Source organism: Actinomycetota bacterium (assembly GCA_040754375.1).
Taxonomy (GTDB): domain Bacteria; phylum Actinomycetota; class Acidimicrobiia; order Acidimicrobiales; family AC-14; genus JBFMCT01.
Genome location: JBFMCT010000025.1, coordinates 1 through 48023, shown reverse-complemented (window position 1 = coordinate 48023; position 48023 = coordinate 1). Strand labels below are relative to the sequence as shown.

Annotated in this window: 54 protein-coding genes; 36 read left to right on the top strand and 18 right to left on the bottom strand. The window is 73.0% G+C overall.

The genetic code is table 11. The annotated features are described in order from the left end of the window. Both AB1673_11515 and AB1673_11510 read right to left on the bottom strand, forming a co-directional pair. A partial coding sequence (locus tag AB1673_11515; protein ID MEW6154599.1) for a hypothetical protein occupies positions 1–630 on the bottom strand: 630 nt, incomplete at its 3' end. 184 nt (positions 631–814) lie between these two features. Continuing rightward, on the bottom strand, positions 815–1375 hold the full coding sequence (locus tag AB1673_11510) for a DsbA family protein (protein ID MEW6154598.1): 561 nt from the start codon (positions 1373–1375) through the stop codon (positions 815–817). Between the two features lie 71 nt (positions 1376–1446). Between AB1673_11510 and AB1673_11505 the strand changes: the two genes are divergently transcribed. Beyond that, entirely contained in the window at positions 1447–2223 is a 777-nt protein-coding gene (locus AB1673_11505) for an exodeoxyribonuclease III (GenBank protein ID MEW6154597.1), read from the top strand. Between the two features lie 3 nt (positions 2224–2226). Here AB1673_11505 and AB1673_11500 read toward each other — a convergent pair whose 3' ends face one another. Beyond that, on the bottom strand, positions 2227–2526 hold the full coding sequence (locus AB1673_11500) for a hypothetical protein (GenBank protein MEW6154596.1): 300 nt from the start codon (positions 2524–2526) through the stop codon (positions 2227–2229). Between the two features lie 225 nt (positions 2527–2751). Between AB1673_11500 and AB1673_11495 the strand changes: the two genes are divergently transcribed. After that, the gene (locus tag AB1673_11495; GenBank protein ID MEW6154595.1) at positions 2752–3363 is read left to right on the top strand and encodes a DUF4157 domain-containing protein; all 612 of its coding nucleotides are present in this window, start codon (positions 2752–2754) and stop codon (positions 3361–3363) included. A gap of 161 nt (positions 3364–3524) precedes the next feature. Here the strand turns inward: AB1673_11495 and AB1673_11490 are convergent, their stop codons facing one another. Further along, on the bottom strand, positions 3525–5522 hold the full coding sequence (locus tag AB1673_11490) for an ATP-dependent DNA helicase UvrD2 (GenBank protein ID MEW6154594.1): 1998 nt from the start codon (positions 5520–5522) through the stop codon (positions 3525–3527). Between the two features lie 377 nt (positions 5523–5899). Here AB1673_11490 and AB1673_11485 point away from each other — a divergent pair, with 377 nt between their 5' ends. The 5 genes from AB1673_11485 to AB1673_11465 all read left to right on the top strand — a co-directional run bounded on the left by AB1673_11485 (position 5900) and on the right by AB1673_11465 (position 8599). After that, positions 5900–6472 (top strand): hypothetical protein, encoded by a 573-nt coding sequence (locus tag AB1673_11485; GenBank protein ID MEW6154593.1) that lies wholly within the window; start codon positions 5900–5902, stop codon positions 6470–6472. Continuing rightward, complete coding sequence (locus AB1673_11480; protein ID MEW6154592.1) at positions 6469–7041, top strand: ACT domain-containing protein; 573 nt, start codon at positions 6469–6471, stop codon at positions 7039–7041. The genes AB1673_11485 and AB1673_11480 overlap by 4 nt, the downstream gene beginning before the upstream one ends. Further along, positions 7042–7542 carry a peptide deformylase gene (gene def, locus AB1673_11475; GenBank protein MEW6154591.1) on the top strand — a complete coding sequence of 167 codons (501 nt, stop codon included), beginning with the start codon at positions 7042–7044 and terminating at the stop codon, positions 7540–7542. Between the two features lie 33 nt (positions 7543–7575). Continuing rightward, positions 7576–8190 (top strand): PH domain-containing protein, encoded by a 615-nt coding sequence (locus tag AB1673_11470; protein ID MEW6154590.1) that lies wholly within the window; start codon positions 7576–7578, stop codon positions 8188–8190. A gap of 64 nt (positions 8191–8254) precedes the next feature. Next, positions 8255–8599: a VOC family protein gene (locus tag AB1673_11465; GenBank protein MEW6154589.1), complete on the top strand. Its 345-nt coding sequence runs from the start codon at positions 8255–8257 to the stop codon at positions 8597–8599. Here the strand turns inward: AB1673_11465 and AB1673_11460 are convergent. Together AB1673_11460 and AB1673_11455 are read right to left on the bottom strand one after the other, a co-directional pair. Then, complete coding sequence (locus AB1673_11460; GenBank protein ID MEW6154588.1) at positions 8589–9473, bottom strand: galactose-1-phosphate uridylyltransferase; 885 nt, start codon at positions 9471–9473, stop codon at positions 8589–8591. The genes AB1673_11465 and AB1673_11460 overlap by 11 nt on opposite strands. Further along, positions 9470–10924 (bottom strand): family 1 glycosylhydrolase, encoded by a 1455-nt coding sequence (locus AB1673_11455; GenBank protein MEW6154587.1) that lies wholly within the window; start codon positions 10922–10924, stop codon positions 9470–9472. The genes AB1673_11460 and AB1673_11455 overlap by 4 nt, the downstream gene beginning before the upstream one ends. A 103-nt stretch (positions 10925–11027) precedes the next feature. Here AB1673_11455 and AB1673_11450 point away from each other — a divergent pair, with 103 nt between their 5' ends. The 3 genes from AB1673_11450 to AB1673_11440 are packed head-to-tail and all read left to right on the top strand — an operon-like array spanning position 11028 to position 13310. After that, positions 11028–11825, top strand: coding sequence for a PIG-L family deacetylase (locus AB1673_11450; GenBank protein MEW6154586.1), 798 nt, complete (start codon positions 11028–11030; stop codon positions 11823–11825). Beyond that, the gene (locus AB1673_11445; protein ID MEW6154585.1) at positions 11822–12193 is read left to right on the top strand and encodes a hypothetical protein; all 372 of its coding nucleotides are present in this window, start codon (positions 11822–11824) and stop codon (positions 12191–12193) included. Before AB1673_11450 ends, AB1673_11445 begins: the two co-directional genes overlap by 4 nt. Position 12194: 1 nt before the next feature. Next, entirely contained in the window at positions 12195–13310 is a 1116-nt protein-coding gene (locus AB1673_11440) for a D-alanine--D-alanine ligase family protein (GenBank protein MEW6154584.1), read from the top strand. Here AB1673_11440 and AB1673_11435 read toward each other — a convergent pair. Continuing rightward, entirely contained in the window at positions 13285–13521 is a 237-nt protein-coding gene (locus AB1673_11435; GenBank protein ID MEW6154583.1) for an Lrp/AsnC ligand binding domain-containing protein, read from the bottom strand. The genes AB1673_11440 and AB1673_11435 overlap by 26 nt on opposite strands. A 123-nt stretch (positions 13522–13644) precedes the next feature. On the opposite strand from AB1673_11435, the gene AB1673_11430 reads away from it, so the two are divergent. The 6 genes from AB1673_11430 to AB1673_11405 all read left to right on the top strand — a co-directional run bounded on the left by AB1673_11430 (position 13645) and on the right by AB1673_11405 (position 21013). Next, positions 13645–14745: an S-(hydroxymethyl)mycothiol dehydrogenase gene (locus AB1673_11430; protein ID MEW6154582.1), complete on the top strand. Its 1101-nt coding sequence runs from the start codon at positions 13645–13647 to the stop codon at positions 14743–14745. Next, entirely contained in the window at positions 14745–15380 is a 636-nt protein-coding gene (locus tag AB1673_11425; protein MEW6154581.1) for an MBL fold metallo-hydrolase, read from the top strand. Before AB1673_11430 ends, AB1673_11425 begins: the two co-directional genes overlap by 1 nt. Before the next feature lie 166 nt (positions 15381–15546). After that, positions 15547–18459 (top strand): phosphoenolpyruvate carboxylase, encoded by a 2913-nt coding sequence (locus AB1673_11420; protein ID MEW6154580.1) that lies wholly within the window; start codon positions 15547–15549, stop codon positions 18457–18459. A 49-nt stretch (positions 18460–18508) separates the two neighbouring features. Beyond that, positions 18509–19354, top strand: coding sequence for an alpha/beta hydrolase (locus tag AB1673_11415; GenBank protein MEW6154579.1), 846 nt, complete (start codon positions 18509–18511; stop codon positions 19352–19354). A 39-nt stretch (positions 19355–19393) separates the two neighbouring features. Next, positions 19394–20050 (top strand): NAD(P)-binding domain-containing protein, encoded by a 657-nt coding sequence (locus tag AB1673_11410; protein MEW6154578.1) that lies wholly within the window; start codon positions 19394–19396, stop codon positions 20048–20050. Positions 20051–20185: 135 nt separating this feature from the next. Further along, positions 20186–21013: a hypothetical protein gene (locus AB1673_11405; GenBank protein MEW6154577.1), complete on the top strand. Its 828-nt coding sequence runs from the start codon at positions 20186–20188 to the stop codon at positions 21011–21013. A 146-nt stretch (positions 21014–21159) separates the two neighbouring features. On the opposite strand, the gene AB1673_11400 is transcribed toward AB1673_11405, so the two are convergent. Continuing rightward, positions 21160–22947 (bottom strand): phosphoenolpyruvate carboxykinase (GTP), encoded by a 1788-nt coding sequence (locus AB1673_11400; GenBank protein ID MEW6154576.1) that lies wholly within the window; start codon positions 22945–22947, stop codon positions 21160–21162. Positions 22948–22989: 42 nt separating this feature from the next. Further along, positions 22990–23172 (bottom strand): hypothetical protein, encoded by a 183-nt coding sequence (locus AB1673_11395; protein MEW6154575.1) that lies wholly within the window; start codon positions 23170–23172, stop codon positions 22990–22992. A gap of 78 nt (positions 23173–23250) precedes the next feature. On the opposite strand from AB1673_11395, the gene AB1673_11390 reads away from it, so the two are divergent. Then, positions 23251–24540 carry a thiamine-phosphate kinase gene (locus AB1673_11390; protein ID MEW6154574.1) on the top strand — a complete coding sequence of 430 codons (1290 nt, stop codon included), beginning with the start codon at positions 23251–23253 and terminating at the stop codon, positions 24538–24540. Beyond that, positions 24537–25361, top strand: coding sequence for a bifunctional hydroxymethylpyrimidine kinase/phosphomethylpyrimidine kinase (gene thiD / locus AB1673_11385; protein ID MEW6154573.1), 825 nt, complete (start codon positions 24537–24539; stop codon positions 25359–25361). Before AB1673_11390 ends, thiD begins: the two co-directional genes overlap by 4 nt. 25 nt (positions 25362–25386) lie before the next feature. Here thiD and AB1673_11380 read toward each other — a convergent pair whose 3' ends face one another. Continuing rightward, positions 25387–25827 carry a CHRD domain-containing protein gene (locus AB1673_11380; protein ID MEW6154572.1) on the bottom strand — a complete coding sequence of 147 codons (441 nt, stop codon included), beginning with the start codon at positions 25825–25827 and terminating at the stop codon, positions 25387–25389. Between the two features lie 168 nt (positions 25828–25995). Next, on the bottom strand, positions 25996–26538 hold the full coding sequence (locus AB1673_11375; protein MEW6154571.1) for a Uma2 family endonuclease: 543 nt from the start codon (positions 26536–26538) through the stop codon (positions 25996–25998). A gap of 13 nt (positions 26539–26551) precedes the next feature. Here AB1673_11375 and AB1673_11370 point away from each other — a divergent pair, with 13 nt between their 5' ends. Further along, entirely contained in the window at positions 26552–28192 is a 1641-nt protein-coding gene (locus AB1673_11370; GenBank protein ID MEW6154570.1) for a Na/Pi cotransporter family protein, read from the top strand. A 6-nt stretch (positions 28193–28198) separates the two neighbouring features. On the opposite strand, the gene AB1673_11365 is transcribed toward AB1673_11370, so the two are convergent. Beyond that, the gene (locus AB1673_11365; protein MEW6154569.1) at positions 28199–28750 is read right to left on the bottom strand and encodes a Uma2 family endonuclease; all 552 of its coding nucleotides are present in this window, start codon (positions 28748–28750) and stop codon (positions 28199–28201) included. Positions 28751–28766: 16 nt separating this feature from the next. Then, on the bottom strand, positions 28767–29318 hold the full coding sequence (locus AB1673_11360) for a Uma2 family endonuclease (protein MEW6154568.1): 552 nt from the start codon (positions 29316–29318) through the stop codon (positions 28767–28769). Between the two features lie 100 nt (positions 29319–29418). Between AB1673_11360 and AB1673_11355 the strand changes: the two genes are divergently transcribed. After that, positions 29419–29622 carry an antitoxin gene (locus AB1673_11355; protein ID MEW6154567.1) on the top strand — a complete coding sequence of 68 codons (204 nt, stop codon included), beginning with the start codon at positions 29419–29421 and terminating at the stop codon, positions 29620–29622. A gap of 38 nt (positions 29623–29660) precedes the next feature. On the opposite strand, the gene AB1673_11350 is transcribed toward AB1673_11355, so the two are convergent. Both AB1673_11350 and rpmB read right to left on the bottom strand, forming a co-directional pair. Then, a complete protein-coding gene (locus tag AB1673_11350; protein MEW6154566.1) occupies positions 29661–29915 on the bottom strand; it encodes a hypothetical protein in 255 nt (84 codons plus the stop codon). Next, entirely contained in the window at positions 29908–30102 is a 195-nt protein-coding gene (rpmB, locus tag AB1673_11345) for a 50S ribosomal protein L28 (protein MEW6154565.1), read from the bottom strand. Before rpmB ends, AB1673_11350 begins: the two co-directional genes overlap by 8 nt. Positions 30103–30134: 32 nt before the next feature. Here rpmB and AB1673_11340 point away from each other — a divergent pair, with 32 nt between their 5' ends. The 8 genes from AB1673_11340 to AB1673_11305 all read left to right on the top strand — a co-directional run bounded on the left by AB1673_11340 (position 30135) and on the right by AB1673_11305 (position 37682). After that, on the top strand, positions 30135–31853 hold the full coding sequence (locus AB1673_11340) for a DAK2 domain-containing protein (protein ID MEW6154564.1): 1719 nt from the start codon (positions 30135–30137) through the stop codon (positions 31851–31853). A 65-nt stretch (positions 31854–31918) separates the two neighbouring features. Continuing rightward, complete coding sequence (recG, locus tag AB1673_11335; protein ID MEW6154563.1) at positions 31919–34024, top strand: ATP-dependent DNA helicase RecG; 2106 nt, start codon at positions 31919–31921, stop codon at positions 34022–34024. A 37-nt stretch (positions 34025–34061) separates the two neighbouring features. Further along, the gene (locus AB1673_11330; protein MEW6154562.1) at positions 34062–34280 is read left to right on the top strand and encodes a DUF433 domain-containing protein; all 219 of its coding nucleotides are present in this window, start codon (positions 34062–34064) and stop codon (positions 34278–34280) included. Continuing rightward, positions 34277–34930: a DUF5615 family PIN-like protein gene (locus AB1673_11325; protein MEW6154561.1), complete on the top strand. Its 654-nt coding sequence runs from the start codon at positions 34277–34279 to the stop codon at positions 34928–34930. The genes AB1673_11330 and AB1673_11325 overlap by 4 nt, the downstream gene beginning before the upstream one ends. A 509-nt stretch (positions 34931–35439) precedes the next feature. Further along, entirely contained in the window at positions 35440–35982 is a 543-nt protein-coding gene (locus AB1673_11320) for a hypothetical protein (GenBank protein MEW6154560.1), read from the top strand. A gap of 767 nt (positions 35983–36749) precedes the next feature. Next, the gene (locus tag AB1673_11315; GenBank protein MEW6154559.1) at positions 36750–36881 is read left to right on the top strand and encodes a hypothetical protein; all 132 of its coding nucleotides are present in this window, start codon (positions 36750–36752) and stop codon (positions 36879–36881) included. A 33-nt stretch (positions 36882–36914) separates the two neighbouring features. After that, entirely contained in the window at positions 36915–37328 is a 414-nt protein-coding gene (locus AB1673_11310; GenBank protein MEW6154558.1) for a hypothetical protein, read from the top strand. A 3-nt stretch (positions 37329–37331) separates the two neighbouring features. Continuing rightward, entirely contained in the window at positions 37332–37682 is a 351-nt protein-coding gene (locus AB1673_11305) for a DUF5615 family PIN-like protein (GenBank protein ID MEW6154557.1), read from the top strand. 93 nt (positions 37683–37775) lie between these two features. Here AB1673_11305 and AB1673_11300 read toward each other — a convergent pair whose 3' ends face one another. Continuing rightward, on the bottom strand, positions 37776–38306 hold the full coding sequence (locus AB1673_11300) for a hypothetical protein (protein MEW6154556.1): 531 nt from the start codon (positions 38304–38306) through the stop codon (positions 37776–37778). Positions 38307–38511: 205 nt separating this feature from the next. Here AB1673_11300 and AB1673_11295 point away from each other — a divergent pair, with 205 nt between their 5' ends. Genes AB1673_11295 through AB1673_11285 form a run of 3 tightly spaced genes read left to right on the top strand, consistent with a single transcriptional unit; the run spans position 38512 to position 40986 of the window. Continuing rightward, complete coding sequence (locus tag AB1673_11295; protein MEW6154555.1) at positions 38512–39099, top strand: sigma-70 family RNA polymerase sigma factor; 588 nt, start codon at positions 38512–38514, stop codon at positions 39097–39099. Next, entirely contained in the window at positions 39096–39728 is a 633-nt protein-coding gene (locus AB1673_11290) for a hypothetical protein (GenBank protein MEW6154554.1), read from the top strand. The genes AB1673_11295 and AB1673_11290 overlap by 4 nt, the downstream gene beginning before the upstream one ends. Before the next feature lie 7 nt (positions 39729–39735). Beyond that, on the top strand, positions 39736–40986 hold the full coding sequence (locus AB1673_11285; protein MEW6154553.1) for a hypothetical protein: 1251 nt from the start codon (positions 39736–39738) through the stop codon (positions 40984–40986). A 195-nt stretch (positions 40987–41181) separates the two neighbouring features. On the opposite strand, the gene AB1673_11280 is transcribed toward AB1673_11285, so the two are convergent. Continuing rightward, positions 41182–41604, bottom strand: a complete 423-nt coding sequence (locus tag AB1673_11280; GenBank protein ID MEW6154552.1) for a type II toxin-antitoxin system VapC family toxin — start codon at positions 41602–41604, stop codon at positions 41182–41184. Next, positions 41601–41882 carry a type II toxin-antitoxin system prevent-host-death family antitoxin gene (locus AB1673_11275; GenBank protein ID MEW6154551.1) on the bottom strand — a complete coding sequence of 94 codons (282 nt, stop codon included), beginning with the start codon at positions 41880–41882 and terminating at the stop codon, positions 41601–41603. The genes AB1673_11280 and AB1673_11275 overlap by 4 nt, the downstream gene beginning before the upstream one ends. A gap of 251 nt (positions 41883–42133) precedes the next feature. Here AB1673_11275 and AB1673_11270 point away from each other — a divergent pair, with 251 nt between their 5' ends. The 5 genes from AB1673_11270 (at position 42134) to AB1673_11250 (ending at position 47678) form a co-directional block, all read left to right on the top strand. Further along, positions 42134–43003 carry a helix-turn-helix domain-containing protein gene (locus AB1673_11270; GenBank protein ID MEW6154550.1) on the top strand — a complete coding sequence of 290 codons (870 nt, stop codon included), beginning with the start codon at positions 42134–42136 and terminating at the stop codon, positions 43001–43003. A gap of 161 nt (positions 43004–43164) precedes the next feature. Further along, a complete protein-coding gene (locus tag AB1673_11265) occupies positions 43165–43683 on the top strand; it encodes a hypothetical protein (GenBank protein MEW6154549.1) in 519 nt (172 codons plus the stop codon). A 94-nt stretch (positions 43684–43777) separates the two neighbouring features. Next, on the top strand, positions 43778–44215 hold the full coding sequence (locus AB1673_11260) for a hypothetical protein (protein MEW6154548.1): 438 nt from the start codon (positions 43778–43780) through the stop codon (positions 44213–44215). A gap of 44 nt (positions 44216–44259) precedes the next feature. Next, complete coding sequence (locus AB1673_11255; protein ID MEW6154547.1) at positions 44260–45792, top strand: sialidase family protein; 1533 nt, start codon at positions 44260–44262, stop codon at positions 45790–45792. Further along, positions 45789–47678: a hypothetical protein gene (locus AB1673_11250; protein ID MEW6154546.1), complete on the top strand. Its 1890-nt coding sequence runs from the start codon at positions 45789–45791 to the stop codon at positions 47676–47678. The genes AB1673_11255 and AB1673_11250 overlap by 4 nt, the downstream gene beginning before the upstream one ends. Positions 47679–48023: the final 345 nt, after the last annotated feature.

The following is a 48023-nucleotide window of genomic DNA, read 5'->3' as shown; positions in this document are numbered from 1 at the left end:
CTCCACCCCCGCGCCCGACGGGCCGCCGGCCAAGCGCTCCCGGCGAGCCACCAAGGCCGCGGCCCAGGCCGAGGAGGGCACCACCGCGTCCGGGGCGGTGATGGGGGGCCCTGCGGCCAAGCGGCCCCGCAAGGCGGCCGCCCAAGTGGGCCCAGCCGGGCCGGCTGACGCGGCCGCCGGTGCCGCGGGCGTGCGCCCGGGCCGTGCCGGCGAGGCCGTGGTGGGCGGGACCCCCGCCAGTACCGTGCCCGCCAGTACCGTTCCCGCCAGTACCGGGGCCGTCACCGATGAGCCGCCGGCCAAGCGCTCGCCGGGCCGCTCCAAGGCGGCCACGGCCGACGAGCCCTCGAACACGGCCACCGCCGGGGCCCCGGCCAAGCGCGCGGGCCGTGCCCGCAAGGCCGAGGGGCCCGCCTCTCGGGGTGCGGGCTCCGGTGGGACCGAGCCGAGCGACGTGCCGGTTGCCCGGCCGCGAAAGGCCGCCCCGCCCCAGCCGGGGCCGTCGGGGGACGACGGCGGTCTGGCTCCGGAGGCACCGGCCAAGGCGGCCCGGCGCTCGGGCAAGGCGGTGCCGCCCAGCAAGAGGTCCGCGGTGGTCGGTGCCGGGGAGGCCGTCCCGGCGGCGCGCACGAGCCGAGCCCGTAAGCCGGCGGGCCTCCCTGCCCAGGAGGGCCCTGCACCGGCGAAAGCGGCCAAGAAGGCGGCCCGTGGCCGACGGGCCCAGCCGGCCGGATAGCCCAGGGCGGCCCATCCCTGCCCAACCGGTGTACAGAAAGCGTCAGAACTGGCGCGTTTCGCACGCCGGTTGGCTGTCTTAGGAGGACTGGACCTGGCTCACGACCTGGCGGAAGACGCCGGGAGGCAGGGCGCCGGGGACGAGGATCTGGCGGGCTACGAGCCAGGCGGGCGTGCCGGTCACGCCCACCTCGCCCGCCAGGGTGGCGGCCGCGGCCAGAGGTGCCTGCATCTCGCCGGCCTCGACGGCCTGGCGGGCGGCGGCCGCCCCCGCACCGCAGTCCACCAGCACGGCGTCGACCACCTCAGGGTCGTCAAGGGGACGGTTGTCGACGAAGTGGGCCTCGAACAGGCCCCGCTCGACGGGCAGGAACAGGTGGGGTTCGTTGACCCGCACCCACTCGGCTGTCTCCAGGGCCCGGCGGGTGTTGGGCACGCGGGCCGGGCGGTGGAAGGCCATCCCCGCGGCACGGCAGGCCGTCTCGATCCGTTCGTACATCTCCAAGGCCTCGCCGTAGCGGCTCGCCCAGCGGTCGGCCAACGTCAGGCCGCCGACGGGGATCTCGGGGTGGATCTCCAGGGGGAGGCTGACGACCGTGACCCCGAGGTCGCGCAGCAGGGCGGACCGGTCCAGGCCCACGTAGCACCACGGTCAGAGGAAGTCGCTCCAGACGACGGCGTCGATGGTCACCGAGCGTAGGCTCGTCGGCCGTGCGCATCGCCACTTGGAACGTCAACTCCCTCAAGGCCCGCCTGCCCCGGGTCGAGGAGTGGCTGGCCTACGCCCAGCCCGACGTGCTGTGCATGCAGGAGACCAAGCTGGCCGACGGGGCCTTCCCAGCCCTGACGTTCGGGGCGCTCGGCTACGAGTCCGCCCATCACGGCCAGGGCCAGTGGAACGGCGTCGCCATCCTCAGCCGGGTGGGCCTGGCCGACGTGGTGGCCGGGTTCACCGACCAGGCCGAGGACGAACAGACCGAGGCCCGCCTGCTGTGGGCGACGTGCGCCGGGGTACGGGTGGCCAGCGTGTACGTGCCCAACGGGCGCCAGGTGGGTAGCTCGCACTACGACGAGAAGCTGGAGTGGCTCGGTCGCCTGCACCGCCACATGGTCTCGGCCTGCGACGCCCAGGCCCCCCTGGTGGTCGCCGGGGACTTCAACGTGGCGCCCGACGATCGTGACGTGTGGGACGTGACCAAGCTGCACGGGGGGACTCACGTGAGCCCGCCCGAGCGCCAGGCCGTGGCCGACCTGCTCGACTGGGGCCTGGTCGACACCTTCCGCCTCAAGCGCCCCGAACCCGGCATCTACTCGTGGTGGGACTATCGGGCCGGTGACTTCCACCAGGGCCGGGGCCTGCGTATCGACCTCATGCTGGCCACCCGCCCGCTGGCCGAGAGGGCTCAGTTCGCTCTTATCGACCGGTTCGCCCGCAAGGGCAAGCTGCCCTCCGACCACGCTCCGGTGCTGGTCGACTTCGACCTGTGATCCTCAGGCCGACAGGTCGGCCCTGAGCTTGGCCAGGCCGCTGCCCAGCGCCTCGCGCAGTTCGGCCCGGCTCAGCCCCATGGCATGGTGGAGCTCCTTCATCGAGCGGGGCGGCGCGCCGTCGAGCCCGTAGTGGGCGAACACGACCTCGCGCTCCAGCGGTTCGAGCGAATCGAACAGGTGGGCGGGGGCCGCCTTGAGCAGCATTGCGTCGTCGTCCACCCCGGCCGCGGGGTCGGCGACCTCGGCGGCGGCGTCCGGGTAGGGCCAGCCGTCGTCGTTGGGCCAGATGTAGGTGCTCATGGTTAGTTGTCGCGCCTACGGGGCCAGCCGTCAACGGTCCGGGGCCAGAAATCCCCCCTGTTGCCAGCACTTTCGGGTTCGTTGTCGGGCCGGTGCCCGGGCGGTAGGGTGAAGGTGTACCCGCCCGCGGGGTGGGCGACCTTTGCCGGGCTCCCGGCTGGAGGGCTTATGTCACGGGCGAGGCAGGGGCGGGACCACCGGGGCGTCGAGCGGCAAGGCCGACGTGTGGCTGAGGGAGCGGTCCGCGGTGTGGGGGTGCACCTGCAGCAGGCGGCCGGCAACCGGGCCGTGGCCCGCATGGTGGCCGTGGCCCAGCGCTCGTTGCGGGTGGGCCACACCGACGACCCCCTCGAGCGCGAAGCCGACGCCGCCGCCCTCGACGTGGTGCGGGCCCTGCGTTCCCCGGCACCCGGGGCGCAACGGGCGACCACCGTCCGCCGGTTGCCGGTGTGGCGCGCCGCCGCGGGCCACGACCATGACAACGGGGGCACCGTGGCCGAGGTGGGCCTCGAAGGGGGCGAGCTCGGGGCGGCCACCGAGGCGGCTCTGCGCACTTCCCAGGGCGGCGGCCGTCCGCTGGCCCCCGCCCTCCAGTCTGACCTGGGCGGGGCGTTCGGTGCCGACCTCAGCGCCGTGCGGGTCCACACCGGGGCCCGGGCCGCGGCCTTGAGCGACACCATGGCGGCCCGGGCGTTCACCGTGGGCCGCGACGTCTACTTCCGAGACGGCATGCCCGACACGGCCAGCACGGGCGGCATGCGCCTGTTGGCCCACGAGCTGGCCCACACGGTCCAGCAAGGGGCTTCACCCGTCACCCGCCTGCCCGACGAGGACTGACAGCCCCGCCATCGGGCCGTCAACCCGGCCACGGTCGTCAGGGACGGCCGGCCGCCGCCCGCCGGAACGCCGGCCGCTAGCCCCGGTCGGGATCACCCGGGCCACTGCTGCCTGTGGGGCCGCCGGCCCGGCCCCGGTCGGGATCACCCGGGCCACGGTCGTCAGGGACGGCCGGCGACCAGCGAGAGCAGATCGGCGCCGTAGCGCTCGGCCTTCACCGGGCCCAGCCCGGGCAGGGCCAGGAGGGCGTCGCGGTCGCGGGGGCGGGCCTCGGCCACGGCCGCCAGGGTCGTGTCGTGCAGCACGAGGTAGGCGGGCACCCCCGAGGCCCGGGCCGTGGCCGCCCGCCACGTCTTGAGGGCTTCGAGGACCACCGGGTCGGCATTGCGGCCCACCTCGGGCACGAAGGGCCGGGCCTCGCGCAGGCGGGTGCGGTCGCGGGCCAGTTGTCCGCGCCAGTCGGGCGGGGGGCGGCCCTCGGCCAGGGCCTGGACGGTGGCCTCGATGCGGTGGAGGTAAGGCGAGGGCGAGCGCCCCTGGGCCCGGGCGCCGAACGTGCGCTTCTCGGCCCACGAGCAGTGAAGCTCGCGCCGCGAACGGGTCAGGGCTACATAGAGCAGGCGCCGCTCCTCGGCCCGGGCGGCGGTCGACTCGGCGTGGCCGATGGGCATGAAGCCCTGCTCGAGGCCGGCTACGAACACCACCGGCCACTCCAGGCCCTTGGCCGCGTGGAACGTGGCCAGCTCGACGGCGTCGCCCCCGGTCTCGGGCTCCTCCGACCGCAGGGCGGCCACCAGCCACGCAAGGAACCCGGCCACGTGGGCCGCGGTCTCGGCCGCCAGGTGCTCGCGGGCCAGGCGCACCAGGTTGTCGAGGTTGGCAGCCCGCTCGGGGGCGTCGGCCCCGGGCCGGCCCCGGGCCTCGTCGGCCATGGCCACCACGTCGGCCACGGCCTCGGCCAGGGGGGTGGCCGGGGGCAGCCGGCGCAGGTCGGAAAGGGCGTCACGCACCTCGGGCTGGCTGAGGAAGCGGGCCGATCCCCGCACCCGAAAGGGGACCGACGAGGCCCGCAGCGCCTCCTCGAAAAGGACGAGCTGGGCGTGGGTGCGGGTCAGCACGGCGTTGTCGGACCAGGGCCGGCCCGCCCCGTGGCGGTGGCGCAGGGCCCGGGCCACCCCGGCCGCCTCCTCCCGGTCGGTCGGGTAGGAGGTGACGGTCGGGGGCGGCCCGTCGGGCTCGTGGGCCCGGAGCCGGTGGTTGCCTCCGATGACGGCGTTGGCCACGGCCAAGACCTGGGGAGTCGACCGGTAGTTGTCGTCGAGGCGGACCACGGCGGCGCCCGGGTGGTGCAGGGCGAAGCCGGTCAGGTAACCGGGGTCGGCCCCGTTCCAGGCGTAGATGGCCTGGTTGGGGTCGCCCACGACGCACAGGTCGGGGCGCCCACCGCGCCACGCCTCCAGCAGGCGGTACTGCACAGGGTTGACGTCTTGGAACTCGTCGACGAACAGGTGGCGGAACAACCAGTGCTGGCTGGCGCCGAACTCGGCGTCGCTCTCCAGGGCGGCGGCACACAACAGCAGCAGGTCGTCGAAGTCGACCAGGCCCCGCGCCCGCTTCTCGGTCTCGTAGCGCTCGAAGATGGCCGCCACCTCGGCGAACGGGAGCGGGGCGCGCCGCTCGGCGGCCGCCGCCTCGGCCTCGTAACGGTCAGGGCCGACCATGCGGGCCTTGGCCCACTCGATCTCGGCGGCCACGTCGGCCGGCTGCACGGTGGCCCGGGCCGTGCGGGGCAGTAGCGGGGCCAGGACGCGGGCCTTGCGGTCGAGCAGGGCGGGCGGCCGCTCGCCCCGATCGGACCACCGCCGGCGCAGCTGGGCGTAGGCCAGGCCGTGGAACGTGCCCGCGGCCACGCGGTCACGGACCCCCAGCCGGGCCAGCCGGGCCCCGAGCTCGCCCGCCGCCCGCCGGGTGAACGTGAGGGCCAGGACGTGGCGGGGGTCGGCCTCCCCCCGGGCCACCCGCCAGGCGATCCGCCGCGTCAGGACCCGGGTCTTGCCCGAGCCCGCCCCGGCCAGGATGCACAGGGGGGCGGCCGCGGTCGTGACCGCCTCGGTCTGGGCCCGGTTGAGGCCCGCGAGCAGGGAGCGTTGGTCGTCCATGACCCGACCGAACGTACCGAGGGGGTGTGACACAAACGCGGATGGTCGCCCGGCCAGCCGTTCTGGCCCCGGACGCGGGTCGGCCCCGAGTAACCATCGAGCTTTCGCTCTCCGACTTCTCGGGGCCTGACCGTTGTGGCCTTTGCCTGGCGGCTCGGGCGCACTCGCCGGCTGTTGTCTCCTCCTCACCTCGAGGCGGGGGCCTAGGGCCGCCCCCCTCTGCAGGTTTGGGGGTTCTCACTTCCGACAATGGCCACTGTGAACCTTCCCAGCCCGGAAGTCAAGGGGATTTCGCGGAGATTGCGACGGGACGTGGCAGCAGGGCCACCACCGGTGCCCCGCAATGGCTGTCACACCCGGTCGGTAGGCTCCTGGGCATGATCATCGGACTGGACCTCGACGGGGTCGTATGCGACCTGGGCCCGGGGGTGGCCCGGCGCATCGCCGACCGGTTCGGCGTGTCCAGCCACCCCGACACCTGGCGCACCTACGACCTGCGCCTGCTGCGCCTCGATGTCCCCCAGGCTCCCTTCCACGCCTTCTTGGACGAGCTGTTCGCCGACCCAGACCTCTACGACTGCGCGCCGGTGGCCGACGGGGCGGCCTGGGGGGTCTCCCGCCTGCGCCAGGCGGGGTGGGGCGTGGTCGGCATCACCGCCCGCCCCCAGCCCCTGGCCGAGGTCACCCGGGTGTGGCTGGCCCGCCACGGCCTCGATCTCGACGAGGTGCACCACACGCAGGTCGGGTCCAAGTCGGCGGTGGCCGAGCGGCTGGGGGTGTCGGTCACGGTTGAGGACAACCCCCACGAGGCCGACCAGCTCGCCCAGGTGTGCGAGTCGTGGCTGCTCGACCGGCCCTACAACGCCGACTACCGGCTGGAGCGCGCCCGACGGCTGCGTTCGTGGGACGACGCCGTCGGCCGCCTGTGCCAGCTACGGCTGTTCGCATGAGCCACGTGGTGGTCACGGCCGTGGGGCGGGACCGGCCCGGGATCGTGGCCGCCGTCACGCGGGTGCTGGTCGACGAGGGCTGCAACCTCGAGGACACGTCGATGACGATCCTGCGGGGCCAGTTCGCCATGATGCTGGTGGTCGACGTGCCCGCGGGCCGGGGGCCGGCCGATCTCGAGTCCGCCCTTTCCGGGGCCACCGCCCACCTCGACCTGCTGGTCACGGCCCGCGAGATCGGCGATGACACCGGCGATGGCACCGGCGACGGCACCGGCGACGGCACCGGCAAAGAACCCGAGGGCGACCCGTGGACGGTGTCGGTCTACGGCGCCGACCGGCCCGGGATCGTCTATGGCGTGGCCTCGCTGCTGGCCGGCCGGGGGGTCAACATCGTCGACTTGACCACCCGGGTGATCGGCGACCCGGCCCATCCGGTCTACGCCATGTTGCTCGACGTGAGCGTCCCGGCCGGGGCCGACGTGGCCGAGCTGGCGGCCCGCCTGTCCGAGCTGGCCGGGGAGCTGGGCGTCGACTGCACCCTCCACCCCTCCGAAGCCGACATCCTCTGAGTGGCGGTCAGGCCGGTGGTGGCGCTGCCCGACCCGCTGCTCAAGCGCCGGTCGGAGCCCGTCGGAGGGGTGGGCGAGCGCGAGCGGGCCCTGGCCGCCGACCTGGTCGAGACCATGCGGTCCCGGCCGGCGTGCGTGGGCCTGGCCGCCCCCCAGATCGGCGTCAGCCTGCGGGCCTTCGTGATCGACGTGACCGGTCACCGCAAGGCCCGCTCGTGCCACGGCGAGGTGGTGCTGTTCGACCCCGAGCTGGTGGTGGCCCGCGAGCCGGTGGTGGCCCGGGAGGGCTGCCTTAGCGTGCCCGACCTGACGGGCGACGTGGCCCGGGCCACGACCGTCGTGGTGCGGGGCATCACCCCCGCGGGCGAGGTGAGGGTCATCGAAGCCGACGCCTTCGAGGCCCGGGCCCTGCTCCACGAGATCGACCACCTCGACGGCCTCCTGTTCTTGGACCGGGTTTCCTCGCCGGGCTCGGTGTTCCGCCGCAAGGTCTACCGCTGAAAGCCGGCCCGCCCCGGTACCCTGAGCACGTCCATGGCCTTTCCCCGCAAGTACCTGAACGACGGCGAGCAGATCGTGCTCGACATGCGGCCCCACTGGTCGTTCTTCGCGGGGCCGGCGGCCGCCCTGGCCGCCTCGCTGGGCCTGGCCATCGTCGCCCGCAACCTCAATGACCGCATCGTCCAGGGCCTGCTCGTGCTGGCTCTGGTGGCCATGGGCTGGTGCTTCGCCCGCTGGGCCCGGTGGGTCACGACCAACTTCGTGGTCACCACCGATCGGCTCATCCACCGCCACGGGGTGTTCACCAAGCGGGGCCAGGAGATCCCTTTGGAGCGGCTCAACGACGTGAGCTTCTACCGTTCGCTCATCCACCGCATGCTGGGCGCCGGTGACCTGCTCATCGAGTCGGCCGGGGAGCGGGGCCAGCAGCGCTTCGACCACATCGCCCACCCCGAGCGTGTGCAGAACGTGATCCACCGTGAGATCGAGGCCGCCCAGGCCCGCGACGCCGACCGCATCGCCGGGCGCCGCGACCAGGCTCTGACCCCCCTCGAACAGATCGAGAAGCTCGAGGAGCTGCGCCAGCGGGGCGTCATCTCCCAAGCCGAGTTCGAGGCCAAGAAGGCCCAGCTCCTCGACCGCCTGTAGGGCCCGGCGCCCGGCCGGCGAAGTAGCGTCGGGGGACCGTCCCCCCCACCTGAGGAGCCCGCCGATGGCCCGTCCTGTCGTCCACTTCGAGATCATGGGGCCCAAGGATGCCGGTCTCCAGGGTTTCTACACCGACCTGTTCGAGTGGGAGATCAACGCCGACAACCCCATGGGCTACGGCCTGGTAAATGCGGCCGAGGGCGGTATCGGCGGGGGAGTGGGGTCGGCACCCATGGGCCAGACCTACGTGACCGTCTACGTGTCGGTGCCCGACCCCCAGGTGGCCCTCGACCGGGCCGTGGAGCTGGGCGGCAAGATCGCCATGCCCGTCACCGAGATCCCCGGCCTGGTGACCATGGCCCTCTTCTCCGACCCGGCCGGCAACGTCATGGGGCTGGTCAAGGAGTGACGCCTGCGCCCCGGAGGCGGGCGGCGGCGTCGGCCGGGGCCACCGGGTTGAAGTAGACGCCGCTGCCCAGTTCGCCGGCGGCCACGAACCGGGGGGTGGAGGGCGAGCGGTACAGGGGCGCGACCTCGACGTGCAGGTGCGCCCCCGGCCACTGGCCGCCGTCGGTCGGCCGCTGGTGCACCCACAGCATGTAAGGCATGGGCGCGCCGAACAGCCGGTCGAGCCGGCCCAGGGCATCGGCCATCAGGGCGGCCAGCGCGTCGCGCTCCCAGGGGGCCAGGGAGGGCAAGTCGGCCCGGTGGCCCAGGGGGGCCAGCACCATGGCGAACGGCCACGTCGCGGCCTCGGGCACCCACGCCCGCCAGCCCGGCGACTCGGCCACCAGGCGGTCCCCGGCGGGCTCGTAGCAGACGGGGCAAGGGTTGGCTCCCAGCTCCCGGCGGGCCGCGGGCGGCACGTGGGCGAACCCGTAGATCTGGCCGTGAGGGTGGTCGATGGTGGCCCCGACCTCGGCCCCCCGGTTCTCGAACACGAGCACGTAACCCACGTCGGGTCGGGACCCGAGGGCGACGGTGCGCTCGGCCCACAGGTCGACGACCCGGCGCACCCCCTCGGGTCCCAGCCCGGCCAGGCTGGCTCCGTGGTCGGGGCTGAAGAGGACGACCTCGCACCGGTCGCCGTCCATGGCCGGCCACCGGTTGACGAACCACCGCACGTCGTAGGGCTCGGGGGCCTCGGCCCCCCCGGGGCAGAACGGGCAACCCCCGCCCTCCCCACCGGCGCCGTCGCCGCCGTCGGCGCCGGTGCCGTGCTCGGGCCGGTCCTGGCGGCTGGGCGTGATGAACACCTCGGCCCCGGTGAGCGGGTCGTTCACCGGCCCGCTCTGAAACCTGCGCGGGAACCGTGGGCGTTTCGCCCACGGTTCCCGCGCAGGTTTTGTGGTCCCGGCCCGCCCGTTCCGGCCAGGAGGCGGTACTCACCGGCGGCGTCGTGGCCGAAGGCGTCGAGGTCGTGCCACACGGGACTGGCCCCGGGCACCTGGTCGACCCGGTAGAGGCCGAAGCGGTGCTGGTAGCTGCCCCACTCGTAGTTGTCGGCCAGCGACCAGTGGAAGTAGCGGGTCACGGGCACCCCCGAGGCCGCCACCCCCTCGACGGCCGCCAGGTTGGCCCGCAGGAACGAGACCCGGTCCCAGCCGTCGGTGCGGGGGACGGCGTAGCCGTCGACCACCCGGTTGCACAGGCCGTTCTCGGCCACCCACAGGTCGAGGCCGGGCTCGTGGTTGAGCCGGCAGTACAGGGCCAGGGCGTCGGGGTCGACGGTGTCGTCCCAGATCTGGCGCAACGGCGTCCATGCCCGCCCGCCGGCCGTGCGCCGCCCGGGCAGGCGCAGGCGGTGGCCCACCACCGGGTCGTAGAAGTTGAAGGCCACCACGTCGAGGGGCCGGTGGTCGGGCCCCGAGTAGACCTCGGACACGGCCCGGGGGAAGGCCTGGTCGAGGCGCAGGATGCTGGCTGCTACCCGCCGCTGGGCCCCCTCGACGAGGCCGGGGGCGGGTACGGCTGCGTGGTAGGCCCGGCGGCGCTCGGCCAGCCAGGCCCGCAGGTCGCCCCGCTCGACCCCTCGCCACCGGGCCAGCAGCACGTCGGTCGACAGCCGGTCGAGCTCGTAGACCGACAGGGCGTGGTTGTTGGTGGTCACGACCGCGTCGGGCTGGTGGTGGTGGACCGCCCGGTAGGCCAGCACGTGGCCGGCCAGCAAGTGGCCCAGGGCCCGCACGACGTCGCCCGTGCGCCCCACCCGGCCCGGGGGCATGGCCCCGGTGAACCAGCTCTGGAAGGCGAGCACGTTGGGTTCGTTGACCGTGAACCAGTGCCGGCACAGGTCCCCGAGGCGGGCCGCCACCGCGCCGGCCCACTGCCCGAACCGGTCGGGTGAGCCCAACTGCAGCCAGAAGTCCGGCCCCAGCCACCGGGGGTGGGTGAAGTGGTGGAGGGCGAGAACGGGTTCGAGGCCGCGGTCGTGGCACGCCGCCAGGATGGCCCGGTAGCGGGCGAAGGCGTCCTCGTCGATGCGCCCCGGGTAGGGCTCGCAGCGGGCCCATTCGACCGACAGGCGGACCGTGCCGCAGCCGGCGGCCACTGCCCGGTCGAGGACGTGCTCGTAACGCGACCACAGCTCGAGGGCGGGACCAGCCCGGGGCACCCGGCCCTGCTGCTCCCAGTCCCACCAGTTGTTGGCCGGCTGGCCGGGGCCGTTGAACCCGCCCTCGGTCTGGCCCCCCGACATGGCTACGCCCAAGCGGAAGCCGTCCGGCAGGGCCATGGCCCAAGAAGATACGCGCTTGCCGCGCCGGGGGCGCAGCCCCCGTGGCAAGACAGGCCTCACCATCAGGGCCCATCGTGGCGGGCCGGGTAGCGTTCAGCCCATGACGCCGCGGACCCTGGTGGTGTTCCACGCCCATCCTGACGACGAGGCCATCGCCACCGGAGGCACCATGGCCAAGGCGGCCGAGGCCGGCCACCGCGTGGTGCTGGTCGTGGCCACCAGGGGCGAGCACGGCGAGGTGGCCGAGGGTTACCTGAGCCCCGGCGAGCCCCTGTGGCAGCGCCGGGTGGCCGAAACCCACGAAGCCGCCAAGGTGCTGGGCGCGACCCGGGTCGAGTTCCTGGGTTACGTCGACTCGGGCATGGTCGGTACCCCCGAGAACGACGCCCCCGAGTCCTTCTGGCAGGCGGACGTCGAGGAGGCCGCCGGGCGCCTCGCCTCCATCCTCACCGAGGAGGGGGCCGATGTCCTGACGATCTACGACGAGAACGGGGTGTACGGCCACCCCGACCACGTGCAGGTCCACCGGGTGGGCGTGCGGGCGGCCGAGCTGGCGGGCACGCCCCGGGTCTACATGAGCTCCATCGACCAGGACCGCATCCGGGCCCTGTTCGCCGAGGCCATGGAGCGGGGCGACCCTGACCTGCCGGGCGACCTGAACCTCGATGACCTGAACCTGGGCGTCCCCGCCGAGCGCATCACCACCAGGGTCGACGTTCGGGACTACATCGACGTCAAGCGCCGGGCCATGGCGGCCCACGCCAGCCAGATCACCGAGGAGTCGTTCTTCCTGGCTATGCCCGTCGAGCAGTTCGTGGCCGCCTTCGGCGAGGAGGAGTACATCTTCTGCGGCGACCCCGCCCAGGCGGGCCAGAACGACCTGTTCGCCGGGCTTTGACCGTCTCGCTGCGGGCCGTACACGAGGGCTGGTCGTGGGTGATGATCGTGGGTAACGGCCTGGCCGGCCTGTGGGCGCTGGGGGCCGGCCAGTGGCCGTCGCTGCGCCACCGGGCCCTGTGGTGGTTCACCGCCTTCGCCCAGGTGGCCGTGTTCGTCCAGGTGGTCCTGGGCGTGGTCCTGGTCGCGGGCCAGGGTGTCGTCGTCGACCAGTTCCACATGTTCTACGGGTTCGTGGCCATCATCGCCGTGGGGATCATCTACTCCTACCGCCAGCAGATGCAGCACCGGCTGTACACCCTCTACGGCCTGGGCGGGCTGTTCGTCATGGGCCTCGGGATCCGGGCCCTGCTCCTGGGGCCGGTCTGAGGTGGCCGGGGCCGGGCGGGTCACGCTGGTCGTGCTGTTCGGCGGAAGGTCGGCCGAGCACGACGTGTCCTGCGTGTCGGCCGTCTCGGCCCTGCGCGCCCTCGACCGAGGCCGGTACGACATCGTGCCCGTGGGCATCACCGCCGAGGGCCGGTGGGTACGGGCCGAGGAGGCCGCCCGCCTGCTGGCCACCGGCGCCCCGCTGCCCCCCGCCCTGGAGGCGGCCGGCCCCACCCTCGACCCGCTGGCGGCCGTCGCCCCCGGTCCTGGCGGCCAGCCGACGGTCGTGCTGCCCCTGCTGCACGGCCCCTTCGGCGAGGACGGCACCGTGCAGGGCCTGCTGGAGGTGGCGGGGGTGCCCTACGTGGGCTCGGGGGTCCTCGGCTCGGCGGCCGCCATGGACAAGGTCGTGGCCAAGCGGCTGCTGGCCGAGGCCGGGCTGGCCGTGGCCCACTACCTGCCCTTCCGGGAGAACGAGCTGGCGGCCACCACGCCCGCGGCCGTGGCCGCCGACGTGGAGGCCGCCCTGGGCTGGCCGGTGTTCGTCAAGCCCGCCAACCTGGGGTCGTCGGTGGGGGTGTCGATGGCCGGGGACGCCGGTGAACTGGCGGCTGCCCTGGCCACCGCCCTGGCCTACGACGAGTGGGTGCTGGTGGAGGAGGCCGTCACCGGCCGGGAGATCGAGTGCGGGGTCCTCGGCGACCTCGACCCGCGGGCTTCGGTGCCCGGCGAGGTGCGCCCCAGCCGCCCGTTCTACGACTACGAGGACAAGTACGAAGCGGGCACGGCCGAACTGCTGGTGCCCGCGCCCCTATCCGAGGCGGTCACCGCCGAGGTGCAGCGCCTGTCGGTGGCCGCCTTCAGGGCCGTCCGGGCCGAGGGCATGGCGCGCGTCGACTTCTTCTTCGACGAGGGGGGCCGAGGGCTGGTGGTCAACGAGGTCAACACCATCCCCGGCTTCACGCCCATCTCGATGTACCCCCGGATGTGGGAGGCCTCGGGCTTGGCCTACCCCCGCCTGCTCGACCGCCTCGTCGAGCTGGCCCTCGAGCGCCACACCCGCCGCTCGGCCCGCACCGGCCGCCCCCGGACTACAGGTGGACGACTGGGCAGGTGAGGGTGCGGGTGATGCCGTCGATGAGCTGCACGCGGCTCACGACCAGGCGCCCGAGGTCGTCCATCGTGCCCGCCTCAGCCCGGACGATCACGTCGTAGGGACCGGTCACGTCCTCGGCCGAGACCACGCCGTCGATCTTCGAGACCTCGTCGGCGACCTGGGCCGCCTTGCCCACCTCGGTCTGTACGAGCACGTACGCGCTGACAGCCATGCAGCTCCCTTCGTAGGACACCGGGGCGGCCAGCGTAGTGCGGGGCCGGCCCCGGCGGCGCCTGTCGCGACCCCGGTCTCGGGTGGTCACCGTAAGGTGGCTGGCCACAGAAGGAGGTGTCCCATGGTGCACGAGGTGCGGGCCGTGGTGGCCAGGGCCAAGGGCGAGGCGGTAGGCGTGCAGACGGTGCTGGTGCCCGACCCGGGGCCGGGCGAGGCCCTGGTGCGGGTGCAGGCCTGCGGGGTGTGCCACACCGACTTGCACTACCGCCAGGGGGCCATCAACGACGACTTCCCGTTCCTGCTGGGCCACGAGGCAGCCGGCTTCGTGGAGGCCGTGGGCCCGGGGGTCACGTCGCCCCGGCCCGGCGACTTCGTGGTCCTCAACTGGCGGGCGGTGTGCGGCCAGTGCCGGGCCTGCCTGCGGGGCCGGCCGTGGTACTGCTTCGCCACCCACAACGCCACCCAGAAGATGACGCTGGCCGACGGGACGCCCCTGTCGCCGGCCCTGGGCATCGGGGCCTTCGCCGAACGCACCTTGGTGGCCGCCGGCCAGTGCACGCCCGTGGACGCCGCCGCGCCCCCCGAGGTGGCCGGGCTGCTGGGCTGCGGGGTCATGGCCGGCCTGGGGGCCGCCCTGTTCACCGGCGAGGTGGGCCGGGGCGACTCGGTGGCCGTGTTCGGCTGCGGGGGGGTGGGCGACGCCGCCATCGCCGGCGCCCGCCTGGCCGGGGCCACCAAGATCATCGCCGTGGACCGGGTGGCCAAGAAGCTGGAGTGGGCCCGGGGGTTCGGGGCCACCCACACGGTCAACGCCGACGAGGAGGACCCCGTCGAGGCCGTCCGCCAGATAACCGGCGGGTTCGGGGCCGACGTGTGCATCGAGGCCGTGGGCCACCCCAAGGTCATGGAGCAGGCGTTCTATGCCCGCGACCTGGCCGGCACCCTCGTACAGGTGGGCGTGCCCAGCCCCGACATGCGCATCGACCTGCCCATGATCGAGTTCTTCGGGCGGGGCGGACGCCTGCGGCCGAGCTGGTACGGCGACTGCCTGCCTTCGCGCGACTTCCCGGTGATGATCGACCTCTACCTCCAGGGGCGGCTGCCGCTCAACCGGTTCGTGACCGAGACCATCGGCCTCGACGAGATCGAGGACGCCTTCGGGCGCATGGAGCGGGGCGAGGTGCTGCGCTCGGTGGTCGTGTTCGCCGAGGCGGCCGGCTGATGGCTCCCGGACCGGGGATCGAGCGGGTGGTCACCTCGGGCGTGTTCGCCCTCGACGGCCAGCAGTGGGAGGTCGAGAACAACGTCTGGCTGGTGGGCGACGAGAACGAGGTGATCGTGGTCGACGCGGCCCACGAGGTCGGGCCCATCGTGGAGGCCGTGGCCGGACGCCGGGTGACCGCCATCGTGCTGACCCACGGCCACAACGACCACATCAATGCCGCCTTGCCCCTGGCCGAGGACGTGGGCAGCCCCCCCGTCTGGCTCCACCCCGAGGACACGATGCTGTGGCGCCAGGTCTACCCGGCGGCCATGCCCACCCACTGGCTGGCCGACGGCCAGGTCATCACCGGCGGAGGCGTCGAGCTGACCGCCATCCACACCCCGGGCCACAGCCCGGGTGGGTGCTGCTTCTACGACGGGGCCGGCCACCTTTTCAGCGGCGACACCCTGTTCGAGGGAGGGCCGGGCAATACCAGCCGCAGCTTCAGCCACTTCCCGACGATCATCGCCTCGGTGCGTGACCGCCTCCTGGGCCTGCCCCCCGAGACCGTCGTGCACACCGGCCACGGCAACTCCACCACCATCGGGGCCGAGGCCCCCCACCTGGGGGAGTGGGTGGCCCGGGGCCACTGAGGTGGCCGGGACCGAGTCGCCGGGGGCTGGTTCGCCAGGCTCGGTTCGCCGAGCCCGGACTGCCGGGGGCCGGGTCGCCGGGAGGCCGGTCAGCCGGGGGCGCGCCCGTTCGCCGGGGCGGGCCGGATTGCGGGGGGCCTGGCTCCGCTCTCGTAGCCTGGGCCCGATGAGCGACCCGGTAGCCGACCCCTCCGCGCCCGAGGACGCGCCCGCGCTGTCGGCCCTGGCCGTCCAGGGGGGCGACCGGGCACCGCTGGGAGCCGCCCTGCGCCGGGACATCCGCCTGCTCGGCCGCCTGCTGGGCGAGACCATCGTCCGCCACGAGGGCCAGGCCGTGCTCGACATGGTCGAGCGGGTCCGCCGGCTGAGCAAGGCCACCCGGCGCTCGTCCCCGTCGTCGGCCTCGGCTGCGGCCCAGCTCGACGCCCTCCTGTCGGGGACCGACCTGCACACGGCCACCTTGCTCGTGCGGGCCTTCTCCTCGTACTTCCACCTGGCCAATATCGCCGAGCAGGTCCACCGGGCCGACGAGCGTTCCCATCCTTGGGGGGACGAGGGGCCCATCGGCACGGCCGTCGACGACATGGTGGCCTCGGGGGTCACCACCGCCGAGCTCGAAGAGCTCATGGGGCGCCTGGAGCTACGCCTGGTGTTCACCGCCCACCCCACCGAGGCCGTGCGCCAGTCGATCCTGACCCAGCGCCGGCGCCTGGCCCGCCTCCTCGAGCAACGGTCGAACCCCCGGGCTTCCGAGGACGACCGCCGCCGGGCCGAACGGGAGATCGCCGAGGTCGTCGACCTGATCTGGCAGACAGACGAGCTGCGCCGGGAGCGTCCGGGGCCGGTCGACGAGGCCCGCTCGGTGATGTTCTACCTCGACGAGCTTTTCACCGGGGTCGTGCCCGACCTGCTGGCCGACATGGCCGCCCACTTGGCCCGGGCCGGCGTGGAGCTACCGCCGGGCGCGCGGCCGATCCGGTTCGGCACGTGGGTCGGGGGTGACCGTGACGGTAACCCGTCGGTCACGCCCGAGGTGACCCTCGACGTGCTCCGCCTGCTGCGGGAGATGGCCCTGCGCAACCTGGCCGTGGCTGTGGAGGACCTGATCGCCCGCCTCAGCAGTTCGACACGGGTGGTGGGGGTGTCGCCCGGGCTGCGCTCCAGCCTGGCCATCGACCGGGCGCTGCTGCCCGAGGTCTACGCCCAGTTCGGCAACCTCAACGCCGAGGAGCCCTACCGGCTGAAGTGCTCATACGTGCTCCAGCGGCTGCGCAACACCCGCCACCGCCTGGCCGAGGGTGCCCCACCCCGGCCCGGCCTGGAGTACGCCGACACGGCCGCCCTGCTCGACGATCTCGAGGTCATGCGGGAGTCATTGGTCGACAACGGCGGGGAGCTGACCGCCCGGGGCAGCCTCGACCGGGTCTTGCGGGTGGCGGCCGCCTTCGGCATGGGGCTGGCCACGATGGACATCCGCGAACACAGCGAGGTCCACCACCGGGCCCTGTCGTCGGTCTTCGAACGCCTGGCCTTGGCCGCCACCGGCGAGGGCACCGGCGAGGGGACCGGCGAGGGCACCGGCGAGGGCACCGGCGAGGGCGCCGGCGAGGGCACCGGCGACCGGACCGCCTACCGGGACTTGGCACCGGCCGAGCGCCAGGCCGTCCTGTCGGCCGAGCTGCGCCGGGCGCGGCCCCTCACGTCGCCGGCCACTCGCCTGGTGGGCGACGCCGGGGACGTGCTGCGCCTTTTCGAGGCCGTGCGGGAGGCCCTCGACGTGTTCGGCGACGAGTCCATCGAGAGCTATGTGATCTCCATGACCCGGGGGCCGGGCGACGTGCTGGCGGCCTGCGTGCTGGCCCGGGAGGCGGGCCTGGTCGACCTGGGAGCAGGCATCGCCCGCATCGGGTTCGTCCCCCTGCTGGAGACGGTCACCGAGCTACGCCGGGCCGGACCGATCCTGGCCGAGCTACTCGCCGACCCGGGCTATCGCCAGCTCGTGCGCCTGCGGGGCGACGGGCAGGAGGTCATGCTCGGTTACTCGGACTCCAACAAGGACGTCGGCATCACGACTTCGATCTGGGAGATCCACCGGGCCCAGCGGGCCCTGCGGGACGTGGCCCGCCACCACGGCGTGCACCTGCGCCTGTTCCACGGGCGGGGCGGCACCGTGGGCCGGGGCGGGGGCCCCACGGGCGACGCCATTCTGGCCCAGCCCTACGGGACGCTCGACGGCGCCATCAAGATCACCGAGCAGGGCGAGGTCATCTCCGACAAGTACGGCCTGCCCACCCTGGCCCGCCGCAACCTGGAGGTGGCCACCGCGGCCGTCCTGCGGGCGTCGCTGCTCCACCGTGAGTCGAGGGTCCCCCTGAGCGTGATCGACGAGTGGGACGCGGTCATGGACGTCGTCTCCGAGGGGGCGCTGGTGTCCTACCGGGCCCTGGTCGACGACCCCCGGCTGGTCGAGTACTTCCGGGCCTCCACCCCCGTCGAGGAGCTGGCCGCCCTCAACATCGGCTCCCGTCCCATCCGCCGGGCCGAGGGTGCGGGCGCGGGCGGGCTGGTGTCCCTGCGGGCCATCCCCTGGGTCTTCGGGTGGACCCAGTCCCGCCAGGTCGTGCCCGGGTGGTTCGGGGTCGGCTCGGGCCTGGCCCGCGCCCGGGCCGAGGGCTGGTCGGAGCGGCTGGGGGCCATGTACCGCGACTGGCACTTCTTCCGGACGTTCGTGTCCAACGTGGAGATGGTGCTGTTCAAGACCGACCTGGCCATCGCCCGCCGCTACGTCGAGCGCCTGGTCCCACCGGCCCTGCACGACCTGTTCGAGGTGATCGTCGACGAGCACCGGCGCACGGTCACCGAGGTGCTGGCTCTTACCGGTGAACGCCGGTTGCTCGACAACCATCCCCTGCTCCAGCGCACCCTCGAGGTCCGCAACGCCTACCTCGACCCCATCAGCTACCTCCAGGTCTCGCTGCTGTCGCGCATCCGCAACTCCATGCGTTCCGACCCCGAGCTCGACCGGGCCCTGCTCCTGACCATCAACGGCATCGCCAACGGCCTGCGCAACACCGGCTGACCCGGGCCGGTGGCGGGCGCTGTCACCGGGTCTGAGAAGATGCGGTCCTGTGAGACGGATAAGGCTCGACGACGGGCGCACGCTGACCATGGAGGACCGGGGCCTGGCCTACGGTTCGCCGGTCCTGCTGCTCCACCCCGCACCCGGTTCGCGGCTGCTCGACCCCGACCCGTGGTCGACGGCCGGCAGCCGGGCGTGGCTGCTGACCTACGACCGGCCCGGCTACGGGGGGTCGACGCCCCTGCCCGAGGGCTCGGTCCCGACCCTGCTGGGGTACGCCGACGACGCGGCCGCCGTCCTCGAACAGCTCCGGTCAGGCCCCGTGGGGGTGGTGGGCTGGTCGACGGGCGGGCTCGTGGCCCTGGCCCTGGCCGTGCGCCACCCTGACCTGGTCAGCGCCGTGGCCATGGTGGGCACGCCTGCGCCGGGCGACGAGGTCTCGCCTATGCCACCCGAGCAGAAGGCCATGGTCGAGTCGCTGCGGCCCGAGCTGGCCACGGCGACTTCGACCTTGGCTACTGCACTGGCCCCGATGGCGGAGTCCTACCAGTCGGTCCTCGAGATGCTGTCGTCGGGCCCGGCCGACGAGGCCGTGCGGACAGGCTCGGTGAGCGGCCCGGCCCTGCGCAACATGGCGCGCGAGGCCGTGCGCCAGGGGGCCGTGGGGCTGGCGTCGGACATCGTGGCCGCCACCGTGGCGCCCTGGGGGTTCGAGCCCGCCCAGGTGGAGGCGCCTGTAACGCTTTTCTACGGCGAGCAGGACGAGCTGGTCACCCCTGTCCACGGGGCGTGGTGGGACGAGGAGCTGCCCCGGTCGGCCCTCAACGTGGTCAGCGGGGCCGGCCATCTCCTCCCCCTGGTGGCCTGGAAGCAGGTGCTGGCCGCCGTCGTGTGACCCGTGCGAGCGGCGCCGCCATGGGCTAGACCGGCGGTCATGCGCATCGGACTGCTGGGTACGGGGGTGGTGGGCCAGACGCTCGGTCACCGCCTGGTGCGGCTCGACCACGAGGTCATGATGGGGTCGCGGGAGGCGGGCAACGACAAGGCGGTGGCCTGGTGCGAGGCCGCCGGGGTGGGGGCCAGCCAGGGTTCGTTCGCCGACGCCGCCGCCTTCGGCGAACTGGTGGTCAACGCCACCGCCGGCACGGTGTCGCTGGAGGCCCTGGTGGCCGCCGGGAGCGCCAGCCTGGCCGGCAAGGTGCTGGTCGACGTGGCCAACCCCCTCGACTTCTCGGCCGGCATGCCGCCCACCCTCAGCGTCTGCAACACCGACAGCCTGGGCGAACGCATCCAGCGGGAGTTCCCCCGGGCCCGGGTCGTCAAGACGCTGAACACTGTCAACGCCGACGTGATGGTCACGCCCTCGCTGGCCGGCCCGTCGCACACGGTGTTCGTGTGCGGCAACGACGACGAGGCCAAGGTCGTCGTCCGGGAACTACTGGAGAGCTTCGGCTGGCCACCGTCCGACATCATGGACCTGGGCGACATCGCCGGGGCCAGGGCCACCGAGATGCTCATGCCCCTGTGGCTGCGCCTGTGGACCGCCACCGGCACCGGCCACCTCAACATAAGGGTCGTCACCGGCCCCTGACCCGGCCGAACCCCGCGAAACCCGCGCGGAAATCGTGGGCGAAACGCCCACGATTTCCGCGCGGGTTCTCAGGTTTTCGGCTGGACGGGCGGCGCAGGGCTCAAGGGCGGGGCCAGCGGTGCCGATGCTGAGCCCGTGCGTACACGGACAGCGGCGGCCCTGGTGGCCGTCCTGTTCGCAGGAACGTTGGTCGTGGCCGGCCCGGCCCGCCCGAGCGGGTGGGGCACCGGGGCCGGCGGGACCGCCGAACTGGCCACCGGCCCGGGCACGGGCACACCCACCCTGGCCGCCCGCCCCGACCTGGCCGCCGCCGCGCCTGCACCGGCCTCGGTCCCCGCCGTTCCCACCTCCCCCGCAGCGGTGGCCGCCGTGGGCGTCCCGGCGCCTGTGCCGGCCACGACCCCGGCCGCGACGCCGGCCACGACGCCGACCACGTTCGTCCGCCGTTCGCCGCCCCCGGGGGTGGGGACGCACGGCTACGGGGACCAGGGCTGGTCGCAGTCGGCCTCGTCGGGCACGACTACGGTCCGGCTGGAGGTCTACCCGGCCGACATATACCTCGACCAGCACTTGAGCGTGACCGGGCGGGCGTCGGGGACGGGCGCGGTGAAGTCCGTCCGGGTCGACTACGGCGACGGCCAGGTCCACGACGTCTCCTGGGTGGGGCCGGGCTGCTGGTCACCGGCCCGGGACTACGACCTGGCCGTGGTCGGCGGGCCCCGCCACCTGTACGCCGCCCCCGGCACCTACACGGTCACGGCCACGGTGACCACGGTCGACTGTGTGCCCCCGCCCGGCTTCCCCCTGGTGCACGAGGTGATCCCGTTCATGCCCGACGGTTCCCCCACGCCCCGTGGCGAGTACGCCCCCATGGGCGCCGAGACGACGCTCACCGTCTCGCTGACCGTCCTCGTCCGCCCCGAGACCATCCCGCCCCCCGTGGGCCCCCCGCCCGGCCCCTGACCGCCGCCCACCGCAAACCCGCGCGGGAATCGTGGGCGAAACGCCCACGATTCCCGCGCAGGTTTCGCGGGGCGGGCAGGTTTCGCGGGGCGGGCAGGTTTCGCGGGGTGCAGGCGGGTCGGGCGGGGTGCAGGCGGGTCAGGCGGTCAGGCGGTGAGGCGGGTTTCGAGGGCGGTCAGCTCGTCGCCTAGTGCCGCCGGCAGGCGCTCGCCCAAGCTGGCGTAGTGCTCGGCGATGGACGGCAGCTCGCGGCGCCACTCGGCGACGTCGACCCGGAGCAGCTCGGCCAGGTCGTCGGGGGCGACGTCGAGCCCCTCGACATCGAGGGCGCCGTCGGCCGGCAGGACACCGATGGCCGTCTTGACCCCCTCGCCCGAGCCGGTGATCCGTTCGAACACCCACTTGAGCACCCGGCTGTTCTCGCCGAACCCGGGCCACAGCCAGCGGCCCTCGGGGCTCTTGCGGAACCAGTTCACGTAGTAGAGCCGGGGCAGCTTCTCGGTGTCGGCCGACCGGCCGATGTCCAGCCAGTGGCCCAGGTAGTCGCCCATGTTGTACCCGCAGAAGGGCAGCATGGCGAACGGGTCGCGCCGCAGCTTGCCCACCGCCCCGGCCTGGGCGGCCGTCGTCTCCGACGCCATGATCGAGCCCAGGAACACGCCGTGCTGCCAGTCGAAGGCCTCGTGGACCAGGGGGACGACGGAAGACCGGCGACCCCCGAAGAGGATGGCGGAGATGGGCACGCCCGCCGGGTCCTCCCATTCGGGGGCCATCGTGGGGCACTGGGCGGCCGGCGCGGTGAACCGGGCGTTGGGGTGGGCGGCCGGCCCCGGCGAGGTGGGCGTCCAATCGTTGCCCTTCCAGTCGACGAGGTGGGCGGGGGGCTCGTCGGTCATTCCCTCCCACCACACGTCGCCGTCGTCGGTGAGGGCCGTGTTGGTGAAGAAGCAGTCGTGGGTCAGCGTCTTCATAGCGTTGGGGTTGGTCTTCTCCGACGTGCCCGGGGCCACCCCGAAGAACCCGGCCTCGGGGTTGATGGCGTAGAGGCGACCGTCGGGGCCGAACTTCATCCAGCAGATGTCGTCGCCCACCGTCTCGACCGTCCACCCCGGCACGGTCGGCACCATCATGGCCAGGTTGGTCTTGCCGCAGGCCGACGGGAAGGCGGCCGCCATGTAGCGGCTCTCGCCGTCGGGGGAGGTGATCTTGAGGATCAGCATGTGCTCGGCCAGCCAGCCCTCGTCACGAGCCATGGCCGACGCGATGCGCAGGGCGAAGCACTTCTTGCCCAGTAGGGCGTTGCCGCCGTAGCCCGACCCGTAGGACCAGATGGCCCGCTCTTCGGGGAAGTGGACGATGTACTTGTTGTCGGCGTCGCACGGCCACGGCACGTCGGCCTGGCCCGGGGCGAGGGGGGCGCCCACCGAGTGCAGGCAGGGGACGAACTGGCCGTCCTCGCCCAGCACGTCGAGCACCTTGTGGCCCATCCGGGTCATGATCCGCATGCTGGCGGCTACGTAGGGCGAGTCGGTCACCTGCACGCCGATGTGGGCGATGGGGGAGCCGAGGGGGCCCATGGAGAACGGCACCACGTACATGGTGCGGCCCCGCATCGAACCCCGGAACAGCTCGGTCAGCGTGGCCTTCATCTCGTCGGGGTCGCACCAGTTGTTGGTCGGGCCGGCGTCGATCTGCTCCCGCGAGCAGATGAAGGTCCGGTCCTCGACGCGGGCGACGTCGCCGGGGTCGGAGCGGGCCAGGAAGCTGCCCGGCCGCACGGGGTCGACAGACATGAGCGTGCCACTGTCGACCATCAGCCGGCACAGCCGCTCGAACTCCTCCGGGGAGCCGTCGCACCACTCCACCCGGTCGGGCCTGGTCAGGGAGGACACCTCGGCGACCCATTGCTGGAGCCGGCGGTTGGCGACCGTCACTTCGTCCCCTTCCTGTTCGAGGGCGCGGCCCCTCGGGGCCGTCTAACCAGAGGCGGGAAAGCCCGGGGTCCCCATGTCGACCTCGCTGCCGAGGCGTAGCTTGGTGGCTCGCCCGGCGCTGTCGAGGTCCCAGATCACCCGCTGGCCCTGGCGGAGCATGCGGAAGATCGACCCGGCCAGCGCGTCGGGCGCCAGCGGGTACTCGGAACGGTCTGTGTCTCTCATCACGGAGCCTTCGGCCGTGCCCGGATCGTATGACTTGACGACTCCTTGCATCCCAACCGAACCTTACCGGAGGCACCGATGGTCCGCGAAGCCAGTCTCATCGAGCGCCTGCGGGCGCGGCTCCCGGCCATCGGCGACGACGCCGCGGCGGTCGACGGGTTGCTCCTGTGCGCCGACGCGGCCGTGGCCGGGGTGCACGCCGACCTGTCCCTCGTCGGCCTCGACGACTTCGGGTGGAAGGCCATGGCCGCCTGCATCAGCGACATCGCGGCCATGGGGGGTGTGCCTCGCTGGGCGCTGGTGACGCTGTCCGGGCCGCTCGGGGACTACGACATCGACCTGCTCTACGACGGTCTGCTGGCCGCGGCCGCGGCCCACGATTGCGAGATCGTCGGGGGCGACCTCACCGGCGGCCCCGCCCTGGTCGTCAGCGTCTCGGTCATCGGCCGGTGCGACCCCGGCCCCGACGGCCCCGTAGGTACACCGGGACCGATCGGCGTGCCCGTCGGGACCGGTGGACGGCCTGGGCCGGTGGGCCGTCATGGTCCGGCCGGGCCGGGCCGCGGGCCCGGCAATGGGCCGGGGCCCGGCGAGGGGGCGCCCGGTAATGGGCCGGGGCCGGGCGAGGGCTCGCACGGCGAGGGGCCGGGGCCGGGCGAGGGGGGGACCGGTAATGGGCCGGGGCCGGGCGAGGGCGGCGGTTGGGCACCGAGCCGCGGGGCCGGCGAGGAGGGGCCGGGGCCCCGCGAGGGCTCGCCCGGCGAGGGGTCACCCGGCGAGGGGTCACCCGGCGAGGGGCCGGGGGTGGGTGAGGGCGGCGGTTGGGCGCGGGGCCGCGGGCCCGGCAATGGGCCGGGGGTGGTGTACCGGTCGGGGGCCAGGCCCGGTGACCGGTTGTTCGTCACCGGCGCCCTGGGGGCGTCGGCTGCCGGCCTGGCCCTGTTGCGGGCCGGGCGGGCGGCGGACGGGCCCGACCTGGTGGCCGCCCACCGGCGGCCCCGGGCCCGGGTGGAGGCGGGCCGGGCCGCTCGCGACGCGGGGGCCACGGCCATGATCGACGTGTCCGACGGGTTCGCCCTCGACCTGTCCCGGCTGGCGGCCGCGTCGGGGGTGGGGGCGGTGGTGGAGCACGTCCCGGTGGCCGTGGGCGTGGCCCGGGCGGTGGACGACCCCGAGGCCCTGGCCCTGGGTGGGGGAGAGGACTACGAGCTGCTGTTCGCGGCCCCCGAGCCCGACCGGGTGGTGGCCGGGTTCGCGGCCGCCGGCCTGCCGGCGCCCATTGCCGTGGGCCGCTGCACCGGCAACGCTGGGGAGCTGATGCTGGGCGACCGACCGCTGCCACTGACCGGCTGGGAGCACACGTGGTGAGCGGGCGGGCGGCCGGGGCCCGGCGGCCCGTGGGCTTGACCATCGCGGGCACCGACTCGGGGGGCGGGGCCGGGGTGGTGGCCGACCTCAAGACCTTCGAGGCTCACGGGGTGTGGGGGACGGTGGCCGTCACGGCCGTCACGGCCCAGAACACCCTGGGCGTGCAGGCCTGGGAGGAGGTCTCGCCCGCCCTGGTGCGCGCACAGATCGGGTCGGTGTGCGCCGACATCGGGGTCGACGCGGCCAAGACGGGCATGCTGGCCAGCACCGCCCTGGTCGAGGCCGTGGCCGCGGCCGTGCGCGACTTCGCCGTGGCGCCCCTGGTGGTCGACCCGGTGATGGTGTCCAAGCACGGCGACCCGCTGCTGGCGGCCGACGCCGTCGATGCCGTCCGTACGCTCCTGCTGCCCCTGGCCACGGTCGTCACGCCCAACACCGAGGAGGCGGCCGCGCTGGCCGGCTTCCCCGTGACCGACCGGGCCAGCGCCGAAGAGGCGGGCCGGGCCCTGGCGGCCGCCGGGCCCCGGGTGGTGTTCCTCACCGGCGGCCACCTCGACGACCCCGAGCGTTCACCCGACCTGGTGGTCGCCGAAGGCCGGCTCACGTGGGTGGACGGTGCCCGCATCGCCGGCCGGCACACCCACGGGACCGGCTGCGTGGTCTCGGCCGCCATCTGCGCCGAACTGGCTCGGGGCATGGAGCCGGCCGATGCCTGCGTGGCCGCCAAGCGGTTCGTGGAACGGGCCATCGCCGCGGGCGCCGAGCTGGGGGCGGGCGTGGGCCCCGTCAACCCCGGGTGGGGGCGCGAGGTGGCGCCCTGACCGCCGGCGGGGGTGGCGGGCGTCGCTAGCCCAGTTGGCCGCGCACCGCGCCGGCTGGGTAGGCGGCGGTGTGGACGTTGACGTAGTAGCCGGCCGGGTTGGCGGCGATGTCGGCCAGGACGGGCCCGGGCGCGCCGTAGCAGCCGCTGGACACGGCCGCCCCGCCCCCGTTGACGGGGTCGTTCAGGTCGACGGCGTGGGGCCCGAGGTCGCCCACCGGCCCCTCGTGGATGTGGACGGCCGTGGCCGGACCGGCCTGGCGGGAGTACACGACGGCGCACAGCCGCCCGGCGCTGGCATCGATGACGACGACGGCGAAGCCCGACCCCGTGGGGTCACCCCCGGTCGGTACCTGCTCGGTGGTGAGGGTGGTGTGCAGCACCGTGGTCTGCGCCCCGGCCGGTGAGGCGGGGACGCCGGCCGCGAGGGCGACGGTCAGGACGAGAGCGGCGACGCGGGTACGCATGGCCAGCGATGCTAGGAGGCTGGTGGCGTTCGCGTTCGGCGCGGCGCGCCGAGGCGACCGACTTACATCTGAACAGCACTTTGCCCAGTTAGCCGAGCCACAACGGGGGGCCGGTCAGCCGCCCGAGGAGGGCACCAGCCTCCTGGGCCCGCCTCGGGGGGCTCAGGCTCAGACGTCGGCCGAGGCGCCGTCCCAGGTGGCCCGCAGCTTGGGGCCCTCGACGGTGGCGAAGCGCACGCCCAGGGCCTCGCACTCGCCGTCGGGGACCTGTATGTAACCGCCACTGGCCAGCCGGTAGAGCTCGAACCGCCGTTGCTCGTCGACGATCAGCACCTCGCTGATCCCCCGGCCGGCGTAGAACGGGAGCTTGGCGTGGGACTCGTCGCCCGGGGACAGCAGTTCGACGACCAGTTCGGCCCCGGTGAGCCCCTCGTCGATCTCGTGGTCAGGCCGGGCGTAGGCCTGGTCGGGTACCCGCCAGTCGTTCTCCAGCTCGGCGAAGATCCCGGTGTTGTCGCCATAGGGCGACAAACCCCGGGCCTCGGCCACGGGCGCCAGGGCGCGGAACAGGTCACTGTTGAGCCGGGCGTGCCACCGCTTCGGGGGGTTTACGAAATGCCACTCCCCGTCCCAGCGCTCGTCTTTGCTGTCGATTCCGAGGCTTTGACGCTCGGCGAGAGCCCGGTCGGCGTTGACGAGGATCGCTCGCACCTCACCAGTATGCGTGGCCGGGCCGACTGGGGTGAACATGGGCGGCGTGGAGGTGGACTTCGGGGCGCTGGCGCGCGGGCTTCTGGGCGGGCTGGCCCTGTTCCTGCTGGGGATGGAGATGATCACGTCGTCGCTGACGGCGGCCGCCGGCGACGGGCTGCGGCGGGTGCTGGGGGCCGTGAGCCGCAACCGGGTGTTGGGGGCGCTGGCCGGGGCCGCGGCCACCGCCGTCCTGCAGTCCTCGTCGATCACGACCGTGCTGGTGGTGGGGTTCACGTCCGCCGGGTTCCTGACGCTGCGGGGGGCCATCCCGCTGATCCTGGGGGCCAACGTGGGTTCGACGGTGACCGCCCAGGTCATCGCCGTCGACATCACCGAGCAGGCCCTGGTGCTGGTGGCCATCGGGTTCGCGGCCCGCATGGGGGCGCGCCGCAGCCGGCGGGCGGAGTACGGCGGGGCGCTGCTGGGCCTCGGGCTCGTACTGCTGGGGTTGCGGGTGATGAGCGACGGGATGGCCCCCCTGCGCACGGCCCAGCCTTTCCTCGACCTGATGACGGCCAACGACCAGTTGCTGGCCGGCCTGGCCATCGGGGCGCTGTTCACCGCTCTCGTGCAGTCGTCCTCGGCCACCACCGGCGTGGTGGTGGTGCTGGCCGGCCAGGGCCTGGTCAGCCTGCCCATGGGCATCGCCATCGTGCTGGGGGCCAACGTCGGCACGTGCGTGACCGCCGTGCTGGCCTCGCTGGGCAAGCCGACAGACGCCCGGCGGGCGGCGGCCGTCCACGTGGTCTTCAACCTGGTGGGTGTGCTCGCCTGGGTGGGCTTCGTCGACCAGTTGGCCGCCCTGGTCGAGCGTCTGTCGCCGTCCCCGGGGGACCTGGCCACGGCCCAGCAACTGGCCAACGCCCACACGCTCTTCAACGTCGTCACCTCGGCCGTCTTCCTGGCCGGCGCCGGGCCGCTGGCCCGGTTCGTGGAACGGCTGGTGCCCGACCGCTCCCAGCCCGCCGACCCCCAGCTCGCCACCCCCCGCCACCTGGACCCCGCCCTGCTGGGCTCGCCGGTGGTGGCCATGGAGATGGCCCGCCGGGAAGCGGCCCGGGTGGTGCGCCGGGCCCACGACATGGTGGCCCTGCTGCTCAGCGAGGACCCGGCCCGGCGGGCCGAGGGGGCGGCCCTCGACGACGAGGTGGACGCCCTTCACGGGGCCATCGTGGCCTACCTCGGCGACCTCAGCGTGGAGCCCCTGAGCGAGGACCAGCACCGCGAGCTCACCGGGCTGCTGGAGGCCGTCAACGAACTGGAGCAGATCGGCGACGCCGTGGCCGTGCAACTGGCCGGCAAGGACGTGCCCCGGCGGGTCAGCTCCACGGCGCGCGACGGGCTGGTCGCCCTGCACGCCCACGCCCTCGGATGGTTCGACGAAGCGGCCGCCGCGGTGGTGGCCCGCGACCCCGAACGGGCGGCTGCCGTGATCGCGTCCAAGGCCCGGATGAACGACGAGATCAGGGGTGTGGCCGAGAGCCTGGCCGCCGGGCTGGGCCGGGCCCGGGAGGTGGGGCCGGCCGACTACGCCAAGGCCATCGAGCTGGTCGGCGCCCTGCGCCGGCTGCACCAGGGCGCCCGCCGCATGGCCCGAACCGTCAGCCCGTGAAACCGGTCAGCTTGTGAACAGGGTGTCGACGGCCAGGGCGAAGCCGGCCAGCAGGGGAGTGGTAAGCACCTCACCGGGGCCGGCCTCGTCGGTGAGGTCGAACACGGCCACCCCCGGCGCCGAGCGGCGGTGCACGACCACCGACCGGGCGGGTGTGTCGACCAGCCACAGCTCGGCCACGCCCACCTGCTCGTAGACCTGGCGCTTGCGCCCCACGTCGTAGCGCCACGTGCCCGGGGAGCGCACCTCGACGGCCAGCGTGGGCGGGCTGTCGCTGCGGACCGCGTCGAGGTCGGGGACAGCGCCCTCGGCCGCCCACCACACGTCGGGTTTGAACACCTGGCCGGCGGCCACCGTCCAGTTGCCGCCGATGCCCGCCATGCCCCGGGCCGGCTCGGCCCGGCACCACTCGTCCAGTGCCTGCCACAGGCAAGTGACGATCCGCTGATGGCGGAACGTGGGGTCGTTCATGACCACCTCGCCGTCGATGAGCTGCGTGGTAGGCGGCCATTCGCCGGCGAGGAACTCTTCGATGCTCAAGTGGGTCTGGGTGGCCATCAGCCAGTGAACCGGGTCAGCTTGTGAACAGGGTGTCGACGGCCAGGGCGAAGCCGGCCAGCAGGGGAGTGGTAAGCACCTCACCGGGGCCGGCCTCGTCGGTGATGTCGAACACGGCCACCCCCGGCACCGAGCGGCGGTGCACGACCACCGACCGGGCGGGTGTGTCGACCAGCCACAGCTCGGCCACGCCCACCTGCTCGTAGACCTGGCGCTTGCGCCCCACGTCGTAGCGCCACGTGCCCGGGGAGCGCACCTCGACGGCCAACGTGGGCGGGCTGTCGCTGCGGACCGCGTCGAGGTCGGGGACGGCGCCCTCGGCCGCCCACCACACGTCGGGCTTGAACACCTGGCCGGCGGCCACCGTCCAGTTGCCGCCGGTGCCGACCCTCCCGGTGGTCGACGTGGCCCGCATCCAGTCGCGCAGCGCCCACGCCAACCGCAGGACGATCTCGTTGTGGCCGAACGTAGGGTCGTTCATGACCGCCTCGCCGTCGATGAGCTGCGTGGTGGGCGGCCATTCGCCGGCGAGGAACTCTTCGATGCTCAGGCCCGTCTGGGTGGCCATTTCGGGAGCATAACACACCCTGAAAAGCCATGGAAAACTACATTCCACCGGGGCCCAGGATCTCCGTGTGGAGCGTGGCCGGGAGGCGTAGCTTGTGGGTATGGGGATCTTTGACCGTGTGAAGAACCTGGCCTCGGGGCACGCCGACAAGCTGGACGACGTGGTCGACAAGCTGGCCGACGTGGTGGACGACAAGACGGGCGGCAAGCACTCCGACAAGATCGAGTCGGCCGCCGAGAAGGCCAAGGACGCCCTCGACAAGCTCGACGGCGACGGCGAGGGCGAGGGCGACGGCGAGGGGTAGCGGGGCCCGCCAGCCGGCTCGCGGCCCGCGCTAGGGCCTCAGAAGCGTTCGGTGAGCTTGCGGTAGGCGTCGAGCGCCCGGCGGTGGCCGTGGGCACCGGAGCCCAGCAGGCCGCCCGTGCGAGCGTCGTTCACGGCCTTCTCCAGCTCCTCGAGCAACCCGCTGACGTCGTCCTCGGGGCCGGCCTTCTCGACGTCGGCGAAGGCGTTGCGCACCTTGTCGAGCCTGCGCCTGAACTGCTCGAACTCGTCGTCGAGCTTCTTGCGGGCCTTCTCGACCTGAGGGTCAGCCACCAGCCTTGACGATCTTGCCGGCCTTGAGGCAGCCGGTGCACACGCTCACCCTCTTGGGCGAGCCGGCCACGATGGCCCGCACGCGCTGGATGTTTGGGTTCCAGCGGCGGGGCGTGCGGCGATGGGAGTGGCTGATGCTCATGCCGAACGACGGCGACTTGCCACACACCTCGCAGACCGATGCCATGGCCGAGAGCGTACCAGTACGCTTCAGGGGCCATGACCGTGCTCGACCACCTGGGGGCCGCCGAGCTGCGGGCCGCCGTCTGCGGCTACCGCGACGCCCTCCGTGCCCATCAAGACCGGTTGAACCGGCTCAACGTCTACCCCGTGCCCGACGGCGACACCGGCACCAACATGGCCCTGACCCTGGAGTCGGTGGTGACCGAGATGGGGGCCGGGGGCGAGATGGCGGCCGTGTGCAAGGCCATCAGCCACGGTTCGCTCATGGGGGCCCGGGGCAACTCGGGGGTCATCTTGTCCCAGGTGCTGCGGGGCCTCACCGACGGCCTGCGCGACCGCGAGACGGTCGACGCCGCCGCCCTGGCGGACGCCCTGGCCCAGGCCTCGACGGCCGCCTACGGGGCGGTAATGCGCCCCGTCGAAGGCACGATCCTCACCGTCGCCCGGGAGGCGGCCGAGGCCGCCCAGGTCGAGGCCAAGGACGGGTCGGCCACGCTGGTGTCGGTGCTGGAGGCCGCGGCCACCGCCGGGGCGGCCTCCTTGGACCGCACCCCGACCCTGCTGCCGGTGCTGGCCGAGGCCGGGGTGGTCGACGCCGGGGGCGCCGGTTACCTGCTGCTCATCGACGCCCTGCTCCAGGTGGTAGACGGCCGGGCCCTGCCCGCGGCCCCGGCTGCGGCAGCCGCCGGGCCGGTGGCGGCCCACGCAATGACCACCGGTGACGGGCACGGCTCGGTCGGCGACCTGCGCTACGAGGTCATGTTCCTGCTGGCGGCCGACGACGGGGCCGTCGAGGGTTTCAAGGCGGCGTGGATGGACGTGGGTGACTCGATCGCCATCGTGGGTGGGGACGGGCTGTGGAACTGCCACATCCACACCGACGACATCGGCGCGGCCATCGAGGCCGGGGTCGAGGCCGGCCGGCCCACCCGCATCCGGGTCACCGACCTGGCCGAGCAGGTGGCCCACGAGCAGTGCGAGCGCGAGGCCGAGGAGGCCACCGCCACGGGCACGGCTGCCGGCCCCGCAACGGCCGGCCCTGCAACGGCCCCGGCCGCGGCCGCAGCCCCGGCCCCGGCCCCGGCCCCGGCTGAGCCGGTGACGACCGCGGTGGTGGCGGTGGCGTCGGGCGAGGGGGCCACGGGCATCCTGGCCTCGCTGGGGGCCCGGTCGGTGGTGGCCGGGGGCCAGTCGATGAACCCGTCGACGGCCGAGCTGCTGGCCGCCATCGAGGCCAGCAACGCCGAGGGTGTGGTGCTGCTGCCCAACAACAAGAACATCGTCCCGGTCGCCCACAAGGCGGCCGAGGCGGCCAGCCGTCCGGTGCAGGTCGTCCCGACGACCTCTATCGCCGAGGGCTTTGCGGCCATGATGGGCTTCGACCCGGAGGCCGACGCCGAGGTCAACGCCGAGGCCATGGCCGCCGCGGCCGACGACGTGGCCTGGGGCGAGGTCACATGGGCCGTGCGCGACGCCACCACCCCGGCCGGTCCGGTACACGAGGGCGACCACCTGGCCTTCCTGGGCCACGACGTGGTGGCGGTTGCCCCCGGGCTGGCCGAGTGCGCCTGCGCCCTGCTCGAACAACTGGTGGGCGACGACCACGAACTGGTCACGATCGTCGAAGGGGCAGCGGCCACCGACGACGCCACCGGGGCCGTCAAGGCGTGGCTGGCCCAGCACCGTCCTGGCGTGGAGGCCGAAGTGCTGCGGGGCGACCAGCCCCTGGCCGCCTACCTCTTCAGCGCCGAGTAGCCGCCACCGGGACGAGGCCGCCCCGGGCGGGGGCGGGGCGGCGGCGGGAGCTACGGTCGGGGTCGATGGCCCGCCGGCTGGCCCAGCTTGCCGATATCCCGGTGACCGCCCTCGCGGGGGCGGGGGCCAAGAAGGCGGCCGCCCTGGAGTCGATGGGCATCACGACCGTGCTCGACCTGCTGACCCACTACCCGCGGCGCTACCTCGACCGCACGGGCCAGGTGCCGATCCGGGAGCTGCGGGTGGGCAGCGAAGCCCTGGTCCTGGCCAAGGTCAAGCGGGTGCAGTCCCGCCGTACCCGCCAGGGCCGGGCCATGGTCGACGTCGACGTGTTCGACGGTTCCAGCTACCTGCGGTGCGTGTTCTTCAACCAGGGGTGGCGGGCCAAGCAGCTCCCGGTGGGGACCGAGGCGGCCTTCTTCGGCAAGGTCGAGGCCTACCAGGGCCGGCGCCAGATGGCCAACCCGGTGGTCGACCTGGTGGGGGACCGCACGGGGCGCATCGTGCCCCTCTACCCCCAGTCCGAGAAGGGGTTGGCCACCTGGGAGCTGGCCAAGCTGGTCGACGAGGCCCTGGCCCGGGCCGGGGAGATGGCCGACGCCCTGCCCGAGGTGTGGCGTGACCGGCTCGACGTGGTCGACCGCACGTGGGCCTTCCGCCACATCCACAACCCCGAGTCGATGGGGGCGGCCGAGGCGGCCCGGCGCCGCCTGGTGGTCGACGAGCTGCTGCGCATGCAGCTCGCCCTCGTCATGCGCAAGCGGGCCATCGAACGCGAGTCCAAGGGCGTGGCCCACCGGGTCGAGGGCGAGCTGGTCCGGCGGTTCCACGCGTCACTGCCCTACGAGCTCACGGGCGCCCAGCGCCGGGCCATCACCGAGATCGCCGCCGACCTGGCCGGGCCCCACCCCATGCACCGCCTGCTCCAGGGCGACGTCGGTTCGGGCAAGACGCTGGTGGCCGTGACCGCCTTGCTCATGGGCGTGCAGGGGGGCTACCAGGGGGCGCTCATGGCTCCCACCGAGGTGCTGGCCGAACAGCACGGGCTGGCGGTGCGGGCCATGCTGGGCGAACTGGCCGTCCCTGACGAACGCACCCTCAGTGGCGACCGCCCGCTGCGCACGGCCGTCCTCACCAACCGCACGACCGCCTCCGAACGGGCCCGCATGGCCGAGGGCCTGGCCGACGGGAGCGTCGACCTGCTCATCGGCACCCACGCCCTGCTGGAGGAACACGTGGCCTTCGCCAACCTGGGGGTGGTCGTCATCGACGAGCAGCACCGGTTCGGGGTGGAGCAGCGGGCCGCCCTGCGGGGCAAGGGCAACGACCCCGACGTGCTGGTGATGACGGCCACGCCCATCCCCCGCACGGCCGCCATGACCGTCTACGGCGACCTCGACGTGACCGTGCTCGACGAGCTACCGCCTGGGCGCCGCCCGGTCAAGACCCGGTGGCTGCGGGGCGAACTGGAGCAGTCGGAGGCCTACGGCCGGGTGGCCGACGAGGTGGCGGCCGGGCGCCAGGCCTACGTGGTCTGCCCCCTGGTGGAGGAGTCCGAACGGGTGGCGGCCCGCTCGGCCAAGGCCGAGTACGCCCGCCTGTCGGCCGAGGTCTGGCCGGAACTGCGCTTGGGGCTGCTGCACGGGCAGATGCCGTCGAAGGAGAAGGAGGCGACCATGGCGGCTTTCCGGTCCGGCCAGCTCGACGTGCTGGTGGCCACCACCGTCATCGAGGTCGGCGTCGACGTGCCCAACGCCACCGTCATGCTCGTGCAGGACGCCGACCGGTTCGGCATCGCCCAGCTCCACCAGCTGCGGGGCCGGGTCGGCCGGGGGGCCGAGGAGTCGTGGTGCTACCTGCTGGGCGAGGTCAGCACGCCCGAGTCCGAAGAACGCCTGGCCGCCCTCGTGCGCACCACCGACGGGTTCGAACTGGCCGAGGTCGACCTCGACATCCGGGGCGAGGGCACCGTGCTGGGCACCCGCCAGAAGGGCCACAGCGACCTCAAGCTGGCCTCGCTGCGCCGCGACCGCGAGTGGGTCGCCCGTGCCCGCGATGTGGCCTTCGACATCGTCGACAACGACCCCACCCTGGCCGGCCACGCCCTGCTGCGCGAGGAGGTCGGCCTCCTAATCGACCCCGACGAGGCCGAGTTCCTGTTCAAGAGCTGAACCCGTGGAGGCGGCGCGCCGTCGTCTACCGTGATGGGTGGACCTGACCACGATCAACGAGGCCCGAGCCGGCGTTCGCAGCGGCAAGCCCTGCTTCATAGGCACCCGGATAGCGGTCTACGACGTGCTCGAGTACCTGGCCTCACCGATGACCGCCGAGGAGATCGTCGCCGAGTTCCCTGAGCTGACACTTGAGCACGTCCGTGCGGCCATCGAATTCGCAGCGCAACGCGAACGCCGCCTCGCCACGGCGTGAGGTTCCTGTTCGACCAGAACCTTCCGAGGAGCCTTGTCGAACGACTTCGAGATGTGTTCCCCGGAGCACCCACGCTCACGGCGCTCGACCTCGACACGGCCGCCGATCGCGCGATCTGGGATTACGCGCGGCAGCACGATTACGTGATCGCCTCGAAGGACTCGACTCAGATCATGTTCCGGAACGGGAACTTCGTAGAAATGAATGTGGACTGGAATCCAGCGGGCTGTAGCCACGTCCTCTGGACCAGAAAGTACCTCGCTATCGCCGCGAGTCTTCGGCGGTTCTTCGGAATCGTACTTACGGGGTGGTACAACGTCGACCATCAGAACCACATCCACTTCGACGACTCTTACGGCGCCGATCCGATCCGGTGGTACTTTCGATCTGACGCGGTGGTCAATCTCAGCCGGAACCACTTTCGACGTCTAGCGCTATCACGGCGGCGTGCTCGTGAGGACCGCGGAGATCGCCGAAGTTGTGGGCATGGGTATCGGTTCGGTGAAGTCCAGCCTCCACCGAAGTCGACGAACACTGACGAAACGGCTCGAGGAGTTGCGATGACAAGTCCGAGGGACGAGGTCCGGTTGGCACTGCACGCCGAGGCGAGCGCTCCGAGCTGCAACCGGAAGGTTGGTACAGCGTTATGAGGCGTGTCGAATACGGCGAACCGCATCGATCGTTCAGAACGCTCGGGGCATCTGCCGTCGTGATCCTCGTGGCGTTGCTGGTCGGAGGCGTCCTGTTGCTTGACCGCGGTAGCGACACCGTCCGCGTGGGTGGCCAAGGTCCGGCGGCCGAGCCGAGCACTTCACCGCAGACCGGACCCCGTCTGCCGAGCCCGACGGCCCCACCGATCGCCACAACCGGTGTACCACGGAGCCCGACGACCTTGGCTGTTCCAGCTCAGCCGCCTGTCCTTGCCGTCGGTTCCACCGATGACGGCCGCCTCGTCGTCCTTGATGTCGCGACCGGCGTCGAGCAGCGCGAGTTGCTACGCATGTCGGGGACAAACCGATCGTCGAGCGAGGGAGCGGCTTCGGCACTCGGAGGATTGGCGGTAACGCCCGATGGACGATCGGTCTTCTACTCGACCTGCTGTTCACCGGCTGTCGGGTCGACCCGTGTGGTGCCCACCGGCGGCGGCGGTGCTGTCCTGGTGGCTGACGGCAAGTCGCCAGCAGTGAGTCCCGACGGGACTACTGTCGCCATCGTTGACGCGGTGCTTGGCATCAAACTCCTAACCCTCGATGGAGGAGTGGTCGACGTGATAAAGAACCGGCCGGACCTCTCAGGCGCACTGAGTTCGGTTGGCTGGTCGCCCGACGGCCAGCAACTGGCCGTCGGAGCACAAGGGCGAGTCTTTCTGGTGGGCGCCGGTGAGACGAGCATGGTCAATGCCCGGGAGGTCATCGTGCCCTCGGGCCGTACCTGGAGTTCACCCGTGCTTCGGGCTGACGGTTCTATGCTGGTTGTCGAGGAGGCACCGGGCTTGGCGCCTGTCGTCCGATCGGTTGCTGCCAACGGCGCCCCGCAACAGGTGATCGACCTCGGCGGGCGGGCACCGACCAGTCTTTCGGCCGATGCGTCGGGCGGCTGGGTTCTGGTTCCGACGACGACCCGCATCCTGATGATGGTTGGCCCCGACGGTGCCACACAGCCGACGGCGATCACCGGAGCGTTTCGGGGGGTCGATTGGTGAACTGGCGCATGGCCAGTAGGTGCGGGTCATCGCTTTCGATGCCCGCTGGAAGGGCGAACCCCATCCGAGGCATCGCCCAGCGCCGGGCGAGGGCGTCGCTGAGAGCGGCGGATCGTCCTGCGCCAACAGGACGATCGCACCGGCGCCGCGCACATGGGGCGCCGCGTGCCACCCCTTGACCGTTTGAGAGAGAAGGGATGGCGATGACCATCGTAGAGCCCGCGGCCGCGCGCGCCGTGACGGGCGGTGTCGACACGCACCTCGACGTGCACGTGGCCGCCGCCCTGGACCACATCGGCGCACTGCTGGGCGTGGAGAGCTCGAAGCCTCTCGCGCCGGCAACGACAAGCTCCTGCGGTGGCTGCGGTCCTTCGGCGAGGTCGCCCAGGTCGGCGTCGAGGGCACCGGCTCGTACGGAGCGGGCCTGGCTCGGGCGCTGCGGGCCGCGTACATCGCGGTGGTCGAGGTTGACCGCCCCAACCGCCAGGCACGCCGGCGCAGCGGTAACTCCGATCCCGCGGATGCCGTGGAGGCGGCACGGGCCGCCCTGTCGGGCCGAGCCCAGGGGGCGGGGAAGACCCGCGACGGCAACGTCGAGGCGGTCGGCCCGCTCGACGAGGATCAGCTCGCTCAACCAGATCCGCCACCTCGGGTTCACCGCGCCCAACGATCCTCCAGGTGCTCCTCGAAACGCAGAGAAGCGATCGAGGCGTTCGCAGTCACCGAGGAGGAGTCCCTTCTCGTCCTGCCCGATCTTCCGGCCTGAAGTGGGTTGGGGCCAGCTCCACCAGCTGCGGGGACGGGTCGGCCGGGGGGCCGAGGAGTCGTGGTGCTACCTGCTGGGCGAAGGCAGCACGCCCGAGCCCAAGGAACGCCTGGCCGCCCTCGTGCGTCTGTAGGTACGCTGTAGGGACTGTAGTGAGGAGGCCGATATGGCCAAGGGCCAGCCGTTCAGCGTGCGCTTGGAGGAGCAGACCCAGAAGCTGGTCGAGGCAGAGGCCAGGCGGACGCGGCGCACGAAGAGCGCGGTGGTCGAGGCGTTCACCGAGGAGACAGCCCGTACCCGGCGGTTCGCAGGGATCGCGTTCCGGGGAGATGATGCTCGCCGGCGCGCCTGGGTCATCGGTACGGGCCTCGACGTGTGGGAGATCATCCAGATGCTGGAGGACTTCGGGTCGGCCGACGCGCTCGTCGCCAGCTCGTCGTTGTCGCTGGCGCAGGTGAGGCTGGCCGTCAACTACCGGGATGCCTACCCCGACGAGGTCGACGCGGCGGTGGCCGATAACCGGCGTCCCCTGGCTGATGTCGCCGTTCTCTTCCCCTTCATCGACATCGCGGACGCGTGACGATTGCGCCTCCTCCTCGACGGCAACCTGTCGCCCAAGCGGATCGGGTCGGCGCTCGCCAAACGAGGCCACGACGTGTTGAGCCTGGCGTCGGACGCTGCCTTGGGCGCCTTGGACGACCCGCAGGTCCTGGAGCTGGCCGCCGAGCAGCACCGCATCCTGGTCACCCGCAACTCGCGAGACTTCGCACCGATCCTGCGGGAGTGGGCCGAGTCAGGCCGCCATCACGCCGGCTGCATCCTGATCTGGACGCTCGACCATCACGACCTTGGCCCCATCGTCAAGAAGGTCAGCCGCCTGCTGGCCGACCGCCCGGGCCCCGAAGGGTGGCGGGACCTCGCGATAGCGATCTGACGGTCGGCCGTCTCCGGTTTGAGGGGGCGCCCCGTGCCGTCGCTGGTTGCGGCACGGGGCGCGTCTCCGATGGGTGGCGGTGGCCCTGGCGGGTTAGAGGTCGGCGCAGGCGATCTTGGGGCCGCCGCCGGTGTGGCCGCCGGCAGGGATGGCGTGTATGACCACCGACTGGGCCTCGGGCCGGGCCAGCCAGTCGGCCGAGCCCCGGCCGATGGCCACCCCTCCGGCGTTGGCCGTGATGCCGGCCTGGGGGTCGGACGTGGAGGAGAACCACAGCTCGTTGGGCGGGGTGACGGCGCCACCGACGACGTCCTGGTAGTGGCCTCCGCCGGGGTTGGGGGCCGAGCACGGCAGGTTGTGGAGATGGGCGGCGTAGAGCAATCCGGGCTGGAGGCCGATCACCACGACCCGGCCCCACGTCGAGTCACCGGTCCGGCTGAGGATGGCCACTCCACTGACGTCGATGCCCATGTCGGCACCCGCGGCCAGGGTGTGGAACCGGCCGACCTCGGTGGCCGCCGCGGCCGGGGAGGCGGGAAGGGCCACGGTTACGGCCGCCAGCCCCACCAGAGCCAGTACCGCCCTCTTGGCCGGCCGCGGCCGGCCGGTGAACTTGCTCGTCATCCTGACGCTCCTTTGTCGATGTAACGGCTTTCGTGCCCACAGACGAGTGGTGGGCCGCCGCGGGTGACACCCGCCCCTAGTCCGGCCAGGACCGCTGACCCTATGCTCCCCGCTCGTGGCCCAGCAGCCCGTCGGCGATCGGATCGCCGAGGCTTTGCGGGCTGCGTGTCGCCCGCGGGGTGGGGTACCGGCGTCTGTCCCATCGATGACCCTGGCCGCGATCAGCGCGATGGTGGACCTGCCGGCCCTGGTCGGCGCCCCCGCGGCTCGGGCCAAGCCCGTCCCGTGGGCGGGGACGGCCGCCGACCTCGACCGGCTGCTGGTCTCTCTGTTCAGCGCCGAGGGGCCTTCGCTGGTACGACTGGCGCGCCTTTTCGTGGACGACCGCAACGCCGCCGAGGACCTGGTGCAGGAGGCGTTCATCCGCTTGGCCAGGTCGGCCCACCGCATCGAAGACGAAGCCAAGGCGGCCGCCTACCTGCGGTCGATCGTGCTCAACCTGGCCCGGGACCACAACCGCCGTGGCCTGGTCTCGCTCCGCCACCGCCTCCCCCTCGACGACCGGCGGTCGCGCGAGGAGGACGTGCTGGAGCTGAGGGAGGACCAGCGCCAGGTCATCGAGGCCCTTCGCGACCTTCCGCACCGCCAGCGGTCCTGCCTGGTGTTGCGCTACTACCAGGAGCTCGGCATCGACGACATCGCGTCGGTTCTGGGGATCTCCCGTAACTCGGTCAAGACCCACCTTCAGCGGGGCCTGGCCGCCATGCAGTCGCGGATCGGGGGTGAACGGTGAGCGCCCTCGAGGAGCGTTTGCACGAGGCCCTCATGCAGGGGGCCCAGGCCGTGGACGAGAGCCCCGACCTGTTCGCCCGGGTCCGCCTCAGCATCGAGGACGACCGCCGCCGCCGCCGTCAACGCCGCCGCCTGGCCCTGATCGGCGGTTCGGTCGCGACCGCCCTGGCCGCCCTGATCTACGCCATCACCGACACCCGACAAGGAGAGCTGCTCATGGACTGGTGGGCCCTCGAACTCATCACCAACGCCCTGCTCGTCGGCGTCGCCCTCTGGCTCGGACCGCTGATCAAGCGGTTCGGGAAGAGCTACGCCGCCGACGTGTTCCGGGCCAACCCCCGTACCGGCAAGAGCTTCATCGTCCTGACCGACGTCGCCTACTACCTGATCTTCTTCGCCTTCGTGCTGTTCACGATCAGCTTCGAGGCCAAGGGGAGCTGGGAGGCCACGGTGACCGGTGCCCAGCTCCAGCACGAGACGGCCCGGGTGGGCGGGATCCTGCTCATCATGGGGGTCCTGCACGGCGTGAACCTCATCGCCCTGCCCCTCATGGGGCGGGTGCTGACGCTCAACCGCCGGCTGGACGAGGAGACCCCGATGGCTGGGCCGGGGACGCCCCAGGCCGGCTGAGGCCGCTGTGTTCCTTGTCCTCCTCGCGCTGGTGGCCGCCGCCGGCCTGGCGGTCGCCGGGCTGCTCGGGGTGGGCCTTCTGAGCGCGGACCGGCGTGGTCGCCGGACCGGCCTGGCCGCGGCGCTGTCGGCCCCGGTCGTGCTCGTGGGTGCGCTGGCGTTCACGGCCCTCATCGTGGTCGGCGTCGGCCTTGGAGGCGGAGGCCAGACGTCACCACCGCCGTCCGGACCGGCCGGGCCGGTGGGGCCCGACAGGAGCTCTGGGCCGGTGGAGCCTGACGTGCTGGCCGGGCCCCAGGCCGGGCCCCAGGGGCAGTTGGACGACGGCGCGCCGGTGCCTCCCGGTCGGGTCGGCGACCCTCTGGCCGGCTTACCGTCGGTGGCGCTGGTCGTCAGCGACGAGGCGACGTTCGCCGCCGTCCCCGGGGTCGGCGGGCTGTCACCTGGTGGGGCCGTACGGGTGGCAATCAGTGGGTTCGAGTGGCACGAGCGAGCGGTGGCCGAGCTGTGCGTGGTTGAGGTGGGCCGCGCACGGGCGTGCGCCGGGTGGTTGCCCGTCCAAGCCGACGGCGACGGCCGGGCCGAGATCCTGTTCGCCGTCCCCGGCAACGTCACCGTTGGCGGTTGCCGAGCGGGCCGGCCCACCTGCCTCATCCGGGCCCGCAGTCTCGAGTCCGACCGGGAGGCCGTGGCTCAGGTGGTCCTCGTGGACCCCTTCGTTCCCGGGACGGTGCGGGTGACGCCCGCGCGCGGCGTGGTGGACGGCCAGAGCGTCGAGGTGGCTGTTAGCGGTTTCCCTCCGGGCACGTCCGCGCGGGCGCTGCTGTGCGGGCCTCCGGGCGGGTACGACGGCGAGCGCTGCCAGGCGCTCGGGATGGGCGCCTCCCTTACGATCGACGAGCGGGGCCAGGGACGCACCGCGCTCGCTGTGTCCGCGGGCTCGCTCTGCGGCCCCCGGCGGCCGTGCGCCGTGAGCGTGGTCGTCAACGACGGCTACTTGGCCGCGCCCGCGGTGCCCATCAGCTTCGCCCGCGGGCCCGGGGTCGATTACCGGTCGGGCCGGGTGGCCACCGGGCTCGGGGTGGCGCTCGCCCTGCTCACCCTCGCCCTGGTGGTGGCCTGGCGGACGGACTGGGCCAAGCCCAGCGAGGCCGCCACCCCGGATATGGACGCCGCCGACCTGCGGGCCGACCAGAGCCTCGACGACCTGTTCGGCAGCGATGCCGAACTGGACCAGCGAGACCCCGTCCCGTGGTGACCGGGCCAGCGCGCCAGGGAGCGCGCTGGCGAGGGGTGGACCGGCCGTGAACGGCGGGTCGTGGGCGTGCTGGGCCCTTCCGAGGCGGTCGACGAAGTGACAGACCGCCCAAAGCGCCTGGGGCGAGCCTCGGAGCCGGCGTCAGGAGGCGGGATGAAGGTTCGGCAGGTGGGGCTCGACTCCCACCGGGCTGGATCAGCGGGCGAGCGGGTTGGCGACGTGCATGCCGTTGTGGGCCGCGGCTTCGCACAGAGCCTCGTCGGCGCTCGTCAGGAGCCCGGCCTCAAGATGGAGCGCGGCGGCCAGGTGGACGGCGTCGTAGCCGCGCAGAGCCTCGGTCTCGGCCAGTCCGGCTGCTCGGGTGACCAGGTCGTCGGTGACCCTGGCCAGGTGGAGGTCGCCGATCAGCTCCGACAGTTCGGCCTTGGCCTGCTCGTACTGCTCGGCGGTCAGGCGTCCACCCCGGGTGGCGGCCGCGAGAGCGGCGCGTGCCTCGACGACGATCAGGCTGACCGACGCGAGCGTGTCGGCCGCGTCCCAGACGACCTCGGCTCGATCGGAGCCCGCCTCGTAGATGACGAGCTTGAGCAGCGTCGACGTGTCGACGTAGGTGATCACCGGCGTTGGTCGGCAACCAGGTCGCTGACCGCGCCCTTGGCCACGATGCGGGGGCGGGGCCGACTACGGGTGGCGCGAGATGGTGCTCGCACGACGCCGGCGGCGACGAGCGCCCCGAGCCGGTCCGTCGAGGAGTCCACCGGGGACAGCCGGGCGACGGGCCGGCCGCGATCGGTCACCACGACTTCCTCGCCCGCTCGGACGCGGTCGATGTACCTGCTGAGGTTGTTCTTGAGGTCTCGGATACCGACCTGCGAGCGAGATGTAGCTACATCCATACGACGATTGTAGCGTCACCGCGGCCGGATGAGCCCTCCGCCGGCACCTGGCAGGTCTGCTTCCGGGAGCCGAGCGGGTCGAGCGGCACCATCCCCGTCCACTTCACGATCGTCTGACGGCGTGGGTGGGCGGGCCGGTCTCTGACGGTCGGGGGGGCCCGCTTGGTTGCTTGACAGCGACGGTATGCTGCGTGCGTCCGGTAGATGTACGGTGCACTTACTGTGCATACTGAAACGGTGGGAGGGAAGCGATGGCAGGTCCTGACGCTTTGATCACGTCGGGCCCGATCCCCGAGGGGTTGCTGCACGAGTTCGAGCAGCTCGACCTGAGCCCCTACGAGGCGCGCGTCCTGCTCGCCTTGCTGCGGTTGGGGTCGGCCAACACGGCCCAGCTGGCCCGCCACTCGGCGGTGCCCCGCACCAGCACCTACCAGGTGCTCGAGGAGCTCAACCGCAAGGGCCTGGCCCAGCGCATGAGTGTGGAAGGCCCGGCGGTGTGGGCCTCGCCGGGGCGCGAGGAGGTCTTCGACCGCATCGACGCCGCCCAAGAGGAGCGCCTGCGCCAGTACCGCACCCGCACGGCCCGGCTGCGCGAGGAGCTGGCCCGTACCTTCCCCGAGAACCCCGACGCCGCCGGCCCCTACGTCCACGTGATCCAGGGGGCGTCGCAGGTCAGCAGCATCTACGACAAGCTGCTGGCCGAGGTGCAGGACGAGCTGCTGGTGTTCAACCGGCCGCCGTACTCGCTGCCTCCCGAGCAGGTCAACCGGGCCGTGCTCGAGGCCATGAGCCGGGGCGTGGCCTCGCGGGTCCTCTACCAGGAGCCCCAGTGGGACCACCCTGACGCCGCCGAGTTCCGCAAGGCGATGGCTGCCTACCACGAGGCGGGTGTGGTCGGCCGGCTGGTGGACGAGCTGCCGATAAAGCTCGCCTTGGCCGACCGCAAGGTCGCCCTGCTGGCCATGACCGACCCGGTGCTGCCCGACATCGGCTTCCCGACCACCTTGCTGGTCGAGCACCCAGGGTTCGCCTCGCTCCAAGCCGACGCCTTCGAGCGCCTGTGGGAGACGGCCAAGCCTATGGGCGACGAGCACCGGGGCCGGCCCGGCGCCGACGGCTGATCGACCCCGCGGGTTGACCAACCCCGGCGGCCAAGATGGCACTTGCATCTGGGTTGATGTCGCGCGACTCTGGTGACGGGTGACTTCGTAGTCTTGACCTACGACGCGGGTACCTCGCGACGTTCGGCCACGCGCCGCGGCGGCGGCCCAACGGTCCGCACGTGATCTCCCCGGCGGCCCGGACGGGCCTGGGCAGGCGACGGGCTGTGCAGACCCGGACCGGGCCGGCGCCGCGCCGTCGCGGCCGGGCAACCGCCGTCGGCTTGGCCGCCTGGGCGCTGGTGGCCTCGGGCTGCGTGCCCCGGCCCCAGGCCGAGCCGCCGCTGCCACCCCCGCCCGCGGTCGTCGAGGTGACCCTGGCCGACTACCGGTTCGAGCTGGCCGGCGAGGTGCCGCCCGGGCGGGTGGTCTTCAACGCCTATAACCGGGGGACGGTCGACCACTCCCTGACCCTGATCGTGCTGCCCGAGGACTTCCCGCCCCTCGACGAGCAGCTTCGGGGCGACACCCGGCGGCCGGTGACCAACCTGGCCCTGCTGCCCCGGCGCCCCCCCGGGGAGAGGGGGACGTTCGCCGTCGACCTCGTGCCCGGCCGCTACGGGCTGGTCTGCTTCGTGCCCGGGCCCGACGGGGTGGCCCACGGCGTCCGGGGCATGAACGCCGAGTTCCGCGTGGTCTAGGGGTTGCAGGGCCTGCTTTGTAGCAGTAAGCTGCTACACGCAGTCAACATCAAGGCTGGCGGTTGTGTGCCGCAGTTGCAGCAAGGAGGCAGGCGTGATCACTGGCAGGCGAGGTCTGAGGCTTTCCCGGCGGGCGACGGTGGCCGGGGCGCTGGGCATGGCGGCCGCGCTGGCCGTGGGGTCCGTGGCGTGGGCCTGCACGGTGCCCGTCGGCTTCACGTGGTACTCCGACGGCACGACGGCCAAGCAGGGTGGCCAGGGCACGTTCATCACGGCCTATGCCACCCAGGCCCGGGCCAACCGCCAGTTCAACCTGGTCACCGGCAACGCCCAGGGCGAGCCCGGCCACGAGGGCCACGCCTGCATGTTCAACGTGACCAACCTCAACCCCAACCTGCGCACGTCGAGCTCCTCAGGGTTCATCCCCAACACGACCGGTCAGGTCAACAGCGCTCCCGGGGTCTGGCAGGTGTGCTTCCGTGAGCCCAGCGGTGCCACCTCGACTATCCCGGTTTCCTTTACCGTCACCTGATCGGCACTGAGCGGCGCCGGGCCTTCCGGCTTCAGGTTGCGACGGTGGTTCTCGCCGGCCTGGCGTGGCAGGCGGGGGCCACCGCGTCCCAGCCCTCGGCTCGGCCCGAGGTCGGTGCCAGCGTGCCGGCGACGGCCACCTACACCAACCTGGGTGTGGCCCAGAACTCCCCGATGCTCGCTATCGACCCCACCGACTCCCGGTTCGTGGCCCTGGCCCATCGCCAGGACGCGCCCGAGTTCGGCTGCGGGCTCCAGGTATCGGGCGACGGCGGGCAGGGCTTCGTGCCCGCCGAGCCCGTGCCCGTGCTCCCCGAAGGGGCCGAGCGCTGCTACGGCCCCGAGGTTGCCTTCGACCGCCATGGCCGGCTCTATTACCTGTTCATCGGCCTGGCGGGCGCCGGCAACAACCCCGTGGGTGTCTACCTCACGACCTCGACCGACCACGGCCGCACGTTCAGCCCGCCCGCCCAGGTGCTGGGGCCCAGCAGCTACCAGGTGCGCATGGTCATCGACAACGACCGGGGCCGCCGGGGCCGCCTTCACCTGGTGTGGCTCCAGGCCGCCAACGACGACCCTCTGGGCGGCCTCCCGCCGCTGCCCAACCCCCTCATGAGCGCCTACTCCGACGACGGGGGAGCCACGTTCTCCGAGCCCGTCCAGCTCTCCGATGCTGACCGTCCCCGGGCCGTGGCCCCGGCCATCGCCGTGGGCACCGACGGGCGGGCCCACGTGGCCTACTTCGACCTCCAGGACGACTTCCGTGACTACCAGGGCCTCGAAGGCCCGGCGTGGGAGGGGACGTGGTCGGTAGTCGTCACGACCTCGGCCGACGGGGGACGCTCGTGGGGCCCGGGGGTCGAGGTCGACGACGGGCTGGTGCCGCCCGGCCGGGTCATCCTCATCTACACGATGGCCCCGCCCTCGCTGGTGGCGGGCGACGACGGTTCTCTGGTGGCCGCCTGGTCGGACGCCCGCAACGGCGACGCCGACGTGTTCACCAGCCGGTCGGCCGACCAGGGGGCGACGTGGTCGCCGCCGCTGCGGGTGAACGACGACCCGCCCCGGCCCGAACCGGCCGACCAGTACCTGCCCCGCCTGTCGGTGGCCCCCGGCGGCCGGGTCGACCTCGTCTACTTCGACCGGCGCAACGACCCGGCCAACGTGCGCAACGACGTGTACTACTCGTGGTCCGACGACGGGGGCCAGGCGTGGGCCCCGAGCCTGCGCCTGACCGAGCACTCCTCGGACACCCGGGTGGGCCAGCGCTACGCCGTGCCTTCGGCCACCGGCTTGTTCGAGATCGGCTCCCGCCTGGGCCTGGTCTCCACCCGCGCCCGCGCCTTGGCCGCCTGGCCCGATACCCGTAACAGCCTGCTGGGGTCGGCCGACCAGTCAGTGTTCACGGCTGAGGCCCGCTTCCCCGGGGTGATCGACGAGCCCGAGGTCGAGGGCCCGCCCTGGCTGCTGATCGGCGCTATCTCGGGCGGGGCCACGAGCGTGCTGGTGATGATCGTGGTCGCCGTCCACCGCCGCCGTTCCCAATCGGCGCCCGCCGTCGTAACATCAGCGAAGTGAGCGGAAGGCCACAGAGGTCTTTGAAACGGCGCCTTCCGGCGGCGGCTGTGGTCCTGGCCGTCCTCCTGCCCGCCATGTGGGCCCTGTCGGTGGGCGCCCAGTCCGCCCCTACCGGCACCGGCATCGGGCTGTGGCCTCGAGGGCCCGACAACCTCTGTACGGACGAGATCAACAGCGACCTCGGCAGGCAGTCCCAACCGGTAGGCGAGGCCCGGCTGCTCACTCACCACGAGAACATGAAGGTCGCGGGGGGGCCGAACGGAGACCTGTTTGTCAGCGACCACTTCTGGGTCCGCCGGGTCAGCAACGGGATCATCCATACCATCGCCGGGCCGCCGGGCACGATGGTCGAGTACCCCCGCTACGACGCCAACTTCCAGCAGATCGGTGTCTACGGTCTCGTGGAGTTCCCCGACCACTCGCCCGACGGCGACCCGGGGCTGGCCAGAGAAAAGGTCCTGGCCGTGTACGGGATGGTGGCCGACCCCCTGAGCGGGGGTGTGTACATCGTCGACAACTCGCTGGTCTCGGGGGGTGGGCCCACCCTGGTACGCCGGCTGACCCCGGGGCCCGACGACTCGCAGTGGCAGATCACGACGGTGGCTACCGACGGGGCCAGCGGCTTCACGGCCTTCCAGCACCAGATCGGCCTGGCCACCTGGGGCAACCGGCTGCTCTATCCCCAGCCCTGGAGCGGCCAGGTGGGCCTGATCGGGCCGTCGGGGCGCATCGACACGTTCGCCAGTGAGGGCCTGGCCCAGCCAGTGTCGGCGGCCGTCGACGGCGAGGGCAACGTCTATGTGGCCGACGCCGCCGCCGGGGTGTACAAGGTCTCGCCCTTCGATACAGAGCCGCCCGTAGCCGTCGGCGGTTTCGGGGCGGGGGTGCGGGAGGTGGCCGTCGACCCGGCCGGCACCATGCTGTTCGTGCGAACGGGCGGCGAGGTGCACCAGGTCGACCTCAAGGGCGACACCACCACTTCGCGCCTGCTGCTGGCCCGGCCGTCTGCGTGGTCGCCCAATGGCCTGTGGTTCGGCGGCAGCCCGGCCCGGCTCTACCTGGCCAACTGCCATGTGTGGACGGTGACCCCGCTGGCCGCCCAGTCCACCACGACCTCTTCGGCCCTCGACCCGGTGCCCGACACCGTGCCCCTGCTCCAGGCCCCCGGCGGGGGGGGTTCGGGCGGCGCCCCCGCTGGCGACCCCGCCCCCGGCCCGGTCCCCGGAGCCGACGGCGGCGCAGCGGGTGCAGGTGCAGGAGAGGGCGCTGGTGCGGGCCAGGGTGCGGGGGGCGGGGTGGGTGGCGGAGTGGGCGGTGGGGTGGGCGAGGGGGCTGGGGTCGCCGGCGGTCGGGGGGAGGGCGCCGGGGGCGGCGTGGGCGGCGGGGCGGGTGCCGGATCGGGTTTCACTGCGCCGGCCGGAGGTGGGGGTGCGTTGACGGCTCCCTCGGGCGCAGGCGCCTCGGGTGGCCCGGGAGCGGGCCCGGCCCCCCTCGCCGACCCCGGGGGCGCAGGGCCGGCGGGGGTTGCCCCCGGCTCCGGAGCGGAGGTCGCGGGCAGCCAGGGAGCTGCGACGGCCCAGGGCCCTGGCCTGGCCCCCGGCGGCCCGGCGGCTGCGGCCGCCCCCACCGCTGGCCCCAACGGGGCCCTGGCCGGCGCCCCCAGCCAGTCGGCCATGGGGGCGCCCCGCTATGCCATGGTCCGGGCCGATGACGACGGCCCGGCCGCGTGGTGGCCGGTGGCCGCCGGTTCCGTACTACTGGTCGGCTGCGCCGCCTTGGCCGCTGCCGGCCTTTCCGACGTCCGGTCCCGACCTTCCACTGCCCGGGCCAGTGCCGCACCTGTACGCCGTTCCACTCCGGCCCCCGCCCGGGCCCGCGCCTGGTGACCGTCGCCGGCCCCATTGGACCGGCCGCCCACGGCCGCGCCTCACCCCCCGAAACCTGCGCGGGAATCGTGGGCGAAACGCCCACGATTCGCGCGCGGGTTTCGCTGGGCCCCGGTTCCCGCGCGGGAATCGTGGGCGAAACGCCCACGATTTGCGCGCGGGTTTCGCGGGGCCGGGTTTCGCAGAGCCGGGTTTCGCAGAGCCGGGTTTCGCGGTGGCAGGGACCGGGCCCGGGGTCCGTCACCGCCGACAGGCCGGGCGGGGGTGGGCTGTGCTGAAGAAGCCGGGAGGCGGGGCGGGCAAGCCGGCGGCCGGAAAGCCGGCGGCCGGGAGGCGGGGCGGGCA

Bases quoted from the DNA above. Each gene is read 5' to 3' on its own strand.
- AB1673_11275 (MEW6154551.1), bottom strand. From the start codon at position 41,882: ATGGATGTAGCTACATCTCGCTCGCAGGTCGGTATCCGAGACCTCAAG.
- AB1673_11300 (MEW6154556.1), bottom strand. From the start codon at position 38,306: ATGACGAGCAAGTTCACCGGCCGGCCGCGGCCGGCCAAGAGGGCGGTA.
- AB1673_11390 (MEW6154574.1), top strand. From the start codon at position 23,251: ATGGTCCGCGAAGCCAGTCTCATCGAGCGCCTGCGGGCGCGGCTCCCG.
- AB1673_11365 (MEW6154569.1), bottom strand. From the start codon at position 28,750: ATGGCCACCCAGACCCACTTGAGCATCGAAGAGTTCCTCGCCGGCGAA.
- AB1673_11455 (MEW6154587.1), bottom strand. From the start codon at position 10,924: ATGGCCCTGCCGGACGGCTTCCGCTTGGGCGTAGCCATGTCGGGGGGC.
- AB1673_11485 (MEW6154593.1), top strand. From the start codon at position 5,900: ATGATCATCGGACTGGACCTCGACGGGGTCGTATGCGACCTGGGCCCG.
- AB1673_11270 (MEW6154550.1), top strand. From the start codon at position 42,134: ATGGCAGGTCCTGACGCTTTGATCACGTCGGGCCCGATCCCCGAGGGG.
- AB1673_11470 (MEW6154590.1), top strand. From the start codon at position 7,576: ATGGCCTTTCCCCGCAAGTACCTGAACGACGGCGAGCAGATCGTGCTC.
- AB1673_11450 (MEW6154586.1), top strand. From the start codon at position 11,028: ATGACGCCGCGGACCCTGGTGGTGTTCCACGCCCATCCTGACGACGAG.
- AB1673_11425 (MEW6154581.1), top strand. From the start codon at position 14,745: ATGGCTCCCGGACCGGGGATCGAGCGGGTGGTCACCTCGGGCGTGTTC.
- AB1673_11395 (MEW6154575.1), bottom strand. From the start codon at position 23,172: ATGAGAGACACAGACCGTTCCGAGTACCCGCTGGCGCCCGACGCGCTG.
- AB1673_11380 (MEW6154572.1), bottom strand. From the start codon at position 25,827: ATGCGTACCCGCGTCGCCGCTCTCGTCCTGACCGTCGCCCTCGCGGCC.
- AB1673_11340 (MEW6154564.1), top strand. From the start codon at position 30,135: ATGACCGTGCTCGACCACCTGGGGGCCGCCGAGCTGCGGGCCGCCGTC.
- recG (MEW6154563.1), top strand. From the start codon at position 31,919: ATGGCCCGCCGGCTGGCCCAGCTTGCCGATATCCCGGTGACCGCCCTC.
- AB1673_11465 (MEW6154589.1), top strand. From the start codon at position 8,255: ATGGCCCGTCCTGTCGTCCACTTCGAGATCATGGGGCCCAAGGATGCC.
- AB1673_11360 (MEW6154568.1), bottom strand. From the start codon at position 29,318: ATGGCCACCCAGACGGGCCTGAGCATCGAAGAGTTCCTCGCCGGCGAA.
- AB1673_11355 (MEW6154567.1), top strand. From the start codon at position 29,419: ATGGGGATCTTTGACCGTGTGAAGAACCTGGCCTCGGGGCACGCCGAC.
- AB1673_11295 (MEW6154555.1), top strand. From the start codon at position 38,512: ATGACCCTGGCCGCGATCAGCGCGATGGTGGACCTGCCGGCCCTGGTC.
- rpmB (MEW6154565.1), bottom strand. From the start codon at position 30,102: ATGGCATCGGTCTGCGAGGTGTGTGGCAAGTCGCCGTCGTTCGGCATG.
- AB1673_11500 (MEW6154596.1), bottom strand. From the start codon at position 2,526: ATGAGCACCTACATCTGGCCCAACGACGACGGCTGGCCCTACCCGGAC.
- AB1673_11490 (MEW6154594.1), bottom strand. From the start codon at position 5,522: ATGGACGACCAACGCTCCCTGCTCGCGGGCCTCAACCGGGCCCAGACC.
- AB1673_11480 (MEW6154592.1), top strand. From the start codon at position 6,469: ATGAGCCACGTGGTGGTCACGGCCGTGGGGCGGGACCGGCCCGGGATC.
- AB1673_11430 (MEW6154582.1), top strand. From the start codon at position 13,645: ATGGTGCACGAGGTGCGGGCCGTGGTGGCCAGGGCCAAGGGCGAGGCG.
- AB1673_11435 (MEW6154583.1), bottom strand. From the start codon at position 13,521: ATGGCTGTCAGCGCGTACGTGCTCGTACAGACCGAGGTGGGCAAGGCG.
- AB1673_11410 (MEW6154578.1), top strand. From the start codon at position 19,394: ATGCGCATCGGACTGCTGGGTACGGGGGTGGTGGGCCAGACGCTCGGT.
- AB1673_11420 (MEW6154580.1), top strand. From the start codon at position 15,547: ATGAGCGACCCGGTAGCCGACCCCTCCGCGCCCGAGGACGCGCCCGCG.
- AB1673_11310 (MEW6154558.1), top strand. From the start codon at position 36,915: ATGGCCAAGGGCCAGCCGTTCAGCGTGCGCTTGGAGGAGCAGACCCAG.